The organism is Nocardioides ochotonae (assembly GCF_011420305.2).
GTDB classification, from domain to species: domain Bacteria; phylum Actinomycetota; class Actinomycetes; order Propionibacteriales; family Nocardioidaceae; genus Nocardioides; species Nocardioides ochotonae.
This window is the reverse complement of sequence record NZ_CP061769.1, coordinates 3,855,887-3,913,557: the sequence shown is the minus strand read 5'-3', so window position 1 is coordinate 3,913,557 and position 57,671 is coordinate 3,855,887. Positions and strand designations below refer to the sequence as shown.

43 protein-coding genes and 1 tRNA gene (1 of these 44 cut by a window edge) are annotated in these 57,671 nt (G+C 72.6%); 17 read left to right on the top strand and 27 right to left on the bottom strand.

Features of this window, described 5'->3' with window-relative positions:
• Window positions 1-885, top strand: partial view of an NAD(P)/FAD-dependent oxidoreductase gene (locus HBO46_RS18745; RefSeq protein WP_166134418.1) — the 3' portion only. Its footprint begins 603 nt before the window's first position; only the last 885 of its 1,488 coding nucleotides appear in the window; its start codon lies beyond the left edge, outside the window; the stop codon is at window positions 883-885.
• A 28-nt stretch (window positions 886-913) separates the two neighbouring features.
• Here the strand turns inward: HBO46_RS18745 and HBO46_RS18740 are convergent, their stop codons facing one another.
• Complete coding sequence (locus HBO46_RS18740; RefSeq protein ID WP_166134416.1) at window positions 914-1,570, bottom strand: PaaI family thioesterase; 657 nt, start codon at window positions 1,568-1,570, stop codon at window positions 914-916.
• A gap of 101 nt (window positions 1,571-1,671) precedes the next feature.
• Here HBO46_RS18740 and HBO46_RS18735 point away from each other — a divergent pair, with 101 nt between their 5' ends.
• Window positions 1,672-2,214, top strand: coding sequence for a GNAT family N-acetyltransferase (locus HBO46_RS18735; RefSeq protein WP_166134414.1), 543 nt, complete (start codon window positions 1,672-1,674; stop codon window positions 2,212-2,214).
• An 87-nt stretch (window positions 2,215-2,301) separates the two neighbouring features.
• Entirely contained in the window at window positions 2,302-4,581 is a 2,280-nt protein-coding gene (locus tag HBO46_RS18730) for a SpoIIE family protein phosphatase (RefSeq protein ID WP_166134412.1), read from the top strand.
• 41 nt (window positions 4,582-4,622) lie between these two features.
• Here HBO46_RS18730 and HBO46_RS18725 read toward each other — a convergent pair whose 3' ends face one another.
• On the bottom strand, window positions 4,623-5,789 hold the full coding sequence (locus HBO46_RS18725; protein ID WP_166134410.1) for an acyl-CoA dehydrogenase family protein: 1,167 nt from the start codon (window positions 5,787-5,789) through the stop codon (window positions 4,623-4,625).
• Between the two features lie 183 nt (window positions 5,790-5,972).
• Between HBO46_RS18725 and HBO46_RS18720 the strand changes: the two genes are divergently transcribed.
• Window positions 5,973-7,049: a PP2C family protein-serine/threonine phosphatase gene (locus HBO46_RS18720; RefSeq protein ID WP_166134408.1), complete on the top strand. Its 1,077-nt coding sequence runs from the start codon at window positions 5,973-5,975 to the stop codon at window positions 7,047-7,049.
• Window positions 7,050-7,088: 39 nt separating this feature from the next.
• Here HBO46_RS18720 and HBO46_RS18715 read toward each other — a convergent pair whose 3' ends face one another.
• Window positions 7,089-8,018 (bottom strand): universal stress protein, encoded by a 930-nt coding sequence (locus HBO46_RS18715; RefSeq protein ID WP_166134406.1) that lies wholly within the window; start codon window positions 8,016-8,018, stop codon window positions 7,089-7,091.
• Window positions 8,019-8,146: 128 nt separating this feature from the next.
• On the opposite strand from HBO46_RS18715, the gene HBO46_RS18710 reads away from it, so the two are divergent.
• Window positions 8,147-8,587 (top strand): pyridoxamine 5'-phosphate oxidase family protein, encoded by a 441-nt coding sequence (locus tag HBO46_RS18710; protein ID WP_166134404.1) that lies wholly within the window; start codon window positions 8,147-8,149, stop codon window positions 8,585-8,587.
• Window positions 8,588-8,634: 47 nt separating this feature from the next.
• Here HBO46_RS18710 and cydD read toward each other — a convergent pair whose 3' ends face one another.
• The 4 genes from cydD to HBO46_RS18690 all read right to left on the bottom strand — a co-directional run bounded on the left by cydD (window position 8,635) and on the right by HBO46_RS18690 (window position 15,821).
• Entirely contained in the window at window positions 8,635-11,997 is a 3,363-nt protein-coding gene (gene cydD, locus HBO46_RS18705) for a thiol reductant ABC exporter subunit CydD (protein ID WP_166134402.1), read from the bottom strand.
• 131 nt (window positions 11,998-12,128) lie between these two features.
• Window positions 12,129-13,148: a cytochrome d ubiquinol oxidase subunit II gene (gene cydB / locus HBO46_RS18700; RefSeq protein WP_166134400.1), complete on the bottom strand. Its 1,020-nt coding sequence runs from the start codon at window positions 13,146-13,148 to the stop codon at window positions 12,129-12,131.
• Between the two features lie 31 nt (window positions 13,149-13,179).
• Window positions 13,180-14,628 carry a cytochrome ubiquinol oxidase subunit I gene (locus tag HBO46_RS18695; RefSeq protein WP_166134398.1) on the bottom strand — a complete coding sequence of 483 codons (1,449 nt, stop codon included), beginning with the start codon at window positions 14,626-14,628 and terminating at the stop codon, window positions 13,180-13,182.
• Window positions 14,629-14,774: 146 nt separating this feature from the next.
• Window positions 14,775-15,821, bottom strand: a complete 1,047-nt coding sequence (locus tag HBO46_RS18690) for an Acg family FMN-binding oxidoreductase (protein WP_166134396.1) — start codon at window positions 15,819-15,821, stop codon at window positions 14,775-14,777.
• Between the two features lie 230 nt (window positions 15,822-16,051).
• Between HBO46_RS18690 and HBO46_RS18685 the strand changes: the two genes are divergently transcribed.
• Entirely contained in the window at window positions 16,052-16,702 is a 651-nt protein-coding gene (locus HBO46_RS18685; RefSeq protein WP_166134394.1) for a response regulator, read from the top strand.
• A gap of 35 nt (window positions 16,703-16,737) precedes the next feature.
• Here the strand turns inward: HBO46_RS18685 and HBO46_RS18680 are convergent, their stop codons facing one another.
• Window positions 16,738-17,166, bottom strand: a complete 429-nt coding sequence (locus HBO46_RS18680; protein WP_166134392.1) for a pyridoxamine 5'-phosphate oxidase family protein — start codon at window positions 17,164-17,166, stop codon at window positions 16,738-16,740.
• Window positions 17,167-17,394: 228 nt separating this feature from the next.
• Here HBO46_RS18680 and HBO46_RS18675 point away from each other — a divergent pair, with 228 nt between their 5' ends.
• Window positions 17,395-19,095, top strand: a complete 1,701-nt coding sequence (locus tag HBO46_RS18675; protein WP_166134390.1) for a GAF domain-containing sensor histidine kinase — start codon at window positions 17,395-17,397, stop codon at window positions 19,093-19,095.
• Between the two features lie 103 nt (window positions 19,096-19,198).
• Entirely contained in the window at window positions 19,199-20,149 is a 951-nt protein-coding gene (locus HBO46_RS18670; RefSeq protein ID WP_166134388.1) for a universal stress protein, read from the top strand.
• Between the two features lie 216 nt (window positions 20,150-20,365).
• On the opposite strand, the gene ppdK is transcribed toward HBO46_RS18670, so the two are convergent.
• The 5 genes from ppdK to HBO46_RS18645 all read right to left on the bottom strand — a co-directional run bounded on the left by ppdK (window position 20,366) and on the right by HBO46_RS18645 (window position 26,790).
• Complete coding sequence (gene ppdK / locus HBO46_RS18665) at window positions 20,366-23,035, bottom strand: pyruvate, phosphate dikinase (protein ID WP_166134386.1); 2,670 nt, start codon at window positions 23,033-23,035, stop codon at window positions 20,366-20,368.
• Window positions 23,036-23,120: 85 nt separating this feature from the next.
• The gene (locus HBO46_RS18660; protein ID WP_166134384.1) at window positions 23,121-23,741 is read right to left on the bottom strand and encodes a hypothetical protein; all 621 of its coding nucleotides are present in this window, start codon (window positions 23,739-23,741) and stop codon (window positions 23,121-23,123) included.
• A 64-nt stretch (window positions 23,742-23,805) separates the two neighbouring features.
• Window positions 23,806-23,881 (bottom strand) — tRNA-Lys (locus HBO46_RS18655).
• Between the two features lie 508 nt (window positions 23,882-24,389).
• The gene (locus HBO46_RS18650) at window positions 24,390-25,256 is read right to left on the bottom strand and encodes a hypothetical protein (protein ID WP_166134382.1); all 867 of its coding nucleotides are present in this window, start codon (window positions 25,254-25,256) and stop codon (window positions 24,390-24,392) included.
• A 958-nt stretch (window positions 25,257-26,214) separates the two neighbouring features.
• Window positions 26,215-26,790, bottom strand: a complete 576-nt coding sequence (locus HBO46_RS18645; RefSeq protein WP_224769240.1) for a hypothetical protein — start codon at window positions 26,788-26,790, stop codon at window positions 26,215-26,217.
• 254 nt (window positions 26,791-27,044) lie between these two features.
• Here HBO46_RS18645 and HBO46_RS18640 point away from each other — a divergent pair, with 254 nt between their 5' ends.
• Complete coding sequence (locus tag HBO46_RS18640) at window positions 27,045-27,707, top strand: DUF6629 family protein (protein WP_317983902.1); 663 nt, start codon at window positions 27,045-27,047, stop codon at window positions 27,705-27,707.
• Between the two features lie 36 nt (window positions 27,708-27,743).
• Here the strand turns inward: HBO46_RS18640 and HBO46_RS18635 are convergent, their stop codons facing one another.
• The 3 genes from HBO46_RS18635 to HBO46_RS18625 all read right to left on the bottom strand — a co-directional run bounded on the left by HBO46_RS18635 (window position 27,744) and on the right by HBO46_RS18625 (window position 31,906).
• A complete protein-coding gene (locus tag HBO46_RS18635; protein WP_166134378.1) occupies window positions 27,744-28,301 on the bottom strand; it encodes an AAA family ATPase in 558 nt (185 codons plus the stop codon).
• Between the two features lie 122 nt (window positions 28,302-28,423).
• On the bottom strand, window positions 28,424-31,492 hold the full coding sequence (locus tag HBO46_RS18630) for a penicillin acylase family protein (RefSeq protein ID WP_166134376.1): 3,069 nt from the start codon (window positions 31,490-31,492) through the stop codon (window positions 28,424-28,426).
• Window positions 31,493-31,654: 162 nt separating this feature from the next.
• Window positions 31,655-31,906, bottom strand: coding sequence for a hypothetical protein (locus HBO46_RS18625; RefSeq protein ID WP_166134374.1), 252 nt, complete (start codon window positions 31,904-31,906; stop codon window positions 31,655-31,657).
• A gap of 163 nt (window positions 31,907-32,069) precedes the next feature.
• On the opposite strand from HBO46_RS18625, the gene HBO46_RS18620 reads away from it, so the two are divergent.
• From HBO46_RS18620 to HBO46_RS18605, 4 genes are all read left to right on the top strand, one after another.
• Window positions 32,070-33,269, top strand: a complete 1,200-nt coding sequence (locus HBO46_RS18620; protein ID WP_166134372.1) for a hypothetical protein — start codon at window positions 32,070-32,072, stop codon at window positions 33,267-33,269.
• 59 nt (window positions 33,270-33,328) lie between these two features.
• Window positions 33,329-33,931, top strand: coding sequence for a hypothetical protein (locus HBO46_RS18615; RefSeq protein ID WP_166134370.1), 603 nt, complete (start codon window positions 33,329-33,331; stop codon window positions 33,929-33,931).
• Between the two features lie 57 nt (window positions 33,932-33,988).
• Complete coding sequence (locus tag HBO46_RS18610) at window positions 33,989-34,645, top strand: hypothetical protein (protein WP_166134368.1); 657 nt, start codon at window positions 33,989-33,991, stop codon at window positions 34,643-34,645.
• 160 nt (window positions 34,646-34,805) lie between these two features.
• Window positions 34,806-35,960 carry an alpha-hydroxy-acid oxidizing protein gene (locus tag HBO46_RS18605; protein ID WP_166134366.1) on the top strand — a complete coding sequence of 385 codons (1,155 nt, stop codon included), beginning with the start codon at window positions 34,806-34,808 and terminating at the stop codon, window positions 35,958-35,960.
• Between the two features lie 43 nt (window positions 35,961-36,003).
• On the opposite strand, the gene HBO46_RS20790 is transcribed toward HBO46_RS18605, so the two are convergent.
• Both HBO46_RS20790 and HBO46_RS18595 read right to left on the bottom strand, forming a co-directional pair.
• On the bottom strand, window positions 36,004-40,074 hold the full coding sequence (locus HBO46_RS20790; protein ID WP_263457803.1) for a fibronectin type III domain-containing protein: 4,071 nt from the start codon (window positions 40,072-40,074) through the stop codon (window positions 36,004-36,006).
• A 69-nt stretch (window positions 40,075-40,143) separates the two neighbouring features.
• Window positions 40,144-40,350: a hypothetical protein gene (locus HBO46_RS18595; protein WP_166134362.1), complete on the bottom strand. Its 207-nt coding sequence runs from the start codon at window positions 40,348-40,350 to the stop codon at window positions 40,144-40,146.
• 74 nt (window positions 40,351-40,424) lie between these two features.
• On the opposite strand from HBO46_RS18595, the gene HBO46_RS18590 reads away from it, so the two are divergent.
• Window positions 40,425-41,312 (top strand): matrixin family metalloprotease, encoded by an 888-nt coding sequence (locus HBO46_RS18590; RefSeq protein WP_166134360.1) that lies wholly within the window; start codon window positions 40,425-40,427, stop codon window positions 41,310-41,312.
• Window positions 41,313-41,759: 447 nt separating this feature from the next.
• Window positions 41,760-42,323: a hypothetical protein gene (locus HBO46_RS18585; protein ID WP_166391194.1), complete on the top strand. Its 564-nt coding sequence runs from the start codon at window positions 41,760-41,762 to the stop codon at window positions 42,321-42,323.
• A gap of 49 nt (window positions 42,324-42,372) precedes the next feature.
• Here HBO46_RS18585 and HBO46_RS18580 read toward each other — a convergent pair whose 3' ends face one another.
• From HBO46_RS18580 to HBO46_RS18555, 6 genes are all read right to left on the bottom strand, one after another.
• Entirely contained in the window at window positions 42,373-43,968 is a 1,596-nt protein-coding gene (locus HBO46_RS18580) for an APC family permease (protein ID WP_166134356.1), read from the bottom strand.
• A gap of 118 nt (window positions 43,969-44,086) precedes the next feature.
• Window positions 44,087-44,413, bottom strand: a complete 327-nt coding sequence (locus HBO46_RS18575; RefSeq protein WP_224769519.1) for a DUF202 domain-containing protein — start codon at window positions 44,411-44,413, stop codon at window positions 44,087-44,089.
• A 52-nt stretch (window positions 44,414-44,465) separates the two neighbouring features.
• A complete protein-coding gene (locus tag HBO46_RS18570; RefSeq protein WP_166134352.1) occupies window positions 44,466-44,828 on the bottom strand; it encodes a YidH family protein in 363 nt (120 codons plus the stop codon).
• A 64-nt stretch (window positions 44,829-44,892) separates the two neighbouring features.
• Entirely contained in the window at window positions 44,893-46,446 is a 1,554-nt protein-coding gene (locus HBO46_RS18565) for a sulfatase family protein (RefSeq protein ID WP_166134350.1), read from the bottom strand.
• Window positions 46,447-46,588: 142 nt separating this feature from the next.
• Complete coding sequence (locus HBO46_RS18560; RefSeq protein WP_166134348.1) at window positions 46,589-46,891, bottom strand: hypothetical protein; 303 nt, start codon at window positions 46,889-46,891, stop codon at window positions 46,589-46,591.
• 119 nt (window positions 46,892-47,010) lie between these two features.
• Window positions 47,011-47,805 (bottom strand): hypothetical protein, encoded by a 795-nt coding sequence (locus HBO46_RS18555; RefSeq protein WP_166134346.1) that lies wholly within the window; start codon window positions 47,803-47,805, stop codon window positions 47,011-47,013.
• Window positions 47,806-47,983: 178 nt separating this feature from the next.
• On the opposite strand from HBO46_RS18555, the gene HBO46_RS18550 reads away from it, so the two are divergent.
• A complete protein-coding gene (locus HBO46_RS18550; protein ID WP_166134344.1) occupies window positions 47,984-51,196 on the top strand; it encodes a M14 family metallopeptidase in 3,213 nt (1,070 codons plus the stop codon).
• Between the two features lie 88 nt (window positions 51,197-51,284).
• On the opposite strand, the gene HBO46_RS18545 is transcribed toward HBO46_RS18550, so the two are convergent.
• From HBO46_RS18545 to HBO46_RS18535, 3 genes are read right to left on the bottom strand one after another with little or no spacing between them, the layout of a single operon-like run.
• Window positions 51,285-53,000 carry a glycosyltransferase family 61 protein gene (locus tag HBO46_RS18545; protein WP_166134342.1) on the bottom strand — a complete coding sequence of 572 codons (1,716 nt, stop codon included), beginning with the start codon at window positions 52,998-53,000 and terminating at the stop codon, window positions 51,285-51,287.
• A complete protein-coding gene (locus tag HBO46_RS18540; protein ID WP_166134340.1) occupies window positions 52,997-53,512 on the bottom strand; it encodes a hypothetical protein in 516 nt (171 codons plus the stop codon). The genes HBO46_RS18545 and HBO46_RS18540 overlap by 4 nt, the downstream gene beginning before the upstream one ends.
• Complete coding sequence (locus HBO46_RS18535) at window positions 53,509-54,279, bottom strand: class I SAM-dependent methyltransferase (RefSeq protein ID WP_166134338.1); 771 nt, start codon at window positions 54,277-54,279, stop codon at window positions 53,509-53,511. Before HBO46_RS18535 ends, HBO46_RS18540 begins: the two co-directional genes overlap by 4 nt.
• 85 nt (window positions 54,280-54,364) lie before the next feature.
• On the opposite strand from HBO46_RS18535, the gene HBO46_RS18530 reads away from it, so the two are divergent.
• Window positions 54,365-57,655: a response regulator gene (locus HBO46_RS18530; protein ID WP_166134336.1), complete on the top strand. Its 3,291-nt coding sequence runs from the start codon at window positions 54,365-54,367 to the stop codon at window positions 57,653-57,655.
• Window positions 57,656-57,671: the final 16 nt, after the last annotated feature.

Below are 57,671 nucleotides of genomic sequence, written 5' to 3'. Positions count from 1 at the left end.
GACTTCCGCGCCATCAACACCCACCAGGCCCGCGTGGTGCTGGTCGACGCCGCGGGCCAGGTGCTGCCGCCGTTCGGCACCAAGCTCGGCACCAAGGCCGAGCGCGAGCTGTCCAAGCTCGGTGTCGAGGTGATCCTCGGTGCGATGGTCACCGACGTCGACGAGCGCGGCCTGCAGATGAAGTTCAAGGACGGCCGCGTCGAGCGGATCGAGAGCGTCACCAAGATCTGGGCCGCGGGCGTGCAGGCGAGCCCGCTCGGCCGCACCCTCGCCGAGCAGACCGGTGCGCCGCTGGACCGCGCCGGCCGCATCGGCGTCAACCCCGACCTCACCCTCCCCGGGCACCCGGAGGTCTTCGTGGTCGGCGACATGATCGCCCTCGACAACCTCCCGGGCGTCGCGCAGGTCGCGATCCAGGGAGCGAAGTACGCCGCCAAGGAGATCGACGGCCGGCTGCGGGGCAAGCCCTCCCAAGGGCCGTTCAAGTACTTCGACAAGGGCTCGATGGCCATCATCAGCCGCTTCCGCGCGGTCGCGATGGTCGGCAACCTGCGCGTCAGCGGCATCGTCGCCTGGCTGATGTGGCTGGTCGTGCACCTCTTCTACCTCACCGGGTTCAAGAACCGGGTGACGGCGGTGCTGCGCTGGGCGGTCTCCTTCATCGGCCGCGGTCGCTCCGAGAGGACCACCACCGAGCAGCAGGTGTTCGCGCGCAGCGCGCTCGGCCGGCTCGAGGGCGGCGCGACCGACCTGGTCTCCGAGCCCGGCGAGTACGACGCGGCGCGCGAAGCCGCCGATCAGGCTCGACGCATCGAGCTGGAGGCCCAGGCCGCTGAGGAGGCCCGGCTCACCGACGAGCGCGAGCGGGGCACCAAGGCCGACTGACTGAGTCGGACGCCCTGGCTGCCGGGGGCTACTCGAAGGACGCCGGGATGTCCTCGGGGGCGACCTGCTCACGCGCCCAGCGCGGCAGGATGAACAGGCCCTCGGCCTCCACCGTGACCCCGTCCGGGCCGATGAGGACGCCCTTCGCCCAGGTCTTGTACCCCTCGCTGCGATCCACCCAGGCCTCGGCCCGCAGGTCGCCGAGCGGCGTGGGACGCCGGTAGCTCAGGGTCAGGCTCGCGGTCATGCCCGGGCGTCCGGCGGCGCTGGCCGCGTGTCCCAGGAGCTGGTCGAGCAGCAGCGAGGTCACCCCGCCGTGCACGAACGTCGGCGGTCCCTCGTAGGCGGCGCCGAGGTGGAAGTCGGCCCAGACCCGCTCGCTGTCGGACTCGATGCGCAGCGGGGGCGCGACCGGGTTGCGCAGCCCCACCACCGCGTTGCCCCAGGAGCGGGCCGTGCCGTCGTCGCGCAGGCGCACGCCGTAGGAGCCGGGCAGCTGCTCGGCGCGCAGCCGGGCGGTGACCGCCTCGATCTCGGCCTGGGCGGCGCGGATCTCGTCGGGGCCGGCGAGGGTGCGGATGGTCGCGTCCACCAGGTCGCGGACCGCAGCGGTGAAGGGCGTGTAGAGCTCCACCTCGGCCTGCAGCTGCTCGGCGGTCGTGTGGTCGTGCTCGTAGCCGTTCACGGCGCGCACTCTAGGCCAGCGCGGCCACCCGGGAGGACGGACTTCCACGCGGCGGGACGACGGCCCGCGCGGCCCGCGCCGCCGTCTGGTGGGATGGGCCCATGACCCGTCTCGCGCGCCCCGATGTCGCCCTCCGCCCGTCGTGGGCCGCCACGGTGGCGGAGTTCGAGGGCGGTCACATCGACGGCTCCGGCCTCGGCGACCTTCCCGGGCTCGACACCACCGAGGCGGGCTGCCGGCGGGCGGTCGAGCACCTGCTCGCCCAGGCCGACCCGGCCACCCGGCTGCCCGAGGACCGGGTGCCGTGCACGTTCTACTGGATCCTCGCCGACGCCCCCGACGGCCGCGACGGGGCCGAGGAGGTCGTCGGGCACCTCGCGCTGCGTCACGAGCTCAACGACTGGCTGCACGAGCTCGGCGGTCACATCGGCTACTCCGTGCGCCCGAGCCGGCGCCGTGAGGGCCACGCCGCCCGTGCCCTCGCCCTGGCGCTCGTCGAGGCCCGCGAACTCGGCCTGGAGCGGGTCCTGGTGACCTGCGACGAGGACAACGAGGCGTCCCGGCGGACCATCGAGCGCAACGGTGGTGTCCTCGAGGACGTCCGCAGCGGCAAGCGGCGCTACTGGATCGACCTCGGCGCCTGAGCCCGCCAGCAGTGGTGAATCATGGCCGCTGCTGCGAGGATGTGGGGTGCTTCCGCCCACCCAGGGCGGCCGGATCGGGAGGTGGCCATGACATCAGCTCAGGCCACTGCGCCCCAGGGAGAGCCGGAGGCGCACACCCCGGCGTACGAGCCGGCGACGCTGAGCAACTGCGAGCGCGAGCCGATCCACGTGCCCGGCGCGATCCAGCCGCACGGCGTGCTGCTCGCCCTCGACGCCGACCTGCGGGTCGCGATGGCCTCCGACAACGTCAAGGAGATGCTCGGCGTCGACCTCGACCGGCTGCTCGGCGCGGAGCTCGCCGACCTGCTCGGGGAGCGTGCCGCGCGCACCATCGCGGAGTCCGTCGCCCGCACCGGCGGCGAGGGCCTGCGCCTGGTCGTCGAGGAGGTCGCGGAGCGCCACGGCGCCCTCGGTGCCGAGCTCGACGTCAACGTGCACCGCTCCGGCGAGCGGATCATCGTCGAGCTCGAGCCCGCGGCCGACGTCGCGGTGGCGATGCCCTCCTACCGGCTGGCCCGCGGTGCGATGCAGCGCCTGGCCCGCACCGGCACCGTGCTCGAGCTGAGTGCCCAGCTCGCCAGCGAGGTCGCCGGGCTCACCGGCTTCGACCGGGTGATGGTCTACCGCTTCGACGAGGACTGGAACGGCGAGGTGATCGCGGAGGAGCGCCGCGCCGACCTCAACCCGTTCCTCGGCCTGCACTACCCCGCGACCGACATCCCCGCCCAGGCCCGGCGCCTCTACACCGTCAACTGGACCCGGCTGATCGCCGACATCGACTACCTGCCGGTGGCCCTGACCCCGGTGCACGACCCCGACACGGGTCAGCCGCTGGACCTCTCGCACTCGGTGCTGCGCAGCGTCTCGCCGATCCACCTGGAGTACCTCGGCAACATGGGCGTCACCGCCTCCATGTCGGTCTCCCTGGTCGTCGACGGCGAGCTGTGGGGCCTGATCGCGTGCCACCACTACTCCGGACCGCACCGCCCCGGGCACGACGTCCGCGCCGCCTCGGAGTTCCTCGGCCAGGCGGCCTCCCAGCTGATCGCCGAGCGCCAGCGCTCCGACCAGCGCGAGGCCCAGCTCGAGACCGGTCGGCTGCTCAACGAGATCACTGCACGCACCTCGGCCAGCGGGCCGCACGCCCTCGACGCGCTGATGGCCGATCCCGACCTGCTGACGCTGATGGGCGCCACCGGAGTCGCGCTGTGCTTCGACGACGTCATCACCACCCTCGGTCAGGTGCCCGACGAGGCCGTCGTACGCCGGGTCGCGGCGCTGCTGCGCCCGGAGAACAACCGCCCCGCCTCCACGTCCCGCCTCGCCGAGGTCGACCCCGAGCTCGCCGCCGTCGAGGACGTCGCGGCCGGTGCGCTCGTCGTCGGCTCGGCCCCCGACCGCTGGCTGGTGTGGTTCCGCCCCGAGCTGCGCCGTGTCGTCGACTGGGGCGGCGATCCCACCAACAAGCTGCTCGCCCGCGCCGAGGACCCCGAGGTCCGGCTGAGCCCGCGCAAGTCCTTCGAGAAGTGGCAGCAGGACGTGCGGGGGCGCTCCGCCCCGTGGGAGCCGTGGCACTCCGAGGCCGCCGTGGCGGTCTCCAGCCACCTCGCCAGCCTGCTGTTCCTGCACGCCCGGGAGCAGATCGACGTCGCCGAGTCGCTCCAGCGCAGCGTCATCCCGCAGACGGCGCCGCAGTTCGAGGGCCTCGACGTGATCGCCCGCTACGTGCCGGCCTCGACCTTCCAGCTCGGCGGGGACTGGTGGGACGCCTTCGCCCTCGACGACGGACGCGTCGCGTTCGTCGTCGGTGACGTCGCCGGGCACGGCGTCGCCGCGGCCACCACGATGACCCAGGTCCGCTCGGCGGTGCGCGCCCACCTGTTCGCCGGGGAGTCCCCGGCCTCCGCGCTCGACCGCACCGACCGCTTCATGGACGGCCTCATCGAGCACGCGGTGGCGACCGCGCTGATCGCCGTCGTCGATCCGGTGACCGGTCGCGCCACCCTCGCCGCCGCCGGGCACCCGCCGCCGTTCCTGGTCGAGGACGGCACCTCCCTCGAGCTCGAGGTCGGCCGTCGACCGCTGCTCGGCCTCGGCGTCGTCGCGGCGGTCGAGAGCGAGCTCCAACTGGCGCCCGGCGCGACGCTGCTGCTCTACAGCGACGGGCTGATCGAGCGCCGCGGCGTCAACCTCGGCGTCTCCCTGGCCCAGCTCGGCGCGATCGCCCCGCCCAGTGAGCAGCCCGGCGAGTTCGACAGCTGGGCGGACCGGCTGCTGGCCGCCGTACCCGGCAAGCGCGACGACGACACCACGCTGCTCGCGGTCCGGGTCCGCTCGCGCGACTGAGCGCTCGCGCGGCCCACCAACTGCGCCGAGTCCGCCGCGGGCTAGGCGTGCTCGATCGGGGCGGTGTCGGGGCCGGCGAGGCCGCGGGAGATGACCAGGCGCTGGATCTGGTTGGTGCCCTCGAAGATCTGCATGACCTTGGCCTCGCGCATGTAGCGCTCCACCGGGAAGTCGCGGGTGTAGCCGTAGCCGCCGAGCACCTGCACGGCGTCGGTGGTGACCTTCATGGCGTTGTCGGTCGCGACCAGCTTGGCGATCGAGGCCTCGCGGGAGAACGGACGCCCGGCGTCCTTGAGGCGCGCCGCGTGCAGCGTCATCGCGCGCGCCGTCTGCACGGCCGCCTCCATGTCGGCGAGCAGGAAGCCGAGGCCCTGGTGGTCGATGATCCGGCGCCCGAAGGTCTCGCGCTCCTTGGCGTACGCCACGGCCTGGTCGAGCGCGCCCTGGGCCAGGCCGGTCGCCACCGCGGCGATGCCGAGCCGCCCGGAGTCCAGGCCGGCCAGTGCGATCCGCAGCCCGTCGCCCTCCTCACCGAGGCGACGCTCGGCCGGCACCCGGACACCGTCGAAGCGCATCGTCGCGGTCGCCGAACCGGTCAGCCCCATCTTCTCCTCGGGCCGGTCGGCGCTCAGGCCCGGGCTGTCGGCGGGGACCAGGAAGCAGGAGATGCCCTGCCGGTCGTCGCTGGTGCGGGCCATCACCTTGTAGAAGTCGGCGTGCCCGCCGTGCGTCGTCCAGGCCTTGGCACCGGTGATGACGTAGTCGTCGCCGTCGCGGCGGGCGGAGGTGGTCATCGCCGCCGGGTCGGAACCGGCGTGCGGCTCGGAGAGGCAGTAGGCACCGAGCAGCTCGCCCCCGAGCATGTCGGGCAGCCACCTGGCCTGCTGCTCGGGGGTGCCGCGGGTGACCAGCCCGAAGCAGGACAGGGCGTGCACCGAGACCCCGACCCCGACCGACGCCCACACCGCGGCGACCTCCTCGAGCACCTGGAGGTAGACCTCGTAGGGCTGGCCACCGCCGCCGTGCTCCTCGGGGTAGGGCAGGCCCAGCAGGCCGGTGCGCCCGAGCATCCGGAACACCTCGCGCGGGAACGTCTCGGTGCGCTCGGCCTCGGCGACGCGCGGGGCGAGCTCGGTCGTGGCGATCTGGCGGACCAGCCGGACCAGGTCGGCGGCTTCGTCGGTGGGCAGGACTCGGCGGGCGCTCACGGTGGTCGGGCTCCTGGGCTCGGTGGTGGGGGACACCTCGATCTTGCGTCAGCGGTGGTCGCGGCGCCTGATCGGGAGGGAGCGACACCGGCGGTGGCGTCCCGTGTGGTGGGCCACCGAGGGCCCCGTACAGCGCGGGGGTGGATGTGCGCGGCGGCCGCGGATTCTGGAATCCTTGGACACATGAGTGTGACCGTCGACGAGGCTCCCGCCTCGTGGGTGCGAGACTCCGGCGTCTGGGCAGGAATGAGCATCGTGCTGCTCGTCGCGATGCTCGACCGGGTCTCGCTCGTGGCGCTGACCGGTGGCTTCGGCATCGGCGCGCTCGTCACGGCGATGATGTCCACGGCCCGTCGTACGGCGGGGGTCGCCGCGTTCGCCCTCGCGGCCACGCTCGGCGTCGGTGCGCTGTCGGAGGGCTACGGCGCGGCGGAGTTCGCCGTCCGCGGTCTGACCTGCCTGGTGCTCGGGGTGCTGGCCGTCGTGTCGGCCGAGACCCGGGAGCGGCGCGAGGCCCGGCTGCGCCGGCTGACGGTCATCGCCGACGCCGCCCAGCGTGCCGTGCTGCGCGCCTCCCCGGAGCGGATCGGCACCATGGGCTTCGCCGTCCGCTACGTCTCCGCCTCCGAGGAGGCGGGGATCGGCGGGGACCTCTACGAGATCGCCGCGACGCCGTTCGGCGTACGGGTGATCGTCGGGGACGTCCGCGGCAAGGGCCTGCCGGCTGTCCAGACCGCGGCGTCGGTGCTGGGCGCGTTCCGCCAGGCCGCGCTGAGCGCTCCGGACCCCGCGACCCTCGCGCGGAGGGTGGACGACGTGATCTCCCGGCTGATCGACGACGAGGAGTTCGTGACCGCGGTGTTCGCGGAGTTCCGCGAGGACGGCACCGTCGCGCTCGCGAACTGCGGGCACCACCCGCCGCTGCTGCTGGACGCCGACGGCGCCCGGGTGCTGGACACCGGCGAGCCGACGCCGCCGCTCGGGCTGATGCCGGACCCCGAGCTGGCCGTGCACCCGTGGCGACCGGGCTCGCGGATGCTGCTCTACACCGACGGGCTGGTGGAGGCCCGCGACGAGGCGGGGGAGTTCTTCGGGCTCGACGCCGGCACCCCGGTGCTCACCGACCGGCCGCTGCCGGCCGCCCTGGACGGGCTGGTCGAGCGCCTGCGCGCCCACGTGGGCGGCCGGGTGGCCGACGACGTGGCGCTCGTGCTGGCAGAGGACCGGACCCGCGTGGGCGTCGCCCACGCGGGTCGCTGAGCCGGCGCGTACGCCGGCCCCGGTCCTTCTCGGCCTGGGCTAGTCCTTCTCGGAGGGCACGACCATGACGGGGCACTCGGCGTGCTCCAGCACCGCGGTCGAGACCGAGCCGCGCAGGATCGCGCGGAGCGGGCCGGTGCGGTGGCGGCCGACCACCACGAGGTCGGCGTCGCGGGCACCGGTGGCGAGGGCCTCCTCGACCAGGCCGCGGGCCAGCTGGAGGTGCACCTCGACGTCGGGGTACTTCTCGGAGAAGCCGGCGACCGACTCGGCGAGCAGGACCTGCAGCTCCTCGGTCTCCTCCTGGCCGCGCTCCTGGGGCACCAGGTGGGCGGCGGTCCCAGCGGCCAGCAGGTCCCAGAAGGCGTGCATCACGGTGACCGGGAGGTTGCGGGCCGCCGCCTCGCGGTAGGCACGCTCGAGGGCGGGCAGCGAGTTCTCGGTGCCGTCGGCGCCCACGAGCACGCCGTGGCGGGTGCCGGCGGGGCGGTGGTCGGGCCGGATCACCACGACCGGGCAGGTCGCGTGCCGGGCCACCGCCACGCTCGTGGACCCGAGGAGCAGCGAGCGCACCGGGCCGCGTCCGCGCGAGCCGAGCACCAGCACGTCGGCGCGGGAGGCCGCGGCGAGGACCAGGTCGCGGGGGTCGCCGACCCGGACGACGGGGATCACCTCGAGGCCGGGGTTGGCCTCGACGAGCTCCTTCGCCGCGGCGGCGATCCTCTCGTTGGCCTCGCCGATGATCTGGTCCTGAAGGGCCTCGGGGTGGATGCCGGTGCTCAACAGCATGGTGCGGGTGTTGGCCCCCATCGGCTCCACGGCCTCGAGGATCGCCAGGCGGCGGTTCTCCGTCCGGGCCTGGGCGGTGGCCCAGGCGAGGGCGGTCTGGGCGTGGTCCGAGCCGTCGAAGGCAACGACGACGCTGCCGTGAGGAACGTCGTCGAGGTCGAACTGCGTCGTGGTCTCCATGGCTCGATCCTGTCGGTCGCGCGCGGCGGTGTCCACGGCCGCACGGCCCGGCGCGCCGGGACCAAGGACCCCTGCTGGTGCCGTGCGGCTGCGATACTGACGCCCGACCCGGCGCCTTGGAGGTACCCGTGCAGGATCTGCTCGACCTCGCCACGGAGCATTGCGAGGCGCTGCTGCGCACCACCGTGACCGGCCGCATGGCGTTCTCGACGCCCGCCGGGCTGCACGTGCTGCCGTTGAACCACTCGGTGGTCGGCGACGGGGTGGTCGTGCGCGTGGGCCCGGGGTCGCCGCTCGCCACGGTCGAGCCGGGCACCCCGATGGCCTACGAGATCGATCGCATCGACCACGAGCACCAGCGCGGTTGGAGCGTGGTGGCGCACGGCCAGGCGGAGCACGTCACCGACGAGGCCGAGCTCGCCGAGATCGCGCGCAGCTGGCCGCCGCGGCCCTGGGCATCCGGGGAGCGACCGCACCACCTGCGGCTGCGCTGGACCCGGCTGACCGGTCGCCAGCTCGGCGGCGGGTGGGACCCGCTGCGCGAGCTGGACTACCGCCGGGTGCTCTGACCCGGACCTCCCCCCGACGTCCACAGCCCGGGCCACTCACGACCCGCTCAGAACCCAGGCGCCCCGCTGGTACGACGCGGCGCGCGGAACCCGGCCGGGTCGTCGAGGTCGAGGCGGTGGTCGAGCAGGTCCAGGCCCACGTCGTCGTGGGTGATCCAGACCAGGCTGCGGCCGCGCGGGCCGGTGAGCAGCTCCGTGGCGAGGTCGGTGGCCGTTGCGTGGTCGAGGTGCGCGGTGGGCTCGTCGAGCACCAGCACCGGGTGGTCGGCGAGCAGCGAGCGTGCGACGGCGATCCGGGCCCGCTCGCCACCGGAGACCTGGGCGTGGCCGGCGCCGATCCAGGTGTCGAGGCCGTCGGGCAGGCCGTCCAGCCAGTCACCCAGGCGGGCGCGGCGCAGGGCCCGCTCGACCTCGGCGTCGCTGCTGCCGGGGCGGGCGAAGCGGACGTTCTCGGCCAGCGTGGAGGCGAACACGTGCGGGTCGTCGTCGACCAGCCCGACCACGCGGCGTACGTCGTCGGGGTCGAGGTGGGTCAGCGGTGTCCCGCCGAGCGCCACGGTGCCCTCGGCCGGGTCGAGGAAGCGCAGGAGCAGGGCGGCCAGCGTGCTCTTGCCGGATCCGGACGCACCCACGACACCGACCCGCTCGCCGGGCGCGACGCTCAGGTCGACGCCGTCCAGGGCGAACCGGTCCTCACCCCAGCCCGCGCGCACCTCGCGCAGCGCCATGTCGTGCCCGCGGGGCAGCGGGTCGGCCATCGTCGCCCGGACCGCGGGAGGGGTGTGCTCGAGAGCGGTGAGACGCGCGGTGGCGGCCCGGGTGCGGGCCGAGAGGGCCCCGGCCTCGGCGATCGGCAGGATCGAGTCGGCGAGCGCGAGCGGCACCAGGATCAGCAGCGCGAGGACCGGTGCGGACACGTCGCCGGCGGCGTACGCCGGGGCGCCGCGCCAGGCCATCGCGGCCACGCCGGCGCCGCAGGTGACCAGGACCGCGGCACGCGCGGCGCCCAGCCATGCCCCGGCGCCCAGGGTGGCGCGCCCGAGACGATCGCTGAGCGTGCCCACGCGGGCGACCGCACGGTCGCCGGCCTGCCACATGACCAGCTCCGGGGCGACCTGGGCGATCTCGACGGCGGCCTCGGACAGCGCGGCGCGCTGGGTGACGGTGGTCCGTTCGGCGCTGCTCGCGCCGAGGCGGGCCAGCCCCCAGGCGGCGACGCCGGCGGTGAGGCAGGTGGCGAGCACGATCCCGCCCGCCACCGGGAGGATCAGGGCGGCGACGAGGGTCGCGCCCAGCGCCACGAGGACGAAGGAGCGCAGCGGTAGCTTCACCCGCAGCGCGTCGTCCACGACGCTGTCGACGTCGTCGACGACCGAGGCGAGGAGGTCACCGCGCCGCTTGCCCAGGCGACCGGGCACGAGCGGCACCAGGGCGTCGTAGACCTCGACGCGGCGCCGGGCCAGCATCCGCAGGGCGACGTCGTGGGAGCGCAGCCGCTCGACGTAGCGCAGCACCGGGCGGGCCAGGCCGAAGGCCCGGACCCCGACCACGGCCATCATCAGCGTGAGCACCGGCGGGTGGGTGGAGGCCTGGACGATCAGCCAGCCGGCGGTCGCGGTGAGCGCGATGCCGGACAGCGAGGCCAGGGCGCCGATCACGGTCGAGGCGCCGAGACCGAGGCGGGACACCTGCTCGGTCTCCTCCGCGGGGTCGGCGTCGGGGTCCGCGTCGGCGGCCGGCGCGGGGTCGGGGGCCGGGGCCGGGGCGTCGGCGGCGGTCACCGTGACGTCGTCGGCGACCGGGGTTCGCGGACGCGCGGGAGCGGGGAGGGCGACCACGTGGTCGGCCAGGGTCATCAGGGTGGGGCGGTGCGCGACCACGACGACCGCCCGGTCGCGGGCCAGCTCCGCGATCGTGTCGGCGATGACGCGCTCGGTGAGGTCGTCGAGGTGGGCGGTCGGCTCGTCGAGCAGCACCCAGGGGCGGTCGGCCAGCACGACCCGGGCCAGCGCGAGCCGGGCCCGCTCACCGGCGGAGAGGCTCGCGCCGTCCTCGCCGAGGGGGCTCTCCAGGCCGGCCGGCAGGGCGCGGACCCGCTCCTCGAGCGCCACCCGGCGCAGGGCGTCCCACAGCTCGTCGTACGACGCGTCGGGGCGGGCGACCCGCAGGTTGTCGGCGATCGAGCCGGCGACGAAGACCGGCCGCTGGGGCACCCACGCGACCTGGCTGCGCCAGGCGGTGCCGCCGACCTCGCGGCCGCCGACCCGGATCGTGCCGGCGCTCACCGGCACCAGGCCCACGACCGCGCCGAGCAGGGTGGACTTGCCGCAGCCGGAGGGACCGACCACCGCGGTGACGCCGCGGTCGGGGATGCGGGCGTCGACGGTGTCGAGCGCGGGGACGGTGCGGCCGGGGTGGACGACGGTGAGGCCGCTGAGCTCCAGGTCGCCGCGGGCGGGGCCGGGGGTGCCGGGGTCCGCCGGCGGGGCGGTCTCCAGCAGGTCGTGGACCTGCTCGAAGGTCGCGACGCCCTCGGCGGCGGCGTGGAACTCCGCGCCGACCCGGCGCAGCGGCCAGTAGGCCTCCGGGGCCAGCAGCAGCACCAGCAGCGCGGTCTCCAGGGCCATCCCGTCGTGGGCGAGCCGGACGCCGACCGTGACGGCGACCAGCGCCACCGACAGCGTGGCGACGAGCTCGAGGATCGCGGAGGAGGCGAAGGCGATGCGCAGGGTGGCGGTGCTGGCGCGGCGGTAGCGGTCGGTGGTGCGCGCGATGGTGTCGGACTGGACCCGGGCACGCCGGTAGGCCACCAGCGTGGGCAGGCCGCGGACGACGTCGAGGAAGTGGCCCGAGAGCGAGGCCATGGCACGCCACTGCTTCTCGGCCTTGTCACGGGTGGCCACCCCGACCAGGGCACCGAAGACCGGCACCAGCGGCAGGGTGAGCACGACGATGAGGGCGCTGAGCCAGTCCTGGGTCGCGATCACGACCACCGTCAGCGCCGGCAGCACGCCCGCCAGCACGACGGCGGGCAGGTAGCGGGTGAGGTACGGCTCGGCCGCGCTGATGCCGCGGGTGAGCAGCACCGCGTCGCCGGGCTCGGAGGTACGCCGCCGCAGCAGCGCGGCGGTCACCTGACGGCGCAGGTGGGTGCCGACGACCGAGGCGGCGCGCGCCGCGGCGAGGTCGCCGGCCCACGAGCACAGCGCCCGGGCCACGAAGACCCCCGCGACCCCGAGCGCCCAGGGCGCGAGGTCCTCGCCGCGGACGGCGGCGACCACGAGGCCGGTCACCGTCCAGGCCTGCCCGATGATCAGCACCGCGCCGACGACACCGGCCGCCAGGACTCCCGCGAGGGGGAGCCGCGCGGGGGTGAGGTGGGTCCGCAGGCGCGGGTCGGTCGGCTTCATCTGGTGCTCCGGTCAGGCGGTCGGGCGGCGGTGTCGGGTGCGCGTGGTGGTGCCCCTGAGTCGTGCTGAGGGTGGTGCTGAGGTGCGGCGCAGCCACCCGGCCAGGAGGGTCCGGGTGGCTGCGGGGCGGGTCAGTCGCGGGCGGCCGCGAGCTCGGCCTCGGGGATGTGGTGCACCGCGATCCGCTGGCGGAAGACCCAGTAGGTCCAGCCCTGGTAGGCCAGCACCAGCGGGGTGAAGATCGCGGCCGTCCAAGTCATGATCTTCAGCGTGTAGGTCGTCGCTGCCGCGTTGGTGGTGGTCAGGCTGGTGCCGTCGACCAGCGAGGTCGGCATCACGTCGGGGAACAGGGCCAGGAACAGCCCCGCGACGCCGAGCGCGATCGCCACGAAGGTGCCGAGGAAGCCCCAGCCCTCACGGCCGGCCTGGACCGCGAGCAGGCCGCCGAGCAGCGCGACCGCGGCGACCACGAAGGCCACGGCGGAGGCGACGCTGCCGGTCTCGGCCTGGGTCCACACCAGGAACGCCACGGTGACCAGCGCCGCGCCCAGGCCGAAGCGGACCGCCAGGCGGCGCGCGGCGTACCGGATCGGGCCGTCGGTCTTGAGCGCGATGAACATCGCCCCGTGGGTGAGGAACAGCAGCAGGGTCATCGCGCCGCCCAGCAGGGCGTAGGGGTTGAGCAGGTTGAAGAACCCGCCGACGTACTCCAGGTCGTTGTCGATCGGGACGCCGCGCAGGATGTTGGCGAACGCCACGCCCCACAGCAGGGCCGGGACGACCGAGCCCACGATGATCGCGGCGTCCCAGCGCCGGCTCCAGGAGATCTCGTTGCGCTTGTGGCGGTACTCGAACGCGACGCCGCGCACGATCAGGGCCAGCAGGATCAGCAGGAGCGGCATGTAGAAGCCGCTGAACAGGGTGGCGTACCACTCCGGGAAGGCGGCGAACGTGGCACCGCCGGCGACCAGCAGCCAGACCTCGTTGCCGTCCCAGACCGGGCCGATGGTGTTGATCAGGACGCGACGCTCGCGCTCGGACTTGCCCAGCACCGGCAACAGCATGCCGACGCCGAAGTCGAAGCCCTCGAGGGCGAAGTAGCCCATCCACAGGATCGCGATGAGCGCGAACCAGACGGTGGTGAGTTCCATGTCTCTTGTTCTCTCTTCGTGCTCTCGAGGCTCAGTAGGCGAACGCGAACGGGGCGTCGTCGTCGTCCTTGGTGCGCACCCGCGGGAGGTCGTCCTCGCCGATCTCGTCGGCGCCCTTGCGGATCGCGGCGAGCAGGAGCTTGACCTCGATCACCGCCAGCACGCCGTAGACCAGGGTGAAGGCGATCAGGGAGGTCAGCACCTGCGCGGCCGTGACGCCGGGGGAGACGGCCGACTGGGTGGTCATCAGGCCGAAGACGGCCCATGGCTGGCGCCCCATCTCGGTGAAGATCCAGCCCATCGAGTTCGCGAAGAGCGGCATGAACGGCACCAGCATCATCGCGGTGTAGAGCAGCCGGCCCTGGGGGACGCGGCCCTTGCGGGTCGCCCAGAGCACCCAGGCGGCGACGATCATCGCGGCGAAGCCGAGGCCCATCATGAACCGGAAGGTCCAGTAGGTGACCGGGATGTTCGGGGTGTAGTCGCCGGCGGAGTAGTACGTCGTGCCGGGGTCCTGGCCGTAGGTCTCCTGGTACTGCTCGCGCAGCTCGTTGATGCCCTTGACCTCACCGTCCCAGGTGCCGGTGGCCAGGAACGACAGCACGTTGGGGATGGTGATGGAGAACTTCTCCTCCTTGCCGTCCGGGGTGGCGATGGTGAGGACCGAGAACGACGCGGGTTGCTCGGTCTCGTAGAGCGCCTCCGCGGCCGCCATCTTCATCGGCTGGACGTCGGTCATGATCTTGCCCTGGATGTCGCCGACACCGACGACACCGGCGCCGCTGACCAGCACCACCACCGCCGCCGTGCGCACGGCCTTGCGCCACATCGTGGCGTCGGGGGAGCCCTCGCGGTGCTTGCGCAGGTGCCAGAACGCCACGGCCGCGACCAGCGCCGCACCGGTCATGTACGCCGCCAGGATGACGTGCGGGAACGTGACCAGCTGGACCTTGTTGAACAGCACCGCGGCGAAGTCGGTCATCTCCGCACGTCCGGTGTCGGGGTTGAACGCGTAGCCGACCGGGTGCTGCATCCAGGAGTTCGCGGCCAGGATGAAGTACGCCGAGAACAGCGTGCCGAGGTGCACGATCCACATGCAGGCGGCGTGCAGCTTGCCGGGCAGCCGGTCCCAGCCGAAGATCCACAGGCCGAGGAAGGTGGACTCGAGGAAGAAGGCCAGCAGCCCCTCGATGGCCAGCGGGGCGCCGAAGACGTCACCGACGAAGCGGGAGTAGTCCGACCAGTTCATGCCGAACTGGAACTCCTGCACGATGCCGGTCACCACGCCGATGGCGAAGTTGATCAGGAACAGCTTGCCGAAGAACTTCGTCAGCCGCAGGTACATCGGGTTGCGGGTGCGCAACCACGCGGTCTCGTAGCCGGCGACCATCGCCGACAGTCCGATCGTGATCGGGACGAACAAGAAGTGGTAGACCGTCGTGATGGCGAACTGCCATCGCGCGATGTCGAGCGGGTCCACGGGTGCTCCTGAGAGGGAGGGCTGTTGGGTCGTACCCGAGAGTAGGAAGAGTCGACCCGATACCCCACGGTCTGGCGACCCGTCTCGTGGGGACCTTCGTCCTCAGGGGTGTCGCGTGACCGGGGGCACGTCGTGTAACGCGGCTCTCAGGGGCTGAGCACGTCGTCCAGCGGACGACGTGGGGTGGCGCGGTGGGTGCTGCGGGAGATCTCCTGCCAGCCGATGCGCAGCACGACGTGCGGGACCAGTCGGCCGCCGAGGACGTCGTGCTGGAGGGCGGGGCGGGTCTCGTCGACCTCGACGACCTGGCTGAGCGGCACCACGGAGAGCCCGGTGCGGGTCGCGAGCAGCCACAGGGCGCTCAGGGCCTCACCCGAGCGCAGCCACGCCTCGACGGAGTCGTCCGGGCCCCCGATCACCACCACCCCGTCGGAGGCCTCGACGAGGTCGCGCGCCGGACCGGGCACCTCGGGGCGCGCCGCCCGGCTGAACCGGCTGCGGTGGGCCAGGGGACCGAAGCCCATCTCGGGCACGGAGTCGGCCGGGATGCCGTCGTCGCGGCTGTGGTCGATCCAGGAGCGCTGCTCGGCGAGGAGCCGCTCGTCGCCCTCCTGGGCGCTCATCGCGCGGCTGATCAGCAGCTCGAGGCGGAACCGGGCGGTGACGTCGACGATCGGCTCGCTGAGCCCGCCCTGCTCGACCGCCGCCGCGGCGAGACGCTCCAGCCGTGAGACCGGGACCGGCCAGGAGGTGAACCGGCGCCGGTCGGTGCGGCGCTCGTGGATCGCCCGGAGCACGACGGCGGGGTCCTGCGCACCGGGTGTCTCCCGGGCGTCGGGATCGCGGTCGGCCAGGTGGATGCGGGCCAGCAGGCCGGGTTCCGCCGGGTCCGGCCGGCGCTGGAGCGTCGGCTCCCAGCCGAGCGCCCGGGCGGCCGCCTCGGCGTGGTGCAGTGCGGCGCCGCAGCTCAGCACCAGGTTGCGGCCGCGGGGGTCGGCGGCCGGCAGGGCGCGGGAGCAGTCGGCGTACAGCTCGAGGCTGGTGCCGTCCACGCGCCACCGCCACGGCTGGGTGTTGTGGACGCTCGGTGCGCGGCAGGCCAAGGCGACGACCTCGTACGCCGAGGCCGCGCGGCCGAGTCCGGGGGCGGACCGCGGCGGGGTGGCGCGACCGATGTCGGCCAGGGTGCCCATGGCCCGCTCCTCTCGTCTGGTGGGGTCGGGTACCCCCCAGCGTGAAGGGCATGTCTGCGGGAGCAAAGGGTCCATGGTCCCGGGCGCGGTGGGACCATCCGACGGGGTGGCTTCGGCCCCCAGAATCGGCCTTGGCATCAGCGCTGACCCGGCGCTGATACGGGCGCTGATACGGGCGCGGTCGCGCCGAGGGCGCGCGCACGAGAGCGCCAGCCGGTAGGTTCGAGCCTATGGCCGAGCCACGCACCACGCCGATCCGCGTCTTCCTGCTCGACGATCACGAGATCGTCCGGCGTGGGATCAAGGACCTCCTCGAGAGCGAGGGCGACATCGAGGTCGTCGGCGAGAGCGGCCTGGCCAAGGAGGCGGCGGCGCGGATCCCCGCGCTGCGCCCCGACGTCGCGATCCTGGACGGCCGGCTGCCGGACGGCTCCGGCATCGACGTGTGCCGCGAGGTGCGGTCCCTCGACCCCTCGGTGCACGCGCTGATCCTGACCTCCTACGACGACGACGAGGCGCTGTTCTCCGCGATCATGGCGGGGGCCGCGGGCTACCTGCTCAAGCAGGTGCGGGGCAACGACCTCATCGACACCGTCCGCCGGGTCGCCGACGGCCAGTCGATGCTGGACCCGGCGGTCACCGCCCAGGTGCTCGAGCGGCTGCGCACCGGCCCGCCGCGCGACTCCAACCTCGAGCGGCTCACCAGCCAGGAGCAGAAGATCCTCGACCTGATCGCCGAGGGCATGACCAACCGGCAGATCGCCGAGCACATGTTCCTGGCCGAGAAGACGATCAAGAACTACGTCTCCTCGTTGCTGGCCAAGCTCGGGCTGGACAGCCGCACCCAGGCCGCGATCTACGCCACCAAGCACCGGCACTGAGCTTCATCGGCTGGGGCACACGGACTGGCGCGCGCTCAGCTCGCCACCAGGCGACGTCCGGTGACCGAGCGGGGGATCACCTCGACCCACACCGGGCGCGGACCGCTCGGCCAGGTCTGCAGGTCGGGCGGGTTGGGCCCCTCGCGCCCCGGGTAGACCAGCCGGGCGGTGCCCTGGACCACGACGCTCCACCCGGCGCGGGTGTGGTGGTCGAGGTCGTCGACCTCGTAGGCCACCGGGCTGTCGTCGATCTGCTGCGCGAGCGAGGAGTAGGCGGTGGTGCGCAGCCACAGCACGCCGTCGCTGACCGCATGGTTGACCGGGCGCAGCGCCGGCCCGTCGGGGCCGGTCCAGGCGATCCGGCCGAGCTCCCGCGAGCCCAGCAGCGCCCAGCAGTCGCCCTCGTCGAGCTCGATGAGCGGCCCCGTCCCCCAGCGCAAGGCATCGTCGTGTGGCGCGTCCATGCTTCCTCCGTCCCTCGGACCCTTTCTGAACCTCTGCAGCCATCGTGCCCCCACCCCGGTCGCCCCTACCCCGACTGGGTGCGCCACGGGCGCCGACTCGCGGTGTGACCTCGGCCGCGAGGATCGGTGCGGGGGCCGTGGCGTTGCTAACCTCGTGCCTGGCCGCGGCGGTTTCGTGCTGCCGAGATGGGCGCCTGCCCCGGAACCGCCGAAGGAGGACACACACCGATGGTGAGCAGCGACGGGACCCCGTCCGAGGAGCCGTGCTTCCCGGACGCGCTGGGCGAGGCCCCGTTCGACGACCTGCTCCGTGAGGTGCTGTCCCGGGTCGGGGGCGTGCTCGACGAGCAGGCCCGGCTGCGGCTGCTGCTGGACGCCGTGGTCGCGATGGCGGCCGACCTCAGCCTCGACGGCGTGCTGACCCGGATCGTGGAGGTCGCCAGCCGGCTCGTGGACGCCAAGTACGCCGCCCTCGGGGTGCTCGGCAGCGGCCCCGGAAAGCGGCTGCGGACCTTCGTGCACCACGGGATGGACGGGGACGCCGTCACCCGGATCGGCGCGCTGCCCGACGGTCATGGGCTGCTCGGCCTGATCATCGACCGCCCCGAGCCGCTGCGGCTGCACGACATCGCCGCGCACCCCGCGTCGTACGGCTTCCCGCCGAACCACCCGCCGATGCACTCCTTGCTCGGCGTCCCGGTGCGGATCCGCGACAAGGTCTTCGGCAACCTCTACCTCACCGAGAAGGCCGGCGGCGGCGACTTCACCAAGGCCGACGAGGAGGTCGTGGTCGCGCTGGCCGCGGCCGCCGGCGTGGCGATCGAGAACGCCCGGCTCTACGAGGAGGCCGCGCGCCGCGAGCGCTGGCTCGCCGCGACCGCCGAGATCACCGGGCTGCTCGCCGGCTCGGTGCACGGGCTGGACGCGCTCCAGGCGGTCGCCGACCGGGCCCGCGAGGTCGCGGAGGCCGACCTCGCCTGGATCGTCACCGGCTCCGACGAGGACGACCTGGTGCTGCAGGTGATCGCCCGCGCCGAGGGCGCCACGCCGCAGGGCGCGCAGGCGGCGGCCGCGGCCGAGCACACGCGCACCGTCGTACGGACCGGTACGGCGCTCTCGCTCGACCGGCTCTCCCTCGACGACGGCGCCCAGGGGCCGGTGGTGATCGTGCCGCTGCGCACGCCCGACGGGGTCGAGGGCGCCCTCGGGCTCTCCTGGACCCTGGAGAACGCCGCGCTGCACCACGAGGTCGACGCCCAGCTGCCCGCGAGCTTCGCCGAGCACGCCGCTCTCGCGATCCAGGTCGCCCGCGCCCACTCCGACCAGCAGCGCCTGGCGCTCTTCGAGGACCGCGACCGGATCGCCCGCGACCTGCACGACCTGGTGATCCAGCGGCTCTTCGCCGTCGGGCTGACCCTGCAGAGCACGGCCCGGACCTCCGACAACCCCGAGCTCGCCGAGCGCCTGGAGTCCAGCGTCGACGAGCTCGACGCCACGATCAAGGACATCCGGCGCTCGATCTTCGCCCTCGGCGCGATGGAGCACGCCTCCGACATCCAGGCCGAGGTCACCCGCATGGTCGACCGCGCGGCCGGCACCTTGAAGTTCCGACCGGTGCTGCGGTTCACCGGCCCGGTGCGCACCCTGGTCTCCGACGACGTCGCCCCGCACCTGCTGGCCGTGCTCGGCGAGGCGCTGTCCAACGCCAGCCGGCACGCCGAGGCGCAGGGGGTCGAGATCGACCTGGCCGCCGGCGCCGACATCGTCCTGCGCGTTGCCGACGACGGACGCGGCCTGCCCCCCGACGTACGCGAGAGTGGGCTGGGCAACATGCGCCGTCGGGCGGAGGAGCTCGGGGGACGCTGCGAGGTGCGCAGCGCGCCCGGTGAGGGCACCACGCTGACCTGGATCGTGCCGACCGGCCGCTGACAGGCCCCCTGTCCCGCCGCAACCGGGACGTTGGGCCCTGTGACCGAGGGCCCGGTGAGGCGAGGATCGGCGTGTCCCGCCCCGCACCAGCACAGGAGCAGCGATGTCCCCCGAGGTCCGGTCCGAGCACCGCACCGACCCCGCGGCGGAGGTCGTCGCCGTCGGCGTCGACGGCACCGCGCGCAGCCTCGGCGCGATCCGGTACGCCGCGGACGTGGCCGCCCGTGAGGGATCGGTCCTGCGCCTGGTGCACGTGAGCCCGTCGTACGTCCCGATGGCGCCGCTGCCGCTGACCCTCACGGACCTGCGGAGCGCGGCGGAGGATGTCCTCGCCGCCGCACGCAGCGAGGCGCTCGAGCGCCAGCCGGACCTCCTCATCGAGACCGCCCACGAGACCGGGTCGCGGGTGACCGGCCTGCTGCGCGGCACGGGCACCGCACACCTCCTGGTGCTCGGCCGCGAGACCCGCACCGGCGTGGACCGCATGGTCGCCGGAGCCACGACCGCAGCGGTGGCGGCTCGTACGCCGGTCCGCGCGGTGGTCGTCCCCGAGGGCTGGAGCGGTGCCGGCGGGCACGGCCGGGTGCTGCTCGGCGTGAAGCGTCCCGCCGTCTCGCCGCACCTGCTCTCGCGGGCCTTCGAGTTCGCGCGGGAGCGCGGCGCGACCCTGGTCGTGGTGCACGCCTGGCGGATGCCGGACGCCTACTCCGACCTGATCGCCCAGCGGGTCCGCCCCGAGGAGTGGCGCGACGAGGGGCTGCGGATGCTGACCTCGCTGCTCGCCCCGTGGCGCGCGGAGTACCCCGACGTCCAGGTCGAGCTGCACGCCGAGCACGGCACCCCCACGGAGGTGCTGGTGCGGCACAGTGCGGCCGTCGACGTGGTCGTCGTCCTGCGCCGGCGCCGCGACGCCGGCCGGATCTGGCCGCTCGGCAACGTCGCGCGGTCCCTGCTGCGGTTCTCCGAGGCGCCGGTCGAGGTGGTCCCTGACGGGTCGGTCGACGACCTGATGCCCGGACTGGTGCTCGAGGAGGGCGGCCAGATCCTGCGCTGACAACGACTCCTCCTCCTGGGCTTGAGGGAGCCGGGGAGGAGGTACGGCGGCCCGTGTGCGGGGCGCGGTGGTCGAGCCCAGCTCCCACCGCAGCCTTGAGGGAGGTTCCCCCGCCCGGGCCGCCGTTGCTCCACCCCGAGTCGGCCCGTGTGGTTGCGCGAGAACGCCGACGCGCCCCCGGCCGGTGGCCGGGGGCGCGCGGTGGTGCAGGAGGGGTCAGGCGTCGGTGCCGAGGACCGCGCGGGCGGCCTCGAGGCGGGCGACCGGCACCCGGAACGGCGAGCAGGACACGTAGTCCAGCCCGACGGTCTCGAAGAAGTGGATCGACGCCGGGTCGCCGCCGTGCTCGCCGCAGACGCCGACCTTGAGGTCCGGCTTGGTGGCGCGGCCCTTCTGGGTGCCCATCTCGACCATGCCGCCGACGCCGCGCTGGTCCAGCGACTCGAACGGCGAGACGTCGAAGATGCCGTGCTCGAAGTACTTCGAGAAGAACGCCGCCTCCACGTCGTCGCGCGAGAAGCCCCACGCCATCTGGGTGAGGTCGTTGGTGCCGAAGGAGAAGAACTCCGCCGACGCCGCGATCCGGTCGGCGAGGAACGCCGCGCGCGGCAGCTCGATCATGGTGCCGACCTTGACGTCGATCTCGACGCCGCGGGCCGCCTGGACCTCCTCGGCGACCGCGAGGATGTCGCGCTTGACCACGTCGAGCTCGCGCACGCTGGCCACCAGCGGAACCATGATCTCGGGCAGCGGGGTGCCGCCGGCCTCGATGCGGTCCGCGGCGGCCTCGAGGATCGCCCGGGCCTGCATGACGAACAGCCCGGGGATCTGGATGCCGAGTCGTACGCCGCGCAGGCCGAGCATCGGGTTCTGCTCGTGCAGGCGGCGTACGTGGTCCAGCAGGCGTACGTCGTGCGGGTCCGCGCCGCCGGCGGCCTCGGCCAGCGCCACCTTGACCGAGAGCTCGGTGTAGTCGGGCAGGAACTCGTGCAGCGGCGGGTCGATGAGGCGGATGGTGACCGGCAGGCCGTCCATCGCCTCGAGGATGCCGGCGAAGTCGGCGCGCTGGAGCGGCAGCAGCGCGTCGAGCGCGGCCTCCTGCCCGGCGGAGTCCTCGGCGACGATGAGGTGCTCGACGAGCTCGCGGCGGTCGCCGAGGAACATGTGCTCGGTGCGGCACAGGCCGATGCCCTCGGCGCCGAACCGGCGGGCGCGGGCGGCGTCCTCGGCGGTGTCGGCGTTGGCGCGCACCTTCATGCGGCGCCGGGAGTCGGCGTGGGTCATGACCTCGTCGACGGCCAGCACGACGTCGGCGTCGACGTCCTCGCCCTCGAAGTAGCGCACCACGTCGGAGGGGGAGACCGGCACCGCACCGGCGAAGACCTCGCCGGTGGCGCCGTCGATGGAGATGACGTCGCCCTCGCGCAGCTCGCCGCCGCCGCGCACCTTGACGACCTTGGCCTCGACGTCGACGTCGAGGGCCTCGGCGCCGCACACGCAGGTGCGGCCCATGCCGCGTGCGACGACCGCGGCGTGGCTGGTCTTGCCGCCGCGGCTGGTCAGGATGCCCTGGGCGACGACCATGCCGGCCAGGTCGGAGGGGTTGGTCTCCTTGCGGACCAGGATGACGTCCTCGCCGCGCTCGACCCACGCGACGGCGGTGGGGGAGTCGAAGACGACCTTGCCGACGGCGGCACCGGGCGAGGCGTTCATGCCGGTGGCCAGCAGGACCTTGTCGGCGGAGGCGTCGAAGCGGGGGAACATCAGGCTGGCCAGCTGCGACCCGGTCACCCGGCTCAGCTGCTCGTCGGCCTCGATGAGTCCCTCGTCGCGCATGTGGCGGGAGATGCGGAACGCCGCACCGGGCGTGCGCTTGCCGACGCGGGTCTGCAGCATCCACAGCTTGCCGCGCTCGACGGTGAACTCGATGTCGCACATGTCGCGGTAGTGGCGCTCCAGCTGGGCCATGATCGCGATCAGGCCGTCGTACGACGTCTTGTCGAGCTTCTCGAAGTCGGCCAGGGAGACGGTGTTGCGGATGCCCGCGACGACGTCCTCGCCCTGGGCGTTCTGCAGGTAGTCGCCGTAGACGCCCTGGTTGCCCGACGCGGGGTCGCGGGTGAAGGCGACGCCGGAGCCGGAGTCCATGCCGAAGTTGCCGAACACCATGGTCTGCACGTTGACGGCGGTGCCGAGGTCCTCGGGGATCCGCTCGCGGCGACGGTAGAGCCGGGCGCGGTCGGTGTTCCAGGAGTTGAAGACCGCGCGGACGGAGAGGTCGAGCTGCTCGCGGGCGTCCTGCGGGAACTCGCGGCCGGCCTGGTCGCGGATGATCTGCTTGAAGGTCTCGACGAGTGCGCGCAGGTCGTCGGCGTCGAGGTCGAGGTCGGCGGTGGTGCCGCGGGCCGACTTCGCGGCGTCGAGGGCGCGGGAGAAGTGCTCGGAGTCGATGTGCAGGACGGTGCTGCCGAACATCGCCAGCAGGCGGCGGTAGGAGTCCAGCGCGAACCGCTCGTCACCGCTGAGCCGGGCTAGACCGTGGACGGACTCGTCGTTGAGGCCGATGTTGAGGACGGTCTCCATCATCCCGGGCATCGAGAACTTCGCGCCCGAGCGCACCGAGACCAGGAGCGGGTCCGCGGCGTCGCCGAGACGGCGTCCCATCGTCTCCTCGAGCGCCGACAGCCGTGCGCTCACCTGCTCGGCGAGCTCGCTCGGCTCGGTTCCGGCGGCCAGGTAGGCGCGGCAGGCGTCGGTGGAGATGGTGAAGCCCGGTGGCACCGGCAGCCCCAGGTTGGTCATCTCGGCGAGGTTGGCACCCTTGCCGCCCAGAAGATCCTTCTGGTCCTTGTTTCCCTGCGCGAAGTCATAGACATAGACGGTCACCCGCCCATCCTTGCCGCTCAGCGCGGTTTGATGCGTCGATCTCGCACAAGGGGACGATCGTGGCGCGGCCGGTTCGGCACATGTCTCAGCAGACGTCGCGGTGCCAGGCCCCCACCTCGCGCACCCAGGGCTCCGCGCGCAGGGTGATCCGCGGCCCGCGGAAGGTCGCCGTGACGCGCGCGCTGTCGCTGCCGGTCTCGGCGGCGTACGACGTGAGGCGGGGGGTGGTGCCGTGCTTGTCGGCCTGCGCGAGCGAGTCCTCGCCGAAGGCGCCCATGTCGACGGTGTCCTTGCAGCGCTCGCTCAGTAGCTCGAACGCCGCCGGCGCGTCACCGGTCGTGAAGGCGACGTGGTACTCGGTGACCGCCACCCGCAGGTCGGTGTCCACCGCCGGGAGCTGCGCGGCGGGAGCCGTCGGCGTGGCCACGGGCGCGGTGGTCGCGGGCGTGGATGCCGGTGCGCTCGGCGAGGACGGCGCGCTGGGCTCGGACGCGCTCGCGGACACGGAGGCCGTCGTGCTCGGGCTCTCACTGGGGCTCACCGAGGGTGTGCCCGGGGCCGGGCTCGTCGGCGTCGCGGTCGCGCTGTCGCTGACCGGAACCGTGGGCGCCTGGTCCTCGGAGTCGGAGCCGCAGCCGACCAGGGCGGCTGCCAGGGCGCCGGTCACGAGGGTGGGAAGGAGCAGGGGAACCAGGCGCTGAGGCATGGCTCGATGCTAAGCCGCTGCACCGACACGGCGGGTCTCCGCTCCGCGTGGACGCGAGCGTCCTTGGTAGGCCCCGTGGGACTCGAACCCACAACCAAGAGATTAAAAGTCTCCTGCTCTGCCAATTGAGCTAGGGGCCCGGGGGATCAGGGATTTAACCAGGTAAACCCTCTGGATAACTCCGGTGTAGTTCGCTCACGCGATCCAGGCCCGAGTATGCCCTGCGCGAACCACCGGGGCCGGTGGTGGGTGCAGCGCTTCCGCTTGGACCGTCCCTGATCGGCGTCCGTCGTCACGGGGATCGGAGTGGCAGCGTGGGCGAGGTCGTCCTACTCGGGGCTTCGCCTTGCGTCCATCCGCGCGGAGCGTCTGCTGGTGGCGGGTGCGCCCAGAGGCGGTGTGCGCGGCCTCGAAGCCGTCGGTAGCCAGGACGGTGGCGATGCGCACTGCAGGAGGCTGGCGGCGGTGAGGTCGCCGACGGGCAACATCTCGGACTGGTTCGACTGGGCGCATTCATTGGCGTGACGGCATTCGATGGTCCCGCGCGGGGAGCCCGGTCATCGATCTCTGTTCGTGAGAAAGCAATGTCACCCGCGAGACCTGCGGGATCCAGGCCGCGGTTTGGCATCCGCTCCCGAGCAGATCTTCTCAGCTGTGAATGTCGTACGCTCGCAATGTGACGCGGCCCTGACCTTCGTCGACGCGGTGGTCGGCCACCACCAGAAGGTTGTCTGCGCCGGCCGGGCGGGTAGGCACGTGCACTTTAGCGGTGCGGATCTTTTCCAGAACTCCGGTGCTCGTGTGCAGAACCTTGAGGTTCAGATTCTGATCCCACCATGCAAACCAGCCGTCCCCGCCTGTCGGATTGCCAGACGAAAACCCCCTCTGAATCACCTGGGGATCATCGCTGCCATCGAGAGAGGCGACGAGAGTTGCACGGGGATCCGTACGGCTCAACTTCCTCTTCGCCCTAGGGTTCGTCTCTGTCCACACCACCGCGGACCCGACGACCTCGTAGCTGAGGGCAAGTCCAGAGTCAGAGACCCTGATGGGGGTAACAGTCCCATCAGGAAGGAAGTACACGTCAGACTTCGACATCCCCGATGGCCAACGGTCATCGTTTTCTGTTCGCGAGAAGACAATTCCATCCGCAACAGGGGTAGCGCTGTCGTTCAGCCAGATCTTCTCTACCACTGTGGCGGGTTCGCGGTCCCCGGGTGTCCACTCGTATACATGCCGCCCGGCCCAGGGGTCGTCATCATCTTGCCATGTCGACCATACGAATCGCCCGCCGCCCGAGTGAACATAGGGAGGAGTTACGTCTCCCTCGGGGCTGGATTCTGAGATGACCTCGTCAAGGTCGCCTGATAGGTCCGTGTGACGAATTTTCCACTGCAGTCGCTCGCCCGTACCCGTATCGCCGACTGCTTCGATGTCGACAAAGAGGATGTCCTGCCCATCGAACGCGACACCGTCGATGACACCGTTCTCGTAGGAACTGTCGGCCAGCTTCACAAACTCCGATTCTTCCGTATTCCAAACCCCAAGTGAAGTGGCGGAGGAAGCGCCGGGACCTCCGAATCCAAATACCGCGATACCAGAATCGACAACCAAGCTGCCGACAAAACTCGATCCTGTGTCCAGGCTGTTCGCCAGGCTCCAGTTCGCAGGGGCCAGTGGGGCGGCAGCCGAGGCGGCTGCCTCGGGCGCACGAGTGCTTGCTTGCCCCGAGGGCCGCTCCTCGCTCCCCGCGCACCCGGCCAGGAGCATCACGCATGTACTTGCGGCAACGGCCGCCCCGATCCTCATGCGATCAGCCGCGCCTCGTAGCGGAGATGATCAATGCGACGGCGGTTGCCTTGGGGGCGCGAAAGCTCACGGGTGTCCTTTCGAGAGGGTGTCCGCAACCTAACCCGAGCGGCCGCGGCCCGGTGGGCTTTTGATCCGGCGTGATGGTTGCGGCTGCGCGGCCTGGACGCGTGCTGTCGGAGGCGCTGAGGCCGCGTTGCAAGCGGTTGCGGTGATTCGCGGATCCCGGACTCTGGTCCGGCCTTGGGCAGGGAGACCGGCGGCGACATCCGCGACGGGGGATCCGGTCCAGTGAACTGAATAGTCGCGGTGAGCGTGCCGCGACGTCCTGCGGGCATTCCAAGAACGGATGGACGGCGTTCCGTGAGGCAGTCCGAACCGTTGCTGGATCGGGGGTCCGCAGATCAGTGGAATCCTGATCCTCCAAGGGCCCGGGGATCAAACTTCATCGGCGGATTCCGGCATCGACGCCATCACGCGTCTGATGGGTGCCGCCCTGCGTGGAAGGACGGCTGCAAGTTCGAGGAGCCCTCCTGGCCGGCGACACGATCACGACCGAGACGTCCGTCTACGACTGGGACGTACTTGTCGAGGTGTCCTCGTGGAGCTGTACCGCGAGAGCACCCGCGTGGCGGGAAGGGCGACACCGGGCTCGGCCGTCGCCTCACCAGTCCGGGAGGCGGTCGTTCCAAGGGTGATCGTGGGGAAGGCCGACCCGCGCGTCGAGTGCGTACTCGCGGAACTCAGCCGGGAGTAGAACCGGGGCCTTGTCGGCCGGGGCCTCGAGGAGGTCCCAACGGTCCTCGTACCCCTCGAACACCCACCGGTAGACCCGAGCGTTCTTGATTGGCGTGTTCCGCTTGCCAGGTACTGCGTCAGGATCGGTAAGCCATGACGTGTGACTGATCCATGTCGCGGCCGCGACGTGGTCACGCGGTACAACGAAGCAGCGAGTATTGGCGGGCGCGTCGTTGAGAATCACGAAGACGAACCACTCCGCGTCGGATAAAGCACGCGTCTGGGACTTCAGCCCGAGGGGCCAGTTTGTGTTCTCGCCGTTACCGGAAGCGGTCTTGACCTGGACCTCAATCAACCGACGCGGTGCGGCGTTGGGGTCGACAGCCAGGATGTCGGTGCGTTCCAAGCCATCGCGGGTCAGAGCAACACCCCAGCCAAGCCGCGACATCATTGAACAAACCCAATGTTCTCCTGTCGATTTCACCATTTTGGTGTCCGCCACGACGGCCTCCCTCGGTTGGGGGAGCGAGGCTACCGTCGTCAACCTGGGACTGCTGAAGGTTTGGTCGTTGCTCGTGGTGACTGGTTTCCGGCCGCGTAGATGGTCTCAACCTGCCGTCCGACCTTTCGCCCACCTGCTTGAGCGACCCGACGCGCCGAGCCGCCACACGACCACCTCGATCCAGGCGAGCGTTGCCGGCCTGCTCATGGGTTTCGTCCGTCGGGCCGGGGTACCGCTCGGGCGTGTGCTTCTCGATGGGCGCCGATGTGACCGCCGGAGTCGTCCTGCTCCCGGTCGCTGCGATCTGCCTGCGCGAGGTGCGCACGGCCCGGGAGCTGCCGTTCGCGTCGCTGCCGCTGCTCTTCGCGCTGCACCAGCTGACCGAGGCCCTCGTCTGGCACGGTGCGTCCGACTACGTCTCGGCCGGTGTCCAGCACGCCGCCGCGATGATCTACGTCCTCTTCGCCTTCCCGGTCCTCCCGATCTTCGTGCCGCTCGCGGTGCTGCTGCTCGAGCCGGTGGGCCGGCGCCAGCGGGTGGCGCCGTTCGTGGCGCTCGGCGCGGTGGTCGCGGCGTACCTGCTCTGGGCGGTCCTCGACGGCCCGCTCGTGGTCAGGGAGGAGCCGCACGCCCTGATCTACGACGTCGACCTGACGTACGGGGCGATGTGGGCAGTGCTGTACATCGTGGCGGTGATCGGCCCGTCGGTGCTGTCGGACTACCCCTCGATCGTCGCCTTCGGGTTGCTCAACCTCGTCGGGCTCACGGTCGTCGCCATCGTCTACGTCGAGGCGTTCGCGTCGCTGTGGTGCGTCTACGCGGCGCTGACCTCCGCCCTGGTCATGGTGCACATGGTGCTGCGCCGCCGGCTGCCGGACATCCACCGCCTCGAGGGTCAGGGACTGGCGCGTGCCTGACCGCGGCGGGCATCGGCAACGCGGGGTCTCGGCCGTCTAGGTGCCCGGCGCTGCCAACCCGTCAGGAGACGTCGCCGCGCGAACCCGCTCGACCAGGTTGTCCAGGTCGACCGGTCGGCTCGTGTCGACGACGACAGGAGCGTCGTTTAACCCGAGCGGCCCCCTGAAGGATGCACGCATGCCCCGGACGCCTTCCTCGACGTCGTACGGCGTGCGCAGACGGTCGAGGTGACCGGGATGCCGTTCGCGCGCGGCGAAGCGGGCGGCAGCCAGCTCGACGGGGCAGTCGCAGAACACCTCGACGAGCGAGGCGGAGATGGCGCGAAGTCGCTCGGGAGCGGTGTCGTGGTCCCACCAGTTCACGAGCACGGCAGCTGGTGAGGACCGGGCGAGGCGATAGAGGACCTCGTCGCTCGCGCGGCTGAGCCGGTACCGCTGTTCGGGGCCGTCGCAGCCGAGGCTGTCGAACAGCGACTCGAGGATGTCGTCCTTGTCCAACAGCGGGAGGGAGAGCCGCTCGCTGAGTGCCCTGCCGATGGTCGTCTTGCCGCTGGCAGCCAACCCGGAGACGACGATCAGCAGGCGGGCGCTCACGCTGGCATCGTGCCATCGGTGGGCCGCATGCGCGGCGGATGCGACCGGGTTGCTGGCGTCCCGAGCCGCCAGGTCTTCGTCGGGCCGCGGCTGTGGGGCGGCCCGACGAAGACAGCCGGGGGTTACCGGAGGTTCCGGGTCCGTGTGGCCCGCGCTGGGGTCACGCTGTCTGAGCCCAGGTACTGGAGCGTGACGCTGTAGCGCCCAGGGCGGGCGGCCGCCAAGGTGAGGCTGACGCGACCGTCACGGTTCAGGCCCAGTTGTCTGGTGTGCAGGACGGCGCCGTTGCGGAGCACGGTGACGATTGTCCGTCCGCTCACGACGGCCTTCGACTTCACCGTGGCCTTGATCAGCAGGGTGCGTGGTGTGGCCCCCGGAACCAGCCTCATCGCGATGCTCGCCGCCGCTCGCCTCGCTGTGGCTCCGTTCGAGGTGGCGAAGCCAGAGGCACTGCTCGCGGTGGTCGCTGTGACGCGCACCGTCAGGCGAGAGCCGACGTCTGCCGCCCTGACGAGGTACGCCCGGGTGGTGGCGTGAGGGATCGCGACGCCGTCGCGCTCCCACTGGTAGGCGATGTGCCGGGCGGTGGGGCTGAAGTCGCGCGGGGAGACCGCAGCGACACGGAGTCTCTGGCCTACACGGGCCTTGCCGTTGATCCTCACCGGCTTGCCGGTGTGGACGACCGTCTGGGTGCCGTGGCGGGCGTCGTACTCGCTGACCCGCTCGGCGCGTTGAGCGTCGTAGTGGGCGACGCACTGGGCTTCACCATCGAAGTCGACGCTCTGCCAGTCCCGCCACCCGCCGTTGAGGCAGACCCCGGAGTCCTCGGTCAGGCGCACCTTCGTGATCGTGCTCGCTGCGACGTCGGACTCCGACATCGGTAGGTCGACCCATTGCTTCTTGGAGTACATCTTGGTCATGTCCGCGTAGTGCGGCGAGTTCGGGTTCGTCGACTGGGAGAACGCGAGGACGCCCTTGCTCACCAGGCCGTCGCGCCGGTACTCGGAGGCCTGGATCCAGCTGGCGCCGGCGGTGACGTCGGGGTAGCCGCCGGCGGCGGCGTTGAACGGTGCGTTCACGATGTTGAACAATCCCGAGGCGTTGGTGCCGCCGTGCATCGGGATCCGTTCGCCGTTGCGGGTGACGTACTGCAGGTCACCGAGGCGGGCATCGAGCGCGATGTCGGCGGCGCGGAGCTTGGTCACGGCCGCCGCGATCGCCTGGAGCACGGCCGGGTTGTTCTGCGGGTCGAGGTCTCGCGGAGTGTTGACCGGGTCGGCGGGGTCGAAGGGAACGAGGAAGTTCCAGTTCGCCGGCACCCTGCTGCTGTTGCCGCTGGCGACCATGATCTCGCGGAACAGGTGGGCGCCTCGACTGCCGAGGTCGTCGCGAAGGTCCCATCCCCGAAGCGCCTCGCATGCGTCCCCGATGTCGACCACGGTGCCGTCGGGACCGGTGACCTGCGGGTTGGCTTCGCAGAGCTCGACCATGCCGTTGCGAGAGATGACCCCGGTGTAGCTGGTGTTGTCGAACATGAGCCTCTGCAAGCCCCTCAGGGTGAACTTGTCGCCCGCTGCCCCGTCCGTGCCGGTGAGACGGGACAGGATCGCGTGCAGTCCTCCTCGCGTGCGCAGCGTGCGCTCGGTGCCAGTGGCGCCGAAGGTGCCGTCGTAGCCGGTCAGCGGCGCCCGGGGGTTGGCGAGCCAGTGACTGTCGTTCATGTTCGCCACGAAGTCGTCGCGGAAGAGGTGCGGCGTCGCGTCGGGGCCGAATGTTCCAGGCTGCGACGCGGTCGGATCGGTCTGCCACATGCATGCCGAGCGGGATCCGTCGAGGCCGCCTGGCACGCTGCAGACCTCTCGCTGGGCATCTGTGACGTAGGGGATCGGGTTGGCGTCGGTGTAGTAGGTGCGCCCCGAGGAGTCGACGGCCATGACGTTCGTGGTCATCGCCTGGTGGTGCACAAGGGCGTCTGCGAACTCCTCGACTGACTCGGCTTTCCAAGTGTCGTTGAGTGAATCGACACCGCGCCACGCGGGATCGATCGAGCGCACGGCGTAGGCGTGCTGGTCGTCCCAGGTGAAGCCGGGACCGCCGACCAAGCGGGCGCCGTAGTGGGTGGAGAAGAAGGTGCGGTCGACCGTGGTGTGCCCCCCGACGCCGTCGGGCACCTGCACCGACGCGACCTCCTGGGTCATGGCGCGCTCTTCGCCGTCGAAGTAGTAGTGCGTCGGCTTCCCGGGGACCAGGTCCAGTCGGTAGAACGTGTAGTCCCGTGCCGTCGACACCGTCGAGGTCCAGGCGACGTCCTCGGTTGCGCCGAAGGCGACCTGGATCCTGCCCATGGTGGTGGCCCCGGTCATGTTCATCTCGCCGGGGATGGTCTGGTGCAGGGCGTACATCCGTTGCGAGGGCGCATTCCAGCTCAGGTGCGGATTGGCCAGCAGCATCCCTGTCTCGCCGGCGGTGGCCTCTCGCCCGATGGCGACGCCGTTGCTGCCGCGCCACTCATCGAAGAGCCCGTTCACCGCCTCGTCCGGGGTGATCCCCCGCGAACCGCGCTGGGTCGATCGCCGCGCTGGAGGCGAGGTGGGCGGGGCGGCGGCGAGGAACTGCGGGGACAGCGCGGAGAGGAAGAACGGCATCCGCGAGATCCGCCGCAGATCCATCTCGGTGATGGGGCGCAGCCACTCGGCGCCCTTGCAGGCAGGGTCGGTCAGGTTGTCCACGCCCGTGTCACGCAGGTAGCGATTGAACCCCGCGGCGGCGCCACGGAAGATCTTTGCCTGCCGTTCCTCGAGCTCTTCCTCGGCTGCGCCGCGATCGATGAACAGTTGATAGAAGGAGTCGCTCGCAATGTTCGCAGGCGTCGCGTCGAGGCGCCGGGCGCGCTCCGCGGCGAAGGTGATCACGAGGTCCGAGATCATGCAGATGTTGTCCTCGGCCATGGCGTAGCCGGTGCCGTAGCCCAAGCTGGCGTAGTCGTCGGCCTTGATGTTCGGCACCCCGCCTTCGGTACGGCGAACCGTCACCTCGTAGCTCAGGTCGCGATCGATGGACGGCGAAGACCCGGATGCGCCACTCGGTGCGCTCCTGGCCGCGGTCGCGGCCGGGCTGAGGCTCAAACCGGTAAGAGCGACAGCGGCCACGGTCAAGCCGATGGCGGTTCCGGTGAGGGGGGTTCGCGGCATCACGCCTCCAATGCGTAGTCACGCCCAAGGCGCAGATGTGAGTTGCGTCACAATGTTGCGCAGGGTAGGTGTGGCCGCGCACGGGTCGGCCGGCGAGTTCCGCTGACTGGGACGCTCAAGGCCGATGGCAGTCGAGTCGGGGGACTGGCGACGGGCGAAGATCTAGCCGGGTACGTGCCGCTGAAGAGCAGACAGCTGGAGAAGGTCGTCCGCGTCGACGGTGACGACCACGCGCTTCCCCAGCCGGTCGGTGACTTCTGTCCGCCAGCCGGTCGAACGTCGCCGGCCACGGTTGATCGTCAACGGCCCGGCGTACTTCTCGAGCGGCAGCTGGTACACGACCGGCACGGTTACCAGTGCGACGCTGGTGACCGCCAGGACGAGGGGGCTCACCCCGAGGCTGGCGGTGCCCACCGGACGTCGTCGCGGGGACCCAAGTAGAGCAGGAACACCTCGGCGCGGGTCAGCAGCTGACGGCGAGCGTGGCGTGGCCCCCGCATGCCTTTCGTCCGTCCACTGGGTCTGGCCCGCACCACCACGGGCGCGGGGACTCACAGCTGAAGGGTGCACCACGCACATGGAGCTTCGCCGGAGCGCAGCGGTCCTCGCCACCGCGGTCATCTCTCTGTCCACCGCAGCGGCGGCGGCACCACTTCCCGCTGTGGCCGCACCAGCGGGCGCCGCGGGTGACCTCGCCGGAACGAGGCTCGGGCAGGCGCTGGTCCTTCACGACCTGTCGGTCAGCGCCGAGCGCATCGAGGCGTGGATCTCCGAGCACCCCGACGCCGCCGCTCCTGCGGCGAGGTGGGCCGAGCACCGTCTCCAGCGCACCGGGCGCACCGAGATCGTCTACGGCAAGGCCACCGAGGGGCGGGGCTACTGCCTGATCGCCTCCCACCCCCAGGCGGGCCTCGGCGACGACGAGTACTACGTCGTGGGCACCGGGCTGGAGGAGCCGATCAAGGCGAACCTCGACGACGTCGCCGACGCCGGAGAGGGCGGGTGTGGCGCCGTGGCGCGCGACGCAGAGGGATCCGGCCCCAGCCTCGACGGTGGCGCCGCGAAGCGATCGGTTCCGATCACCGGCATCGAGGTGCAGCAGTTCATGTGGGACGACCTGATGCACAACATCGAGGTCATCCACGACTACCGCGAGGACAACGGCGTCCTGCCGAACCGGAAGTGGGTCAACCGCCGGCTTCAGAGGACCGGCCTGAGCGAGGCCCTGTACACGGCGCCCACGAAGGGGGCCGGGTACTGCACCGCGCAGCAGAACGTCGCGTCGCTCGGCGGCAAGCAGCCGATGTGGGCAGGGACCGGCCTGGGGAGGCCCAGCGTCGCGTCGTTCAAGGGCATCGGCCTGACCGACAGTGCCTGTGGCCGAGTGATGCGCGAGCACGGTTACGGCGCCGAGGAGTACCGCGAGCGTCGCAAGGCCGCCCGGGCCGCGCTCATGATGTCGCTGGAGTCGGACGTGAAGAACGCCGCCGTGGCGGTCGAGACCTGGCTCGTGGACAACCGCGGCACGCGCATCCGTCCCACCCGCGCCGGCGAGGCCGGTGGCCCGCTCGAGGAGGTGCGCGTCAGCGAGGGCAACACCGTCCGGCTCTGGGGTGCACCCGGCAAGGCCAAGCGCCAGGACTATTGCCTGTTCGCCACGAACCCGACGGCAGGCCTCAAGCCCGGGCAGGGTGTCTGGTACGACTCCACGAACGGCGGCGCCGCGGCCCTCAAGCACCGACCGAAGACGGGGACCTGCGGGACCGTGAAGCTCTGATCACGCCGCGAGCTCGGTTCGCCCGCGCAGCCCGCACCGGGCTGGAAGGATCGCGAGCCATGAGTGCAGCGCGCGATGAGTGGGTGTACGTCGTCACGGACATCGAGGTCGACGGCCCGTGGCCGGGGCCGAACTCGATGAGGTCGTTCGCCTCGGTCGCGGTCACCCTCGACGGCACCGAGCACGGCCGTTTCGAGGCCGTCCTGGAGGAGCTGCCGGGAGCCGCTCCGCACGCGAAGACGCTGGAGTGGTTCGAGTCCATCCCCGAGGTGTGGGCCGCCGCGACCACCGACCCGCGCCCGGTGCCGGAGGTCATGGCGCGCTATGCGGACTGGGTGAGGTCGCTTCCCGGGGAGAAGACCTTCGCCGCCTCGCCGCTGGCCTTCGACGGCATCTGGATCGACTACTACCTCCGCCGGTTCACCCGGTACGGCATCCTCCAGGGGCCGTACGAGGAGGAGTACCTGTTCGACGGGCCCGGACTCTGCATCCGCAGCTACGCGGCGGCCGTGACGGGGCGCCCCGCAGCCGAGATGTCGCCCTCCGCCCTTCCCGGCGCGTGGTTCGGCGACGTCGAGCACACGCACAAGGCCATCGACGACGCGCTCGGCTACGCGAACCTGCTGGTGACCCTGGCACGGAAGGCCACGGCTGCTTCCTGAGGCGACGTCGCCGGAAGGCAGCACCGAGCGGCGAGTCCGTGGGGCACACTTCCGCGCATGCATGACCACCGTGACACCCGTTCCTCGCGCCTCGAGGTCGTCCTGGGCCTGCCGTTGCTGCCGTTCGTCTGGGCGTGGGACCTGCTCCGCTGGGTGGGCCGTGGCGTACGCCGCGTGGTGGCGGCGATCGCCGGGGCCGTGGCGCGGGTGCTCGCCGCGCTGGGGCGCGCGGTGTCCTGGCTGTTCCGGCCGATCGCGCGGTTGCTGAGGGCGCTGCGTGACCTGCTGCGCCCGGTGGCCGAGCTCCTCGCCAGGTGGGGCGCCGCCGTCGTCCGTGCGGTCGAGAAGGTGCTGCTCGCCCCGTGGCGGTGGCTGCTCGCGGCGTTCCGTGCGCTCGGCCGGCTGCTCCGGCGCCCGTTCCAGTGGATAGCGGCGGTCTGGGCGGCGGTGCGCCGGTGGCTGGTCGCGGCGGTGCGGCCAGTCCTGCAGGCCCTCCGCGCGGCCTGCCTGGCGCCGCTGCGGTGGGCGCGGGCGGCCGCGCGTGCCGTCGGCCGGTTCTTCGCCCGCCTGTTCGCGGCGCCCGTCAGGTGGCTGCGCGCGCTCGTCCTCACACCGATCCGCCGCGTCCGGGACGCCGTACGACGGGCGCGTCAGCGCGTGGTGGCCGCCCTGCCGCGCCCCCGCTTCCGCCGCCGCCCCTCCGACCTGGCGTAGCGCCGGCCAGGGGGCGGACACAGAGGTTTACCTGACCCCGCCGCGGGTTAATCGGTGTGTGCAGGCGCGAGCCCGACTTCTCCCCTCACGCAGCGTGGAGGCCGGGCTCGCGCCTTTGTCTTCCGCCCGCGAGCGGCTTGCGATGGTTAGGGTCCGCGGCATGGCATACGGGGACTACCAGATCGAGCTCTACTTCGCGGCGCTCCAAGGGGTGCTGCCCCGGATGCCGTTCGACCACGGCGAGCTCGAGCGGGACGCGCTCGCGGCGATGCCGCCCGAGCTGCGCAGCTACATCGCCGGCGGGTCGGGGGACGAGTCGACCCAGCGCGGCAACGTCGAGGCGTTCCAACGCTGGGCGCTGGTGCCGCGGATGCTCACCCGCGCAGCCGAGCGCGACCTCTCGATCGACCTCTTCGGCAAGAAGCTCCCGACGCCGCTGCTGATGGCGCCGGTCGGCGTGATCGGCCTGTGCACGCCCGACGGGCACGGCGACATCGCGACCGCCCAGGCGTCGGCGCAGACCGGCGTACCGATGATCGCCTCGACGCTGATGAACGACCCGTTCGAGGAGGTCGTCCCGCACACCGGCGACACCCCGTCGTACTTCCAGCTCTACACGCCCAAGGACCGCGACCTCGCCGCGAGCCTGGTCACGCGAGCCGAGCAGGCGGGGTACGACGGCATCGTGGTCACCCTCGACACCTGGGTGCCGGGCTGGCGTCCGCGCGACCTGGCCAGCGGAAACTTCCCGCAGCTGCGCGGCAAGGCGCTGGCCAACTACACCTCCGACCCGGTGTTCCAGGCGATGACCGGGCCGGATCCCGATCCGGGCACCGTGGTCTTCACCTGGGCCGGCACGTTCGGCAACCCGCTCTCGTGGGACGACCTGGCCTGGCTGCGCTCGCTGACCGACCTGCCGCTGCTGCTCAAGGGCATCTGCCACCCCGACGACGCCCGCCGGGCCCTCGACCACGGCGTCGACGGGATCTACTGCTCCAACCACGGCGGCCGGCAGGCCAACGGCGGCGGCTCGGCGCTCCAGTGGCTTCCGGGCGTCGTCGAGGTGGCGGCCGGCGCGCCGGTCATCTTCGACTCCGGCGTCCGCTCCGGCCCCGACGTGGTCAAGGCGCTGGCGCTGGGCGCGACCGCGGTCGCCGTCGGCCGGCCCTACGTCTACGGGCTCGCGCTCGGCGGGGTCCCCGGCGCCGTCCACGTGCTCCGCTCGCTGCTGGCCGAGACCGACCTGGTCATGGCCGTGGACGGCTACCCGACGCTGGCCGACCTGACGCCGGAGGCGCTGCAGCGGGTGGTCTGAGCCGACCCGCTGCAACGGCCCTCGCGCCGGCCCCGGGTCCGCACTACCGGCGGATCCGGACGCGCACCGGCGCGCTCGGCTTCCCCTTCCCGAGGGCGTTCACCGCGGTCACGCGGAACCGGTGGACGCCGGGTTGCAGGCCGCGGAAGACGACCTTGCGCGGCGAGGTCGAGCTCGTCGTACGCGGGCCGCCGATCCGCTGGACGACGTAGCGGAGGACGGGCAGCCCGTTGCCCGAGGCGGGACGCCACCGGATCGTCGCGACGCGACCCTTGAGGGAGACCGTCGGCTTCGGAGTGGTTGTCGGCTTCCCGGCCGGCACGACCACGACGGACGGGGCCGAGGGGATCGAGTCGCCGAGGGTGTTGCTCGCGGTGACGGTGAAGGTGTACGCCGAGCCGTTGGTCAGCCCGGTGAACACGGCGGTCGTGGCGCTCGCCTCGACGCTCACCGTGCGGTCGGGCTTGCCTGTCGTGCGCGCGGTGACCGTGTAGCCGGTGACCGGGGAACCGTTGCCGGCGACCGGGTCCCAGGAGACGGTCGTCGAGCGGTCGCCGCGGACGGCGGTGGGCGTGGTGACGGTGCTGGGGATGCCGGCGGGGATGACCTCGTTGGACGGGGCCGAGGGGATGGAGTCGCCGATGGCGTTGGTCGCGGTGACGGTGAAGGTGTAGGCGGTGCCGTTGCTCAGCCCGGTGATGGTGGTGGTGCGGGTGGCGGCATCGACGGTCGCGGTGTGGTCGCCGGGGGTGGCGAGGACCGTGTAGCTGGTGATGGGTGACCCGTTGCCGGTGGCGGGGGCCCAGGAGACGACCGAGGACTGGTTGCCGCGGACGGCGGTGGGCGTGGTCACCGCGGTGGGGATGCCGGCGGGAGTGACGCCGTTGGAGGCAGCCGAGGGGGCGGAGTCGCCGACGGCGTTGGTGGCGGTGACGGTGAAGGTGTACGCCGCGCCGTTGGTCAGCCCGGTGAGGACAGTGGTCGTGGTGCTCCCGTCGACGCTGACCGTGCGGTCGGGCTTGCCTGCCGTGAGGGCGGTGACCGTGTAGCCGGTGACCGGGGATCCGTTGGCTCCAGCCGGGTCCCAGGAGACGGTCGCGGACCGGTCGCCGCGGACGGCGGTGGGCTTCGCGACGGTGGTGGGGACGCCGGCGGGGGTCACCTCGTTGGAGACGGCCGAGGGGATGGAGTCGCCGATGGCGTTGGTCGCGGTGACGGTGAAGGTGTAGGCGGTGCCGTTGGTCAGCCCGGTGATGGTGGTGGCGCGGCTGCTGGCGTCCACGGTCTTGGTGTGGGCGCCAGGGGTGGCGAGGACCGTGTAGCCGGTGATCGGCGATCCGTTGCCGGTGGCGGGGTTCCAGGACACGGTCGCGGACCGGTCGCCGCGGACGGCGGTGGGCTTCGCGACGGTGGTGGGGATGCCGGCGGGGGTGACCTCGTTGGACGGGGTCGACGGGAGGGAGCCGCCGACGGCGTTGGTCGCGGTGACGGTGAAGGTGTACGCCGCGCCGTTGGTCAGTCCCGTGAACACGGTGGTCGTGGTGCTCCCGTCGACGCTCACCGTGCGGTCGAGGCTGCCCGCGGTGCGTGCGACGACCGTGTAGCCGGTGACCGGGGATCCGTTGGCTCCCGCCGGGTCCCAGGACACGGTCGCGGACTGGTCGCCGCGCACCGCCCGGACCCGCTCCGGGGCGGACGGCGGGGTGGCCACGACCTGGTCCCAGGCCAGGACGAAGGGACCGGTGCCGCCGGCCGTGGAGAACCCGTCGACGGCGAGGAGGTAGCGGGTTCCAGCACGGGCCTCGAACGTGATCCGGGCATGGAAACGCGCGTCGTCGTCGTCGTTGCCGGCCACCTCCTCGAGCGCGCCCGGCGTCCCGGTGTAGGCGGCGAGGGTGGTGTCCCTGTTGTCGGCACCCCCTGAGGTCGACACGGTCATCGTGCCATCGCTGGAGGGGGTCCACGCGTACCAGACCGAGAACCCGCCTGCGCCGTAGGCGCTCGGCGGCACCGGGTCGGTGGTCTCGCGGGTGGCCAGGGCGTTGTTCCCCGTGGTCGTCCCGTTCGTGCCGCGCAGCACCTCGGCGGCCGCGACGTCGTCGTTGGCCGGAGGCTCGACCCGGATCGTCACCGAGGCGGTGGGCGAGGACCCCGCAGCGTTCAGGGCAGCGATCCCCACGACGTACGAGCCCACGGCGAAGCCGCCCGCGCGGGTGAGTTCGGCGCCGCGGCTGGTCGGGTCGAGCTGGCCGATGTTCACGCCGTCGAGGTGGATCGCGTACCCGGTGATGGGCGCGGTCCCTGTCGTCTCCGGCTCGACCCACCAGGCCAGGATCTTGCCCGAGGCGTGGTCGTAGGAGCCGGTGACCTGCCGTGGAGCGCTCGGGGTGGCAGGCGGGGGCGGGGCGGTCGTCGCGTTCACGGTGACGGCTTGGCCTGCCCCCGTGCCGTTGACCGCGCGGACGGACAGCTGGTAGGTGGTGCCGACCTCGAGGCCGGTGAAGGTGTGGCTGCGGGCATCGGCAGGGAGGGTCTGCGTCTCCGCGGATCCCGAGCGCGTCACCAGGTAGCCGGTGACCGGGCCGTCGCCCTGCGTCTCGGGTGCGGACCACGTGAGCGTCAGGGTGCGCTCGGCGCTGGTGGCGGCGACGTCGCGTGGGGTGCCGGGAGCACCTGCGGCGGTCTCGCCGTCACAGCCGGAGACCTCGATGGTGTAGGCGCCGAGGCTGCCGTAGTCGTCGTAGCCGCCGGTGGTCCAGGTGTCCTGGCCGACGCCGTCGATGGCCAGCACCCAGCCGTCGCCGGCGGTGGGCACGGTGAGGGCGGCACCCGTGCCGGCGGCGGTCGTCCCGTCGCCGTACGACGACCGCGGCTGTGCGGAGGCCCGCTCGGTGCCGGCCGCGTCGTGGAGCACGGCGCGGACGTCGAGGTTCGGGGCCAGGTCGGCGGTCCGCACGACGACGTCGGCGCCCGCAGTGCAGGTCCCGAGCAGGTAGGTGTCCACGTCGTCGGCGGTGCCGACGAAGGCCTCGCCCGCGGGGAGCGTCGCCGGTGCGGAGACCGACGAGGGTGCCTCGTCGGACCGGGCGCCGAGGTGTCCGGTCAGGATCCGTACGTCGTCCTGGGGGTTGCTCGCGTCGGGGTAGCTGCCGGCGCTCCACTGCGCGAGGGGGGCGGAGTAGCCGACGCCCATGATGGGCGCCCAGATGCCGTGCCCCGCGTAGTAGCCCTGGGTGCTGGTGCCGTCGTGGTTCAGGGCGAGGTTGTGGCCGGCCTCGTGCGTGGCGGCCTCGGCCACGTTCTTGGCCGAGCCACCCAGCGCCTGGGGAAAGACCCAGGCGGGCTGGTAGAGGGGAGTCGCCGCAATGCGGTCGAACACGTTCACGTAGGCGACGCCACCGCAGGAGCGGGAGCAGAGCGTCAGGTGCGCGTCGTCGCTGGGGGTGATCAGCACCCTCGTGCCGTACTCCGCATCGGTGGACGACGTCCGGACGAGCGCGGCGTCCCCCGGGTCCTCGGTGGTCACGTCGACCCCGAACGGCGCGTAGTCCTCCGCGACCATCGCCCAGACCTGCTGGATCATGCGTCGCTCGCCGTCGCTGAAGCCAGGCCCGTCCGACGCGGGGTCCCAGGCAGGATGGGTGGCGGGGATGAGCCCGTTCTGGTTGTTCCAGGTCGTGCTCGAGACGGTCTGGCCGTCGAAGTCGAGGAGGATCGTGAGGTTCGCGCCCGGGTTGCTGTGCAGGGCGAAGGTCTCCTCGAGCGGCGCCAGCAGCTCGACGAGGGGGCTGGGCGCCTCGGCGAGCGTTTCCGGGGCCGGGTCGACGTAGAAGAGCGCACCCTGGGGGTCCACCCAGAGCGTGTCGTCGGTGCGGAGCAGGGTCCGCAGCTCGGCAGGCGCCATGTCGTTGTGGGCGGCGGCAGTGGGGAGCTGGTCCCCGAGCTCCCGGATGGCCTTGCGGCCGTTCTGCGACTCCTCGAGGAGCGGGTCGGCCTCGGCGATGCGGACGGCCCCGGGCTCCGAGGGGGAGGGCTGGGCCGGGTCGGCGGCCGCGGGGGTGCTGGACAGGACGCCGAGACCCAGGAGTGCCGACATCGCCAGATTAAGACTCATGCTCACTGCGTGATGATAGGGACTCCGCGGGGGCCCGAGGGCACGTTTGGGAGAAGTCCCCGGTGTCGGTCAGGCGGTCTCGTCCCTGCGCAGCCAGTCCCGCGCCAGCTCCGGCTCGGCGACCGGGACGTCGCCGGTGGGCAGGTAGAGCCGCTCGCCGTCGAGCTCGAAGGACGGCAGCGCGTCGCGCCACGCGACGTACGCCGACGACGAGCGGGCCCGGGCCAGCGACGCGTCGGGCTGCTGGTCGGGTGGGACCGGGGGTTCCTCTGCCATGGACGGACTCCTCTGCGCGTGCCTACGCTGCGTCCAGCATCACCCACGGCGCTCGGACCCGGAGGTGGGGTGGCATGACGACCTCGGAGCAGACACTGGCCGCGCGGGTGCTCGCCGAGCAGCCGGAGCTGGTGGAGATGGCGGAGCGCACGCGCACCTACGGCGAGCTCGCCAGCGCCCTGCGCGCGGTCACGCTCAGCATCGACGGGAGCTCCTACGTCGTCGCGGAGGGCGACCTGCTGCTCGACCGCGACGAGCTCCGCCTCTATGCGCTGCGTCGCGCGGCGGCGCGCGAGCCCGGCGTACCCGACCCGGTGCCGTCGGTGCCGCTGGAGCCCTCCGCGGCGCTCACCGGGATCTCGGTGGGCGGGCGCGTGGTCCGCTGGGAGGACCCCACGTCGCTGCACTACTGCGTCTTCGAGAAGAGCTTCCCCACCCGCGAGCAGTACGACGCCGTGCGCGCCAACATGGCGGCCGCGACCGCCGACTGGGAGGCCACCTGCGGCGTGCGCTTCACCCACCTGGCGCAGTACGACGGCGCCGACCCCTCGACCCCGCTGGCCGACCTCGACCCCGGGCTGGTCTTCGCGGTTCGCTTCGTCGATGCCCAGGGCCAGTTCCTGGCCTCGGCGTTCTTCCCGACCAGCCCGCCGGAGCGCCGGCGGCTGCTGATCGACCCCAGCTACTTCGAGCCGGGGCTGCGCTTCGACCTGGTCGGCATCCTGCGCCACGAGCTGGGGCACGTGCTCGGCTTCCGCCACGAGCACATCCGCAGCGGGGCGCCGCCGCAGTGCCCCGACGAGGACAGCGCCGACACCGTCGATCTCACGCAGTACGACCCCCGCTCGGTCATGCACTACTTCTGCGGGGGCGTAGGGACCTCGGAGCTGGCGATCACCGACCTCGACCGCGAGGGCGCCCAGCAGCTGTACGGTCCGCCGCTGGGGGCCGAGGGGGTCTGAGGTTGGCGGGTCGGGGCTGGCGGGGTGGGGGCTGGTCGGGGGTCGCTGCCGGATGGGGTCACGATTGGTCACGAACGACAGCAATCCGGGGCGAATTGGTGCTGTTTGTGACCAATCGGCGGTGCGTCACGCTCCCGGCGGCGACCGCAGGCCGGTTGCGGCCAGCGGAGGCCGGCAGGGTCACGTTTGGTCCCCAACGACAACATTTCGGGGTCAATCCCTGTCGTTTGTGACCAATCGGCGGTGCGTCACTCGCTGTCCGGGCCGGGACTCGCCTGTAGGTACGGGAAACATCCGTTTTCACAGCGAGTGGCACTCCGAATACGCATACTTCTGAGCGGAGATACATACGGTCACGGGGGAGTAGTTGTGAAGTTTCGGGTTCTGGCCGTTGTGGCGCTCGCCGCGAGCATGCTGACGGCGTGCGGGGAGGACGAGCCGGCTGTGATGCCGGACGTCGTCTCAGCGCGTTTGGACGTCGCGCTGTCGGACATCGAGCGCGCTGGCTTCGAGGACGAGGTCGAAGTCATCGGGGGAGGAATGTTCGGCGTCGTCGACGAGTCCAACTGGGTCGTGTGCGAGCAGGAGCCGAGCACCTCCGAGGAGATCGGCGCCAAGCCGCGCCTGACAGTGGACCGCTCCTGCGACGGGGAGGACTCCACCGACGGCGACGCCGCTGCGCAAGCCCCCGCGGAGAAGGCTGAGCAGCCGACCTCGGCTCCGAAGCCGAAGCCGAAGCCGACGAAGAAGCCGACGAAGAAGGCGGACACCGACGAGGACACCTTCGTCATGCCGGCCACCGTCGGGATGGTGCTGCAGGACGCGCAGGACCTGTTGCAGTCGCAGGGGTCCTTCGTACTCACTCAGACGGATGCCACCGGCGCCGAGCGGTTTCAGGTGCTCGACTCCGGCTGGAAGGTCTGCTGGCAGGACCCGGCACCGGGCACGGTCACCCCGTTGAGCACGATGGTCGACCTGGGCACCGTGAAGCTGGACGAACGCTGCCCGTGACGACGGTGCGTCACACGCCAGCCCCAACCCCGACCGAGACCCCGCGGCCTCAGCCCTGACCAGCACCAGAGTCAGACCCCTCGCCGGCGACCCGCACCTCGGGGACCTCCGCGACCGCAGCCGCCGCGGCGGCCGGGGTCAGCGCCGAGCGCAGGCCCCACTCGAAGAACGCCAGCGAGAACGCCGCGACCACGGCGATGTCGACGCCGTTCGGCAGCCAGTCCTGCCCGCCGCCGTACCCGCCGACGAAGCAGAGCACGAGCAGGCCGATGTAGTACGGGCCGAGCCAGGCGACCGAGCGCATGTCGAGCGAGGCGACCAGTCCGCGGTCACGGATGACGCGGTAGCCCAGCACGACGGCGCCGAGGGCGATGGGGATGGTCAATTTGATCATCGTGTCCCAGCCGGTCCAGTAGATGATCAGGCTGACCACGATGAAGGCGACCCGCGCCAGCACTCCCAGCGCCGGGATCCGGAAGGGCCGCGTCCGCTCCGGGACCTGGCGGCGCAGTGCGACGACGGTGATCGGCCCCAGGCACATCGACAGCACGATGGCGCCGGAGTTGAAGGACAGCAGCTCCGACCAGCCGTCGCGGAACGCGATCAGCAGCACCAGCCCGACCACGAGATTCAGCACCATCGCCCGCATCGGGACGCCGTGGCGCGAGAAGACCGAGACGGCGCGGGGGAAGAGCCCGTTCTCGGAGACCGCCACGGTGAGCCGGCCGGTGGAGGCGGTGGAGACCAGGCCGGCGCCGAACGGGCCGAGTACGGCGTCGGCGACGACCAGCCTGGCCAGCCAGGTCATGCCCAGCCCGGTGAGCAGCGCGGCGAGCGGGCCGTTGGCCCCGCCCTGGTCGAGCCCGGCCCAGCCCTGGTCGAGGTCGGCGGGGTCCACGGCGCCGATGAACCCGAGCTGGAGGACGGTGAAGAGGACGGCGCAGATCAGGATGCCCCCGACGAGCGCGATCGGAATGGTCCGCTGCGGCCGCCGTGTCTCCCCGGCGAGGTCGAGGGCGTGGCGGAACCCGAGGAAGGCGAAGACCACGCCACCCGTGGTGATCGCGCTCAGCACCCCGGTCATCCCCTCGGGGGCGAACCCGGTCTCCCGCACCGGGTCCCAGGAGAAGTGGGTGAGCAGCGCGGCGGCGATCGCGACCGGGATGATGAGCTTCACCCAGGTCAGCGCGGTGTTGATCCGGGTGAACAGCGCCACGCCGAACGCGTTGAGCGCCGTGAAGAACGCGAGTACGCCGGCGGCCGCGAAGATCCCCGGCAGGCTCAGCGCGCTCTGCCCGTTGCCCGACGCCTCGGCGACGAACAGCCAGTCGAAGGCCCGGTCGTTGCTGACGTACTCGAGCATCGCCTGGGTCTCGATCGGCGCGGCGGTCACGTAGCCCACCCACGCGACCCAGCCGGTCGCGATCCCGACGCCCTGGCCGTGGCTGAACGTCGGCAGCAGCCCGAGGCCGCCGACCACCGGCAGCATGGCCGAGACCTCGGCGTACACGAGCGCGACGGTGATGAGCATCAGGCCGGCGATCGGCCAGGCGAGGATGGCGGCCGGCCCGGCCTGCTGTGCCGCGAAGAGCGGCGCGAACAAGACTCCGGAGCCGACCACGCCGCCGATTGCGACAAAGGTCAAGCCGAGAGTTCCAACCGAGCGATTGGGAGCTTGCCGCTCGTTCATCATCTTGAACGGTAGCGCGGATCACATCCCCCGTCGCGCCCCGTCGTCGCCCAGCAGTGTCGCCGGACCCGCATCACCTGACGAGCAGGTGGGCCACCTCGAGCCCCGCGGCCAGCGCGATCGTGCCGGCCAGCACGAAGGTGGGCCCGCCGATCGCGCGGTAGACGCGGTAGTAGCGGTCGTCGTCGTAGCGCCGCCAGCCCTCGACGACCACCCAGGTCGAGACCAGCGCCAGCGGGGCGATCGGCACCAGCGCCGCCGGCCCGAACTCGGCCCAGGTGTGCTTCGCGATCGCGGCGACGACCCCGAACACGGCCAGCGCCGTGCGCTCCCAGGCCAGCGTCGTCCGCTCGTCGCTCGGCACCGGGGGGTCGGGTCGGCCGTCGGCCGACCGCGGCATGCTCACGTCGCGGCCCTCACCGCAGCCTCACCGCTTCCTCCCTCACCGCAGCTCACAGCCACGCGACGATGAGGATGGCGGCGATCCCGGCGATGGTCAGCACGAGCAGGGCGCCGAACCCGATCGGCGGCATCGGGGCGCGGCGGCGCATCGAGCGCTCGACGAGCCCCCACCGCGCCCACGCCACCAGCGCGCTGGCGAAGGCGACGACGAGCAGGACCAGCACGAGCGCGCGCTGCACGCGCTCGGGGATCGACAGCGAGACCACGTCGAGGGCGACCCCGGCGGCGAGCACCGCCAGCGCGGTGCGGATCCAGGCCAGGAACGTGCGCTCGTTGGCCAGGCTCGAGCTGTAGTCGGGGTCCTCGCCCTGGCCGTAGACCCAGTGCGGCCGGCGCTCGCTTCTCTCGCGCATGCCTCCAGTGTGACCCACGCCGCGGCGGCCGGTCGGGCCCGAGCGGCGCGGGGCCGGGGGAGGGTCAGCCGTCGTACGTGATCGGCGAGACCGGGCAGCTCGCGCCCCGGCAGTCGCGGAACTCCTCGTCCCACGCGCGCATCTGGGTCAGGACCGGGGCGTAGTCCGGGTCCTCGGCGACGTTCTCCAGCTCGTAGGGGTCCGCCCGCAGGTCGTAGAGCTCCTCGCCCTGGTCCAGCGCCACATAGGTGTAGCGGTCGGCGTACCGGATGCCGGAGTAGGTGCGCGTGCGGCCGCCGTCCGCGGTGTACGCCTCGATCGGTACGACGCGGGGCGTCGCCTGGGTGCGACCCCAGTACTGCGACACGTCGACACCGTCGAGGACCCGGTTCACCGGCCTCGCCCGGGCGAGCGCGGCGATGGTGACCGGCCAGTCGGCGGTCGAGACCAGGGTGGTCAGATTGGCGCCGCGCACGACCCCGGGGCCGCGGACGATGGTCGGCACCTGGAGCGACTCGCGGTAGTGGCGCAGCTTCCCGGTCAGGTTGTGCTCGCCCATCATGAAGCCGTTGTCGGAGGAGAAGATGATGACGGTCCGGTGCAGCTGCCCGGTCCGGCGCAGCACCCGCACGTGCTCGCCCACCGCCTGGTCGATCGCGCGCAGCGACTCCTGACGCTGCTGCCACGCCTCGGTGAGCAGCATGCGGCTGGTGCGGTCCCACGTGCGTCCGGTGCCGTCGTCGAGCTTGTCGGAGGTGTCGGCCTCGAAGCGGCTGGGCTTCGGGGGCATCTGGACACCGGCGAACAGGTCGCGGTGCCGGGGTGCGGGCACGGTGGTGCCGATCTGGCGACGGTGGCTCGGGTGGGTGGCCAGCGGGTCGTCGGGGTCGCGGGGCCCGCCGTTGTGCGGGGCCACGTAGTTGAGCCACAGGTACCACGGCTTGTCGGCACGCTTCTTCGACCGCAGCATGTCGGTGGCCTGGGCGGCGAACAGGTCGGTGTTGTAGCGCGAGAAGCGGCGCACCTTGCCGTTGATGTTGAGCTTCGTGCCGAAGAACCGGTACGTCGTGGGGTCGACGCTGCCGCGCCAGTCGGTCCAGCCCGGCGGGACGTACTTGCGCGCTCCGCGGCCGCCCTCGCCGTACCCGTTGAGGTACTTGCCGACGAACAACGTGTCGTAGCCGGCGCGACGCAGCCACACCGGCAGCGTGTCCCGGTCGTCGAGCGCCTGGAAGCCGCCGTGGTCGCCCTTGACCCCGAGCGAGCCGTGGTTGTGGGCGTACTGGCCGGTGAGCATGCTGGCCCGCGAGGGCGCGCAGATCGGCGTGGGAGCGATCGTGTTGGTCAGGGTCGCGCCGTTCGCCGCCAGCTCCCGGGCCACCTGGGGCATGCTGCGCAGGTCATCGATGCTCATGTCGTCGACGGTGATCATCATGACGTTGGGCCGCTTGCCCGCCGCCGCCTGCACCGGCCGCTGCACGCCGGTCTCCGGGGCGACCACCCCGGGGACGGGCGTCGACTCGGGCTCGCTCGCCGCAGGGGAGTAGCTCGCGACGGCGGTGGCCGTGAGCACCGCGAGCGCGGAGAGGGCGCCCAGATGAGGGCGGGACAGCTTCACGGCGGGGACTCCTCGGAGGACAGAGCGATGGCGCGCCGGCCAGCGGCGCGGGGGACATCGTCGCAGACGATTCCGTTCGTGCGGGGTCGATCCACCGCCGCGTCCCTCGGGCACGGCGCGAGCCAGGTCACACGGCCGAGCATCAGGAGCCGCTCGGGCTCACCATCGCCAAGGTGACGTGACTGGGGATGTCGCAGGCCGGGCAGTCCCACTCCAGCAACCAGGACCGGACGCCGTCGGTGACCCGCATCGGCCGGGTCCGGAAGGCCGCCTCGTCCCGGACGGTCTCGAGGGCGGCATCGACCCGGAGCGACGCGTGGCAGTGGCCGCAGCTCACCCACGCGGTGAGCAGGCCGACCGTGCCGAGCTCGGCCCGGATCCCGGGGTGGTGCGGTGCCGGCCCCGGGCGCGCCATCGCACGTCGGATCCGGTGCGGGATGCTCATGGGTGAGCCTTCGTCTCGGCGGGCGCACCCCCGGCGCCGCGCCGCAAACGGGACCCCGGGGACGGGGACACCAGTCATTCGGAGCGACGGCGCTCCTGGCTCGGTCCGACGCCTGGTCCTCACTCCCGGGGGAGCGGTCCTGCCACGACTCCGCCCGCGGGCACGGCATCGCCGTCGGCCGATCGCGCGTACAGCCGGATCGGTACGGCGCCACGCAGCGCCGCGCGCCGGTGAGGGACGTCGGCGGCGCGGGCGTCGAGGTCGGCGGCCACCTGGGTGAGCGCCGCGGCGAGCGGCGCGATGTCCGCGGGGTCCACGGGGGCGTGGACCGTCAACGCGTCCCCGTACGGCGCGACGCCGACGACGACGCCGTCGGCGACCCCCGCCTGGGTGAGGCGGGCCAGCACGTCGGTGGCGAGGGCGACGTACCCACGCCGGGAGAGCAGGTCCCCGGAGAGCACCTCGACGCCCATCGGGAGCTGCGCGACGCGCGCGAGCAGCGCGGGGGAGGGCGCGCCGGTGACCGTGACGTAGAAGTCGCCGCCGGCCTCGTCGCCGGTCCCCGCACCGGTCACTCCACCCGTCGCTCCATGGGGGCCGCCGGCGGCGACCCACACGCCGCGGAACTCCCGGGCGAGCCGGTCGGCGTGGCGGTCGAACTCCTGGCCGAGCGCCTCACCGGCGGCGCGGCCGTGGAGCGCGACGGACCCGGTACCACGCACGAACGTCGAGTGCAGGGGCAGCCCCTCGGGCTCCTCCGGTGCCGGTGCGCTGCCCGCCTCCGGGCCCTCCGGCGAGGCGGAGCCGCGGTCCGGAGCACCGATCCGGGCGGTCGGGGCGACGGCCGGGTCGGTGCAGCCGCTCAGGCCGAGGACGGCGGCCATGCAGAGGCCGGCGGTGGCGATGCGCAGCATGGATCTCCTCGCGGGGGCCGAGTGCAGCATTCAAGCGACCCGGCGCGGCGGGGTCCATGACGTCTGGTCCACCTGGACACGCCATCCCCAACTTTGTTGATGACAGCGCCCACCACCCGGGCGTGCCATGTGGAAAGCGTCGCGCCCTCTGGGGGCGCGCGGATCTCGGAGGCTCCCCATGCGCCATCGACACACGCCCGTCTCGCTCCTCACCAGCCTCGCCCTCACCGCCGGTTTCGCCGCCGCGGTCGCCACCCCGAGCGCCGCCGCAGCGGCCGCGCCGGACGACCCCGGCTCCGGACCGAGCGTGTACGTCGGCGACCTCACCGTGCGCCAGGTCGGCGACCTGCGCCGTGCCGGCTTCGACCGCGAGGACTTCACCACGACCGGTGACAGCGCCGGCCGCGGAAAGGTCGGGGTCGAGGTCGTGATGACCGCGGAGGAGGCGGCCAAGCTGGCCGCCCAGGGCCTCCCGCTCGCCGAGAAGCGCATCGACGGCGAGCCGGTCTCCAGCCTGCTGGCCCAGGCGGACGAGCCGTCGGTCTTCCGCTCCTACAGCGAGCCCGGCGGCATCCGCGACGAGCTGCGCCAGGTCGCCGGCGAGAACCCCTCGCTGACCAAGCTGGTCACCATCGGCACCACCATCCAGGGCCAGCCGCTCTACGCGATCAAGGTGACCCGGGGCGCGCGCCAGGTCCGCGACGGCTCCCGCCCGGCGGTGCTCTACTCCGCCGCCCAGCACGCCCGGGAGTGGATCACCCCGGAGATGAACCTGCGCCTGCTCCACCACGTGGTCGACGGCTACGCCAGCGACCCCGACATCCGTCGGCTGCTGCGCGGCACCGAGCTGTGGTTCGTGCCGGTGGCCAACCCCGACGGCTACGACTACACCTTCACCGAGGGCAACCGGCTGTGGCGCAAGAACCTGCGCGACAACAACGGCGACGCCCAGATCACCGGTATCGACGGCGTCGACCTGAACCGCAACTGGCCGACCCGGTGGGGCTACGACAACGAGGGCTCCTCGCCGTCGTACGCCAGCCAGACCTATCGCGGCACCGCCCCGGCCTCCGAGCCGGAGACCCGGGCGCTGGACGGCCTGATGCGCCGCGTCGGCTTCGAGTTCCAGGTGAACTACCACTCCGCGGCCGAGCTGCTGCTCTACGGCGTCGGCTGGCAGGTGGCGACCCGCTCGCCCGACGACCTGATCTTCGAGGCCCAGGCCGGCGACGACGAGGACCCCGCGATCCCCGGCTACGACCCCGACCAGTCCGCCGAGCTCTACACCACCAACGGCGAGACCACCGAGCACGCGCACAACACCTACGGCACCCTCGCCTACACCCCCGAGATGTCGACGTGCCAGACCGCGAGCGACGCCGACCCCGACGACGCCTTCGAGGCCGCCGACTGCCAGAGCGTGTTCAACTTCCCCGACTCCGAGCCGCTCGTGCAGGCGGAGTTCGAGAAGAACCTGCCCTTCGCCCTGGCGGTCGCCGACTCCGCGGACGATCCCGACCACCCGGTCTCGCCGGTCGGCCGGCGCGCCCCCGACTTCGAGATCGACAGCTTCGAGGTCTCCTACGGCGACCCGCAGACCGTGGCGGTGCTCGCCCGGCGCGAGCTGCGCGGCCTGGTGCTGCGCTACTCGATCAACGGACGCCGCCCGCAGACCACCGGCACCCGGCTGTGGCGCGGTGGTGAGCGCTACGGCGACGAGGGCACCACCTACTACGGCGAGTTCCGCGGCCAGGTCCGCGGCGCCCGCCCCGGCGACCGGGTGCGGGTCTGGTTCGAGGCCACCCGGCCCGGCAAGGCCGGCGCCAAGCGCGGCAAGGGCGGCAGCAAGACCACCGGCAAGCGGACGACCAGCCGGTCCTTCACCTACCGCCTGGCCCAGGACACCCGCAACAAGGTGGTCGTGATCGCCGGTGAGGACTACGACGGCGTGAACCCGACGTACGACCCGCCGCTGACCGAGCCGAAGTACGCCGAGACCTACGTCCGGGCCCTGCGCCGCGCGGGGATCGGCGCCTCGGTCTGGGACGTCTCGCGCCAGGGGGTGCCGCACCACCTCGGCGTGCTGAGCCACTTCCGCGGGGCGGTCTGGTACCAGGGCGACAACCGGCTCACCCAGGACCCCGAGGACGAGATCACCGAGACCTACTTCGGCGACCTGCCCGACGCCTCGGTCGCCGAGCGCGAGCAGTACCTCACCCTCGCGGTGCGCGACTTCCTCAACGAGGGCGGCAAGCTCGTCCACACCGGGGAGACCGCCACCTACTACGGGTCGATCGGTGACGCACTGGGCGGCATCTACTACGGGTTGAACGGCGACCCGTCCGCGCCCTGCGAGGTGGTCGACGACCCGCGCGGCGACTGCCTGCTGCTGGCCGACGACTTCGCGCAGTACTACCTCGGGCGCTACACCCGGACCACCACCGAGAACCCCTCCGGGTTCGCCGGGGCCGGGCCGCTCGAGGGTGTCGCCGCGACGTTCGGTGGCCCCGCGCTCGAGGCGAACCCGCTCGATGAGGCGGGCGTCTTCACCGCCACCAGCGCGGTGCTGCCGGTGGAGGACTTCCCGCAGTTCGCGAGCACCACGGCCGGGCGCTACACCGGCACGCCTCCCGGCCGGCTCGACCCGGTCGAGGGCGAGTGGTACGTCGGCGGGCTGCACTCCGACGACTCCTACATGCGCCTGACCCGCCAGGTCGACCTGTCCGGGGTGGCCGCGGGTGACGCGCCCACGCTGCAGGCCCGGCTGTCCTTCGACCTCGAGGAGGGCTACGACCACGCGATCGTCGAGGCCCGCACCGTCGGCCAGGACGACTGGACGACGCTGCCGGAGACGGGAGGTCTCACCAGCACCACCGTGCCCACGGAGTGCGAGGCCGGCTTCCTGCTCGAGACGCACCCGTTCCTGCTGCACTACCTGACCCCCGGCGACCCCTGCACCCCGACCGGCACCACCGGGGAGTGGAACTCGATGACCGGGGACTCCGCAGCCGATGGCGGCGACGGATGGCAGGAGGCGTCGTTCGACCTCTCGGCGTACGCCGGCTCGCAGGTCGAGGTGTCGATCTCCTACGTCACCGATCCGGGGACCGGCGGCACCGGGCTGTTCATCGACGACACCCGGCTGAGCGTCGGTGGTCAGGTCGTGGACAGCGAGGGCTTCGAGACCGGGCTCGGCCCGTGGGCGTTCGCCGACGTGCCGCCCGGCAGCTCGCCCGGCACCGGGCAGTTCACCCGGTCGCAGTCGCTGTACTCCCCGGCGGTGCGCACCCGCGACACCGTGCTCCTCGGGTTCGGGGTGGAGCAGGTCGCCTCCGCCGCCGAGCAGTCCGCGCTCCTGCGCCGGGCCTTCGGGTCGGTGGGGCTGCGCTGAGGAGTCACCCCGCACGCACGACACCGGCCGACCCGCGGAGTGCGGGGCGGCCGGTGTCGGTGTGTCGCTACGTCGGTGCGGCAGGGGCTCAGTAGCCCGCCAGCACCCGCTCCAGGTCGGCGCCCTGGCCGGCGAAGTCGAAGCTGAAGCCCGACCGGTCCGACGCCCGGGTGCGTCCCTGCTCGGGCGGCGCGACCTCCGAGGCCTGCCAGAAGTAGTGGATGTCGGCGTCGAGCAGCGAGGTGAAGAGGTGCTCGTTGCGGGCGACGTAGCCGTGGTGGCTGATCACGATGGTCGCCTCGAGGTGCTGGCAGTGCATCAGGTTGAACATCGCCGAGCCGCCGAAGCCCGCGACCACCCGGGCGCCCGCGAACAGGGCGACCTGCTCGTCCATCGGCAGGTCCTCGGGGTAGAAGACGTGGAAGCCGCGGTCGGCGAAGAACCGCTCCACCTCGGCCTGGTTGCGGCACGGGCGGCGCGAGGCCAGACCCGGCCCGCGGGAGACGAAGATCCGCTCGTGCGTGGCCGGCGAGGAGTCGCCGAGCAGCCCGGCGGTCAGCCGGTGCCAGGTCTCGACGATGTCGGGATGGGCGTGGTGCGGGTCCTGGTTGTGCCACATCGGGGAGGCGCCCACGACGCTGCGCAGGCGCACCGGGTGGTCGACGACCACGATGTCCTCGGGCGCGACGCCGTACGCCGTCAGCAGCATCCGCTCCAGCTTGCCGCGCCCGTGCCCGGGCCGCACGTGCACCAGCGCCTTGAGGTCGGGGTGCTGGCGCTTGGCGTCGTCCCAGCCCCAGAACCGGCACACGACCTCGGTGGTGAGGTGGCCGAAGTGTCCGTCGAAGACGCAGTCGAGGAAGTAGTGCTCGCCCTCGAGGGTCGTGGCGTGCGCTCGCCGCGGCACCCGCAGGAAGCCGGGGGCGACCGCACGCAGGTGCGGGTGGGAGAGCGGTCGGTGGTGGGGCCAGCGGAACGACTCCGGCAGGACGGTCGTGCCGCTGACCAGGCGCATCCCGCCCAGGCTGAGCAGCGGCCCCTCGTAGCGGCGCAGCTCCAGCGGCGGGTAGGGCAGGGCGTCGGGCCAGGGGTCCGCGAGGCTCGGTCCGTACGACGTCTCGTGCATGCGCACGTCGAGCACGCCGCCGGGCCGGGTGGCCAGCACCGTCACCGAGGTCTCCGGCTCGCGAGCGGTGAGCAGCGAGTGCGGCACCCCCTCACCCACGGCATAGGCGTGCTTGCCGCGCTTGGCGATCGCGATGACGTCGCCGAGGTCGCGCAGCTCCTTGGCGGCGCGGGCGACGGTCAGCACCCCGGTCGTCTCCTCGTCCGCCGGGCTGGTGTCGTCCATCGACTCCTGCACCGAGCGCAGCATCCGCTCGAGCCTGGCCTCGCGACCGTGGCCGGCCCGGTCGTCGGCCACGTCGAGCAGGAACGTGCCGTTCGGGCGCACGTGGGCGAAGGTCTGGCGCACCAGCTGGCGGTGGCTGCCGAAGACCTGCACGACGCTCGCCGGGGTGAGCACCATGGCGAGCACGTCGCAGGAGCCGTGGGCGACCAGCTCCTCGTTGAGCGACACCGGCGTGGTGTCGGCGTCGACCTCGATGACCCGCGCGCCGCCGCGGTCCGCGTCGAGGTGGACCCGCCAGTGCTCGGCGCGCTCGGCGCGCGCGGCGTCGGTGATCACCACCGAGCCGCGGCGTACCTCGGAGGGCAGCAGCGCGCGAAGCGGCTCGAGCAGCGGATCACCGCCGGCGTCGGTGGTCCGGGCGCCGTCGGCCTTCCAGAAGGAGAAGGCGTTCACCGTGACCCGCCGGTCGACCGATCCCGCAGGCCCTGGGCGGCCCGGACGCCCTCGCGGGCCTTGTCCCGCACCCGCCGCAGCCGGCTGCGCACCGGCGGCGGAAGGGTCGCGGCGACGCGGTGCAGGCGGGTCTGCCGGGCCCGGGGCGCCGGCGGGGCGTGCACCGTCGTCGGGGCGGGACCGGGCAGCAGCGCGACCGGCTGCTGGGCGACCGCGAGCAGCCGGGCACGCACCCGCTGGAAGGCGTCCTGCTCGCCGCTGCGCACCGCGATCTGCCAGGCCCGGGGCCCCAGCCGCAGCTCCTCGACGCGGAAGTCGAGCACGGTGGCCTCGCCGTCGGCGCGGGCGGTGCCCTCGCAGCGTCGCCGCGCGTCACCGGCGACCAGGCGCACCTGGACCGGTCCCGGCGGCAGGGCGGTGCCGGGCAGCCGCACGGAGACGTCGATGCCGCCGTCGCGGCGACGCGCCCAGCTGGTGAGCTCGTCGACCTCGAGGGCTCCGCGGGCGCTCATCGGGCCACCGCCGCAGTGTTCGTGAGGAGACCGGCCGCGGCGTACGCCTCGCGCACCCGTCGTCGGGCCTCGTCGGTGCCGTGTCGTCGGGCGGCGCGCAGCTGCGGCCAGATCGGTGCCGCGAGGAAGTCCGCGGGGTCCATCGCACCGGCGCGGGTGAGCACCCGCTCGGGCACCTCCTGCGGGTCGGGCACGACCAGGTCGCCGACCACGTCCTCGTAGGCCGCGGCCAGCGACGTGTCGGTCGGATCGGGCAGCAGGACCACCACGGTGCCGGTCGGCTTGGTGTCCAGCTCGACGACCACGAGGTCCGGGCGGTGCTCGCGGAGCACGTCGACGATCTTGAAGACGTCCCCGGCCCAGGCGCCACCGTCGGCGCTGCCGACCCGGCCACGGCCGGCCTCGACCACGCTGCGCGGCAGCATGTCGTCGATGACGATCACGCTGGCGGGGTGGCAGTGGCGCTCGGTGTTGATCAGGTCGCGCAGCGCGAACTCCGCCAGGTGCATGCCGTCGATGAAGGCCAGGTCGACGACCTCCTCGGGGAAGTGCGCGAACGGGCGGCGGCGGGCGAAGAACTCATCGCTCGTCGTGCGCACGAGGTGGACGTCGCAGTGCAGCTCGTGGGTGAGCAGGAAGAACGGGTCGACCCCGACGCTCGGGACCCGCGAGAGGGTGAGGCTGCGCCCCTTGCGGACCCCGATCTCGAAGTACGTGCGGGGCTGCAGGAGCTCGTGGAGCCGGGCGAGGAGCTGGTGTCGCTGCACTGGCAGTCCTTCGGTCGTGTCCATCGGGGGGTCGTGCTGGCAAGACGGTAACCCCAGGGTTCCCCCATACGGCAGCATTCCCTGCATGGGGATTCCGATACCGCACGAGTTCGAGGGCTGGGTGCTCCGCTCGCTCGCGGACGCCATCTGGGTCGTCGACGACGCCGGACTGACGACGTACGCCGACGCCCGGCTGGGCGAGCTGCTCGCCCTGGACCCCGCCACGCTGGTCGGCCGGGCGGCGGCGGAGGTGGCCGACGAGGCCGGCGGCGCGCCGCTCACCGCGCTGCTCGCGGACCTCGCCGCGGGCACGGAGGCAGTTGAAGCTCGCGAGGCTGACCAGACCGGCGAGGTCGCCTGCACCCTGCGCGGCGCCGCCGGGCCGGTGCGGGTGGTGCTGCGCCCCACGCCGCTGCTCGACGACGAGGGGCGCCGCCGCGGCTGGCTGCTTGCCGTCGCGCCCGCCCGTCCCGCCGGCACCTATGCGGAGGTGCGCCGCCGCGAGCTGCGCCTGCTCGAGGCGCAGCGGGTCGCCGAGGTCGGCAGCTGGGAGTGGGAGCTCGCCACCGGTGAGGTGTCCTGGTCCGACCAGCTCTTCCGGCTGATGGGCCTGGCGCCCTCCGCCGTCACGCCCGGCGTCGAGGTGTTCCTGGACCTCATCGACATCGAGGACCGCGGCCGCGTCGCCGACCTGCTGTACGCCGCCGCCGAGGGCCAGGTCTCCGAGCAGTTCGACGCGCGGCTGCCACGCCCGGGCCGGCCGCCGCGCTGGATCCGGGTGCGCAGCAGGGTCCTGGAGGAGCGCGACGGCGTACCGGTGCGCCTCGGCGGCACCGTCCAGGACGTGACGGAGTCCAAGGAGTACGAGAACGGCGCCGCGTTCCTCAGCGTGCTCGCCCCGCTGGCCAACAGCTCGCGCACGCTCCTAGAGGCGCTGCTGGCCGCCAACGAGCTGGTCCGCCCGGTGGCCCAGTGGCCGGCGGTGCTGGTGGGCGTGCCGGACACCCCCGAGGGGGCCGCCGGGCCCGAGGACCTCACCTGGGTCGACGTGGCCTGGGTGCCGCTGGAGGAGGGCCGCAGCAGGGTCGCCCGGGAGCTCGCCGAGCGGGTCGCGCGCGAGCGGCGGGTGCTCACCACGCTCGCCGAGCGGTCGGGTGCGGCAGACGGGGCGGGGGCGGCCGGGTCTGGGACCCGGCTGCTCGCCGGGCCGGTCGAGGTCCGGGGCCGGCTGGCCTGCGTGCTCGTCGTCGACATGCGCGCGGAGGCCGAGCCGCGCCCCTCCGAGAGCGCGATCTTCGGGGAGATCCTCCGGGCCTTCACCGCGGTCGCCGAGCGCGAGCTGAGTGCCCGCGAGCTCGCCGCCGCGCGCGACGAGGCGCTGGGCGCCTCCCGGGCCAAGTCGGAGTTCCTGGCCACGATGAGCCACGAGATCCGCACCCCGCTCAACGGCGTCATCGGTCTCAGCGAGCTGCTCGGACGCACCGAGCTGACCACCCACCAGCGTCGGCTGGCCCAGGGCATCGACCAGGCCGGTCGCACCCTGCTGTCCCTGGTCAACGACATCCTCGACCTGTCCAAGATCGAGGCCGGCCGCCTCGACCTCGAGGAGCTGGACTTCGACCCCCGCGCGGTCCTCGAGCAGAGCGCCGCGCTCGTGGCCGAGCGTGCCGCCGACCAGGGCCTCGAGCTGCTGGTCTCCAGCGCCGCCGACACCCCCGGGCTGGTCCGCGGCGACCAGGTCCGCTTCGGTCAGGTGGTGACCAACCTGGTCTCCAACGCGGTGAAGTTCACCTCGGCCGGCGAGGTGGTCGTCCGCGCCACCGGGACCACCGGCAGCCACGGCTCCAGGGTCCGCGTCGAGGTGCGCGACACCGGCATCGGCATCGCGCCGGAGGTGCAGGAGCACCTCTTCGAGGCCTTCTCCCAGGCCGACAGCTCCACCACCCGCGAGTACGGCGGCACCGGCCTCGGCCTGGCGATCAGCGAGCGGATCGTCTCGGCGATGGGAGGCGAGATCGGCGTCGAGAGCGAGCCGGGCGTCGGCAGCACCTTCTGGTTCGAGGTCGCCTTCGAGAAGCCGCTGGGCGCCACGCCCGGCCGCGACACCGCCCGCGAGAACGCCGTCGCCGGCCTGCGGGTGCTCGTCGTGGACGACAACGAGACCAACCGGTTCATCCTCACCGAGCAGCTCCAGGCCTGGAAGGTCGGCGTCCGGGCGGTCGACTCGGCGTACGCCGCGCTGGTCGAGCTCGACGCGGCCGCCGGGCGTGGGACGCCGTACGACGTGGTGCTGCTGGACTACATGATGCCCGGCGCCGACGGGGAGCAGCTGGCGCGGATGGTGCGCCAGGAGCGGCGCCACGACGACGTGCGCCTGGTGCTGCTGTCCTCGGCGACGGAGCCTGAGGACCGCTGGCTGACCGCCGCCGGCCTCGACGCGTTCCTGAGCAAGCCGGTGCTGCCGACCCGCCTCCTCGACGTGCTCGCCCGCCTCGGCGGCCGTCTGGAGGAGGAGGCCGGCACCGAGGACGTCGCTGCGGCCGCGACGTCCGAGACCGCCGGCGTGCGCGGCCGGGTGCTGGTCGTCGAGGACAACGAGGTCAACCAGCTGGTGGCCGAGGGGCTGTTGAGCCGGCTCGGCTTCGAGGTCCGTGTCGCCGAGCACGGCGCCGCCGCGGTGGCGGCGATCGCCGCCGCCCCCGAGCGGTACGACGTGGTGCTGATGGACTGCCAGATGCCGGTGATGGACGGGTACGACGCCACCCGCGCCATCCGCGCGATGCCCGGCCCGGCGAGCCGGCTGCCGATCGTCGCGATGACCGCGGCCGCGGTGGCCGAGGAGCGCGACCGCTGCCTGGCGGCCGGGATGGACGACTTCCTCGCCAAGCCGGTCGACGTCGGCGCGCTCGAGGCGGCGCTGGACCGGTGGGTGCCCGCGCCCGGTGAGCCCTTGCCCGCCGTCGGCGGCTCGCCGACCGGGCCGGCGGCCGAGCCGGTCGCCTCCACCGGCGCCGCCGAGCGGCTCGCGTCGCTGCTGGACAACGGGATCCCGGCGGAGCTGGTCACCCGGATGACCGACCGGTTCGCCCAGGTGGCCGAGCGCGCGCTCGCCGACCTGCACGCCGCGGTGGCCGCCGGGGACACCACGGCGGTGATCGACGCCGTGCACGGCCTGCGCGGGTCGTCCGGCAACCTCGGCCTGGGGGAGGTGGCCGACCAGGCGCGCGTGCTGGAGGCCGCCGGGCGCGAGGGGCGGCTGCCCGACCAGGCCTCGCTGACGGACCTGGCAGCCGCCGTCGCCCGCGGCGTCGAGGAGCTCGCGGTGGTCGTCGACGCCCTCGTTCCGGCGGCGCCGGGAGGCGTGGAGGGCCCGTGACCGCGCCCGTCACACC

Bases quoted from the DNA above. Each gene is read 5' to 3' on its own strand.
- HBO46_RS18735 (WP_166134414.1), top strand. From the start codon at position 1,672: ATGACCCGTCTCGCGCGCCCCGATGTCGCCCTCCGCCCGTCGTGGGCC.
- HBO46_RS18730 (WP_166134412.1), top strand. From the start codon at position 2,302: ATGACATCAGCTCAGGCCACTGCGCCCCAGGGAGAGCCGGAGGCGCAC.
- HBO46_RS18720 (WP_166134408.1), top strand. From the start codon at position 5,973: ATGAGTGTGACCGTCGACGAGGCTCCCGCCTCGTGGGTGCGAGACTCC.
- HBO46_RS18715 (WP_166134406.1), bottom strand. From the start codon at position 8,018: ATGGAGACCACGACGCAGTTCGACCTCGACGACGTTCCTCACGGCAGC.
- cydD (WP_166134402.1), bottom strand. From the start codon at position 11,997: ATGAAGCCGACCGACCCGCGCCTGCGGACCCACCTCACCCCCGCGCGG.
- cydB (WP_166134400.1), bottom strand. From the start codon at position 13,148: ATGGAACTCACCACCGTCTGGTTCGCGCTCATCGCGATCCTGTGGATG.
- HBO46_RS18690 (WP_166134396.1), bottom strand. From the start codon at position 15,821: ATGGGCACCCTGGCCGACATCGGTCGCGCCACCCCGCCGCGGTCCGCC.
- HBO46_RS18685 (WP_166134394.1), top strand. From the start codon at position 16,052: ATGGCCGAGCCACGCACCACGCCGATCCGCGTCTTCCTGCTCGACGAT.
- HBO46_RS18680 (WP_166134392.1), bottom strand. From the start codon at position 17,166: ATGGACGCGCCACACGACGATGCCTTGCGCTGGGGGACGGGGCCGCTC.
- HBO46_RS18675 (WP_166134390.1), top strand. From the start codon at position 17,395: ATGGTGAGCAGCGACGGGACCCCGTCCGAGGAGCCGTGCTTCCCGGAC.
- HBO46_RS18670 (WP_166134388.1), top strand. From the start codon at position 19,199: ATGTCCCCCGAGGTCCGGTCCGAGCACCGCACCGACCCCGCGGCGGAG.
- HBO46_RS18660 (WP_166134384.1), bottom strand. From the start codon at position 23,741: ATGCCTCAGCGCCTGGTTCCCCTGCTCCTTCCCACCCTCGTGACCGGC.
- HBO46_RS18640 (WP_317983902.1), top strand. From the start codon at position 27,045: ATGGGCGCCGATGTGACCGCCGGAGTCGTCCTGCTCCCGGTCGCTGCG.
- HBO46_RS18630 (WP_166134376.1), bottom strand. From the start codon at position 31,492: ATGCCGCGAACCCCCCTCACCGGAACCGCCATCGGCTTGACCGTGGCC.
- HBO46_RS18620 (WP_166134372.1), top strand. From the start codon at position 32,070: ATGGAGCTTCGCCGGAGCGCAGCGGTCCTCGCCACCGCGGTCATCTCT.
- HBO46_RS18615 (WP_166134370.1), top strand. From the start codon at position 33,329: ATGAGTGCAGCGCGCGATGAGTGGGTGTACGTCGTCACGGACATCGAG.
- HBO46_RS18610 (WP_166134368.1), top strand. From the start codon at position 33,989: ATGCATGACCACCGTGACACCCGTTCCTCGCGCCTCGAGGTCGTCCTG.
- HBO46_RS18605 (WP_166134366.1), top strand. From the start codon at position 34,806: ATGGCATACGGGGACTACCAGATCGAGCTCTACTTCGCGGCGCTCCAA.
- HBO46_RS20790 (WP_263457803.1), bottom strand. From the start codon at position 40,074: ATGAGTCTTAATCTGGCGATGTCGGCACTCCTGGGTCTCGGCGTCCTG.
- HBO46_RS18595 (WP_166134362.1), bottom strand. From the start codon at position 40,350: ATGGCAGAGGAACCCCCGGTCCCACCCGACCAGCAGCCCGACGCGTCG.
- HBO46_RS18590 (WP_166134360.1), top strand. From the start codon at position 40,425: ATGACGACCTCGGAGCAGACACTGGCCGCGCGGGTGCTCGCCGAGCAG.
- HBO46_RS18585 (WP_166391194.1), top strand. From the start codon at position 41,760: ATGCCGGACGTCGTCTCAGCGCGTTTGGACGTCGCGCTGTCGGACATC.
- HBO46_RS18575 (WP_224769519.1), bottom strand. From the start codon at position 44,413: ATGCCGCGGTCGGCCGACGGCCGACCCGACCCCCCGGTGCCGAGCGAC.
- HBO46_RS18570 (WP_166134352.1), bottom strand. From the start codon at position 44,828: ATGCGCGAGAGAAGCGAGCGCCGGCCGCACTGGGTCTACGGCCAGGGC.
- HBO46_RS18560 (WP_166134348.1), bottom strand. From the start codon at position 46,891: ATGAGCATCCCGCACCGGATCCGACGTGCGATGGCGCGCCCGGGGCCG.
- HBO46_RS18555 (WP_166134346.1), bottom strand. From the start codon at position 47,805: ATGCTGCGCATCGCCACCGCCGGCCTCTGCATGGCCGCCGTCCTCGGC.
- HBO46_RS18550 (WP_166134344.1), top strand. From the start codon at position 47,984: ATGCGCCATCGACACACGCCCGTCTCGCTCCTCACCAGCCTCGCCCTC.
- HBO46_RS18540 (WP_166134340.1), bottom strand. From the start codon at position 53,512: ATGAGCGCCCGCGGAGCCCTCGAGGTCGACGAGCTCACCAGCTGGGCG.
- HBO46_RS18530 (WP_166134336.1), top strand. From the start codon at position 54,365: ATGGGGATTCCGATACCGCACGAGTTCGAGGGCTGGGTGCTCCGCTCG.